This window comes from Streptococcus azizii, assembly GCF_001984715.1.
In the GTDB taxonomy this organism is placed as follows: Bacteria; Bacillota; Bacilli; order Lactobacillales; family Streptococcaceae; genus Streptococcus; species Streptococcus azizii.
This window is the reverse complement of record NZ_MSPR01000013.1, coordinates 1-57671: the sequence shown is the minus strand read 5'-3', so window position 1 is coordinate 57671 and position 57671 is coordinate 1. Positions and strand designations below refer to the sequence as shown.

At 40.1% G+C, this 57671-nt stretch carries 49 protein-coding genes, 3 tRNA genes and 1 rRNA gene; 28 read left to right on the top strand and 25 right to left on the bottom strand.

Annotated elements, in window-relative coordinates; genetic code table 11:
• Nucleotides 1-62 precede the first annotated feature (62 nt).
• The 10 genes from BVE84_RS07260 to mnmA form a co-directional block, all read right to left on the bottom strand.
• A complete protein-coding gene (locus tag BVE84_RS07260; protein ID WP_076996407.1) occupies nt 63-1418 on the bottom strand; it encodes a metallophosphoesterase in 1356 nt (451 codons plus the stop codon).
• A 415-nt stretch (nt 1419-1833) separates the two neighbouring features.
• A complete protein-coding gene (locus tag BVE84_RS07255; RefSeq protein WP_076996393.1) occupies nt 1834-3345 on the bottom strand; it encodes a flavocytochrome c in 1512 nt (503 codons plus the stop codon).
• A 567-nt stretch (nt 3346-3912) separates the two neighbouring features.
• Nucleotides 3913-4524, bottom strand: coding sequence for a 30S ribosomal protein S4 (rpsD, locus tag BVE84_RS07250; RefSeq protein WP_075105127.1), 612 nt, complete (start codon nt 4522-4524; stop codon nt 3913-3915).
• Nucleotides 4525-4856: 332 nt separating this feature from the next.
• On the bottom strand, nt 4857-5108 hold the full coding sequence (locus tag BVE84_RS07245) for a Veg family protein (RefSeq protein ID WP_076996392.1): 252 nt from the start codon (nt 5106-5108) through the stop codon (nt 4857-4859).
• A gap of 2 nt (nt 5109-5110) precedes the next feature.
• Nucleotides 5111-6466 (bottom strand): replicative DNA helicase, encoded by a 1356-nt coding sequence (dnaB, locus tag BVE84_RS07240; protein WP_076996391.1) that lies wholly within the window; start codon nt 6464-6466, stop codon nt 5111-5113.
• A 30-nt stretch (nt 6467-6496) separates the two neighbouring features.
• Nucleotides 6497-6949: a 50S ribosomal protein L9 gene (gene rplI / locus BVE84_RS07235; protein WP_076996390.1), complete on the bottom strand. Its 453-nt coding sequence runs from the start codon at nt 6947-6949 to the stop codon at nt 6497-6499.
• Between the two features lie 12 nt (nt 6950-6961).
• Nucleotides 6962-8923, bottom strand: a complete 1962-nt coding sequence (locus BVE84_RS07230; protein WP_076996389.1) for a DHH family phosphoesterase — start codon at nt 8921-8923, stop codon at nt 6962-6964.
• An 809-nt stretch (nt 8924-9732) separates the two neighbouring features.
• A complete protein-coding gene (gene mnmG, locus BVE84_RS07225) occupies nt 9733-11652 on the bottom strand; it encodes a tRNA uridine-5-carboxymethylaminomethyl(34) synthesis enzyme MnmG (RefSeq protein WP_076996388.1) in 1920 nt (639 codons plus the stop codon).
• Nucleotides 11653-12019: 367 nt separating this feature from the next.
• The gene (locus BVE84_RS07220) at nt 12020-12487 is read right to left on the bottom strand and encodes a DUF6892 domain-containing protein (protein ID WP_076996387.1); all 468 of its coding nucleotides are present in this window, start codon (nt 12485-12487) and stop codon (nt 12020-12022) included.
• Between the two features lie 28 nt (nt 12488-12515).
• Nucleotides 12516-13637 carry a tRNA 2-thiouridine(34) synthase MnmA gene (gene mnmA / locus BVE84_RS07215; RefSeq protein ID WP_076996386.1) on the bottom strand — a complete coding sequence of 374 codons (1122 nt, stop codon included), beginning with the start codon at nt 13635-13637 and terminating at the stop codon, nt 12516-12518.
• A gap of 182 nt (nt 13638-13819) precedes the next feature.
• Between mnmA and sdaAB the strand changes: the two genes are divergently transcribed.
• Together sdaAB and sdaAA are read left to right on the top strand one after the other, a co-directional pair.
• Nucleotides 13820-14491 (top strand): L-serine ammonia-lyase, iron-sulfur-dependent subunit beta, encoded by a 672-nt coding sequence (sdaAB, locus tag BVE84_RS07210; RefSeq protein ID WP_076996385.1) that lies wholly within the window; start codon nt 13820-13822, stop codon nt 14489-14491.
• 11 nt (nt 14492-14502) lie between these two features.
• Nucleotides 14503-15381 carry an L-serine ammonia-lyase, iron-sulfur-dependent, subunit alpha gene (gene sdaAA / locus BVE84_RS07205; protein ID WP_076996384.1) on the top strand — a complete coding sequence of 293 codons (879 nt, stop codon included), beginning with the start codon at nt 14503-14505 and terminating at the stop codon, nt 15379-15381.
• A 132-nt stretch (nt 15382-15513) separates the two neighbouring features.
• Here sdaAA and apf read toward each other — a convergent pair whose 3' ends face one another.
• From apf to yfmF, 8 genes are all read right to left on the bottom strand, one after another.
• Nucleotides 15514-16089, bottom strand: a complete 576-nt coding sequence (gene apf / locus BVE84_RS07200) for an aggregation-promoting factor (protein WP_076996383.1) — start codon at nt 16087-16089, stop codon at nt 15514-15516.
• Between the two features lie 143 nt (nt 16090-16232).
• Nucleotides 16233-17027, bottom strand: a complete 795-nt coding sequence (locus tag BVE84_RS07195) for an energy-coupling factor transporter transmembrane component T family protein (protein ID WP_076996382.1) — start codon at nt 17025-17027, stop codon at nt 16233-16235.
• On the bottom strand, nt 17020-17862 hold the full coding sequence (locus BVE84_RS07190) for an energy-coupling factor transporter ATPase (protein WP_076996381.1): 843 nt from the start codon (nt 17860-17862) through the stop codon (nt 17020-17022). The genes BVE84_RS07195 and BVE84_RS07190 overlap by 8 nt, the downstream gene beginning before the upstream one ends.
• A complete protein-coding gene (locus BVE84_RS07185) occupies nt 17838-18674 on the bottom strand; it encodes an energy-coupling factor ABC transporter ATP-binding protein (protein WP_076996380.1) in 837 nt (278 codons plus the stop codon). Before BVE84_RS07185 ends, BVE84_RS07190 begins: the two co-directional genes overlap by 25 nt.
• Complete coding sequence (gene pgsA, locus BVE84_RS07180) at nt 18674-19213, bottom strand: CDP-diacylglycerol--glycerol-3-phosphate 3-phosphatidyltransferase (RefSeq protein WP_076996379.1); 540 nt, start codon at nt 19211-19213, stop codon at nt 18674-18676. Before pgsA ends, BVE84_RS07185 begins: the two co-directional genes overlap by 1 nt.
• Nucleotides 19214-19221: 8 nt before the next feature.
• Nucleotides 19222-20079, bottom strand: a complete 858-nt coding sequence (rodZ, locus tag BVE84_RS07175; RefSeq protein WP_076996378.1) for a cytoskeleton protein RodZ — start codon at nt 20077-20079, stop codon at nt 19222-19224.
• Between the two features lie 78 nt (nt 20080-20157).
• On the bottom strand, nt 20158-21441 hold the full coding sequence (gene yfmH, locus BVE84_RS07170) for an EF-P 5-aminopentanol modification-associated protein YfmH (RefSeq protein WP_076996377.1): 1284 nt from the start codon (nt 21439-21441) through the stop codon (nt 20158-20160).
• Between the two features lie 2 nt (nt 21442-21443).
• A complete protein-coding gene (gene yfmF, locus BVE84_RS07165) occupies nt 21444-22697 on the bottom strand; it encodes an EF-P 5-aminopentanol modification-associated protein YfmF (RefSeq protein WP_076996376.1) in 1254 nt (417 codons plus the stop codon).
• Nucleotides 22698-22770: 73 nt separating this feature from the next.
• On the opposite strand from yfmF, the gene BVE84_RS07160 reads away from it, so the two are divergent.
• Together BVE84_RS07160 and recF are read left to right on the top strand one after the other, a co-directional pair.
• Nucleotides 22771-23157, top strand: coding sequence for an RNA-binding S4 domain-containing protein (locus BVE84_RS07160; RefSeq protein ID WP_076996375.1), 387 nt, complete (start codon nt 22771-22773; stop codon nt 23155-23157).
• 2 nt (nt 23158-23159) lie between these two features.
• Nucleotides 23160-24251 (top strand): DNA replication/repair protein RecF, encoded by a 1092-nt coding sequence (gene recF, locus BVE84_RS07155; RefSeq protein ID WP_076996374.1) that lies wholly within the window; start codon nt 23160-23162, stop codon nt 24249-24251.
• 207 nt (nt 24252-24458) lie between these two features.
• Here recF and BVE84_RS07150 read toward each other — a convergent pair whose 3' ends face one another.
• From BVE84_RS07150 to trpS, 3 genes are all read right to left on the bottom strand, one after another.
• The gene (locus BVE84_RS07150; RefSeq protein ID WP_076996373.1) at nt 24459-25325 is read right to left on the bottom strand and encodes a GRP family sugar transporter; all 867 of its coding nucleotides are present in this window, start codon (nt 25323-25325) and stop codon (nt 24459-24461) included.
• A 652-nt stretch (nt 25326-25977) separates the two neighbouring features.
• A complete protein-coding gene (guaB, locus tag BVE84_RS07145) occupies nt 25978-27459 on the bottom strand; it encodes an IMP dehydrogenase (protein ID WP_076996372.1) in 1482 nt (493 codons plus the stop codon).
• A gap of 236 nt (nt 27460-27695) precedes the next feature.
• The gene (trpS, locus tag BVE84_RS07140; protein ID WP_076996371.1) at nt 27696-28721 is read right to left on the bottom strand and encodes a tryptophan--tRNA ligase; all 1026 of its coding nucleotides are present in this window, start codon (nt 28719-28721) and stop codon (nt 27696-27698) included.
• A 395-nt stretch (nt 28722-29116) separates the two neighbouring features.
• Between trpS and BVE84_RS07135 the strand changes: the two genes are divergently transcribed.
• The 3 genes from BVE84_RS07135 to BVE84_RS07125 all read left to right on the top strand — a co-directional run bounded on the left by BVE84_RS07135 (nt 29117) and on the right by BVE84_RS07125 (nt 34326).
• Nucleotides 29117-29989: a YitT family protein gene (locus BVE84_RS07135; protein WP_076996370.1), complete on the top strand. Its 873-nt coding sequence runs from the start codon at nt 29117-29119 to the stop codon at nt 29987-29989.
• A gap of 66 nt (nt 29990-30055) precedes the next feature.
• A complete protein-coding gene (locus BVE84_RS07130; protein ID WP_076996369.1) occupies nt 30056-31678 on the top strand; it encodes an ATP-binding cassette domain-containing protein in 1623 nt (540 codons plus the stop codon).
• A 38-nt stretch (nt 31679-31716) separates the two neighbouring features.
• Complete coding sequence (locus BVE84_RS07125) at nt 31717-34326, top strand: YfhO family protein (protein ID WP_083708276.1); 2610 nt, start codon at nt 31717-31719, stop codon at nt 34324-34326.
• A 678-nt stretch (nt 34327-35004) separates the two neighbouring features.
• Here the strand turns inward: BVE84_RS07125 and BVE84_RS07120 are convergent.
• Both BVE84_RS07120 and BVE84_RS07115 read right to left on the bottom strand, forming a co-directional pair.
• Nucleotides 35005-35078 (bottom strand) — tRNA-Asn (locus BVE84_RS07120).
• A gap of 5 nt (nt 35079-35083) precedes the next feature.
• Nucleotides 35084-35155 (bottom strand) — tRNA-Glu (locus BVE84_RS07115).
• Between the two features lie 116 nt (nt 35156-35271).
• Between BVE84_RS07115 and BVE84_RS07110 the strand changes: the two genes are divergently transcribed.
• Nucleotides 35272-35345 (top strand) — tRNA-Arg (locus tag BVE84_RS07110).
• 15 nt (nt 35346-35360) lie between these two features.
• On the opposite strand, the gene BVE84_RS07105 is transcribed toward BVE84_RS07110, so the two are convergent.
• Complete coding sequence (locus BVE84_RS07105; RefSeq protein WP_076996367.1) at nt 35361-36032, bottom strand: YoaK family protein; 672 nt, start codon at nt 36030-36032, stop codon at nt 35361-35363.
• A 24-nt stretch (nt 36033-36056) separates the two neighbouring features.
• Complete coding sequence (rlmH, locus tag BVE84_RS07100; RefSeq protein WP_076996366.1) at nt 36057-36536, bottom strand: 23S rRNA (pseudouridine(1915)-N(3))-methyltransferase RlmH; 480 nt, start codon at nt 36534-36536, stop codon at nt 36057-36059.
• Nucleotides 36537-36835: 299 nt separating this feature from the next.
• On the opposite strand from rlmH, the gene BVE84_RS07095 reads away from it, so the two are divergent.
• From BVE84_RS07095 to BVE84_RS07005, 20 genes are all read left to right on the top strand, one after another.
• Entirely contained in the window at nt 36836-38035 is a 1200-nt protein-coding gene (locus tag BVE84_RS07095) for a S1C family serine protease (protein ID WP_135017467.1), read from the top strand.
• A 55-nt stretch (nt 38036-38090) separates the two neighbouring features.
• Nucleotides 38091-38855, top strand: coding sequence for a ParB/RepB/Spo0J family partition protein (locus BVE84_RS07090; RefSeq protein WP_076996364.1), 765 nt, complete (start codon nt 38091-38093; stop codon nt 38853-38855).
• A 197-nt stretch (nt 38856-39052) separates the two neighbouring features.
• Nucleotides 39053-40411: a chromosomal replication initiator protein DnaA gene (gene dnaA, locus BVE84_RS07085; RefSeq protein ID WP_179098466.1), complete on the top strand. Its 1359-nt coding sequence runs from the start codon at nt 39053-39055 to the stop codon at nt 40409-40411.
• A gap of 148 nt (nt 40412-40559) precedes the next feature.
• A complete protein-coding gene (gene dnaN, locus BVE84_RS07080) occupies nt 40560-41696 on the top strand; it encodes a DNA polymerase III subunit beta (RefSeq protein WP_076996362.1) in 1137 nt (378 codons plus the stop codon).
• A gap of 69 nt (nt 41697-41765) precedes the next feature.
• The gene (locus BVE84_RS07075) at nt 41766-42659 is read left to right on the top strand and encodes a diacylglycerol/lipid kinase family protein (protein ID WP_076996361.1); all 894 of its coding nucleotides are present in this window, start codon (nt 41766-41768) and stop codon (nt 42657-42659) included.
• Nucleotides 42659-42868: a DUF951 domain-containing protein gene (locus BVE84_RS07070; protein WP_076996360.1), complete on the top strand. Its 210-nt coding sequence runs from the start codon at nt 42659-42661 to the stop codon at nt 42866-42868. Before BVE84_RS07075 ends, BVE84_RS07070 begins: the two co-directional genes overlap by 1 nt.
• Nucleotides 42869-42975: 107 nt before the next feature.
• Nucleotides 42976-43326 (top strand): helix-turn-helix domain-containing protein, encoded by a 351-nt coding sequence (locus BVE84_RS07065; protein WP_076996406.1) that lies wholly within the window; start codon nt 42976-42978, stop codon nt 43324-43326.
• Nucleotides 43327-43403: 77 nt separating this feature from the next.
• Nucleotides 43404-44519 carry a redox-regulated ATPase YchF gene (gene ychF, locus BVE84_RS07060; RefSeq protein WP_076996359.1) on the top strand — a complete coding sequence of 372 codons (1116 nt, stop codon included), beginning with the start codon at nt 43404-43406 and terminating at the stop codon, nt 44517-44519.
• A 271-nt stretch (nt 44520-44790) separates the two neighbouring features.
• Nucleotides 44791-45360, top strand: coding sequence for an aminoacyl-tRNA hydrolase (gene pth / locus BVE84_RS07055; protein ID WP_076996358.1), 570 nt, complete (start codon nt 44791-44793; stop codon nt 45358-45360).
• A gap of 1 nt (nt 45361) precedes the next feature.
• Nucleotides 45362-48856 carry a transcription-repair coupling factor gene (mfd, locus tag BVE84_RS07050; protein WP_076996357.1) on the top strand — a complete coding sequence of 1165 codons (3495 nt, stop codon included), beginning with the start codon at nt 45362-45364 and terminating at the stop codon, nt 48854-48856.
• Nucleotides 48857-48907: 51 nt separating this feature from the next.
• A complete protein-coding gene (locus BVE84_RS07045) occupies nt 48908-49180 on the top strand; it encodes an RNA-binding S4 domain-containing protein (protein ID WP_076996356.1) in 273 nt (90 codons plus the stop codon).
• The gene (locus BVE84_RS07040) at nt 49167-49538 is read left to right on the top strand and encodes an FtsB family cell division protein (protein WP_076996355.1); all 372 of its coding nucleotides are present in this window, start codon (nt 49167-49169) and stop codon (nt 49536-49538) included. The genes BVE84_RS07045 and BVE84_RS07040 overlap by 14 nt, the downstream gene beginning before the upstream one ends.
• Nucleotides 49535-49654 (top strand): SP_0009 family protein, encoded by a 120-nt coding sequence (locus BVE84_RS11260; RefSeq protein ID WP_256765664.1) that lies wholly within the window; start codon nt 49535-49537, stop codon nt 49652-49654. Before BVE84_RS07040 ends, BVE84_RS11260 begins: the two co-directional genes overlap by 4 nt.
• A 12-nt stretch (nt 49655-49666) precedes the next feature.
• Complete coding sequence (locus BVE84_RS07035) at nt 49667-50947, top strand: serine hydrolase (protein WP_076996354.1); 1281 nt, start codon at nt 49667-49669, stop codon at nt 50945-50947.
• Between the two features lie 4 nt (nt 50948-50951).
• Nucleotides 50952-52220, top strand: coding sequence for a tRNA lysidine(34) synthetase TilS (gene tilS, locus BVE84_RS07030; protein WP_076996353.1), 1269 nt, complete (start codon nt 50952-50954; stop codon nt 52218-52220).
• A 7-nt stretch (nt 52221-52227) separates the two neighbouring features.
• A complete protein-coding gene (hpt, locus tag BVE84_RS07025) occupies nt 52228-52770 on the top strand; it encodes a hypoxanthine phosphoribosyltransferase (protein WP_076996352.1) in 543 nt (180 codons plus the stop codon).
• Nucleotides 52771-52792: 22 nt separating this feature from the next.
• On the top strand, nt 52793-54769 hold the full coding sequence (ftsH, locus tag BVE84_RS07020) for an ATP-dependent zinc metalloprotease FtsH (protein ID WP_076996351.1): 1977 nt from the start codon (nt 52793-52795) through the stop codon (nt 54767-54769).
• A gap of 509 nt (nt 54770-55278) precedes the next feature.
• Nucleotides 55279-56091 carry a hypothetical protein gene (locus tag BVE84_RS07015; RefSeq protein ID WP_076996350.1) on the top strand — a complete coding sequence of 271 codons (813 nt, stop codon included), beginning with the start codon at nt 55279-55281 and terminating at the stop codon, nt 56089-56091.
• A 124-nt stretch (nt 56092-56215) separates the two neighbouring features.
• Nucleotides 56216-57004 carry a class B sortase, LPKTxAVK-specific gene (srtB, locus tag BVE84_RS07010; protein WP_135017465.1) on the top strand — a complete coding sequence of 263 codons (789 nt, stop codon included), beginning with the start codon at nt 56216-56218 and terminating at the stop codon, nt 57002-57004.
• Nucleotides 57005-57555: 551 nt separating this feature from the next.
• Nucleotides 57556-57671: ribosomal RNA gene (locus tag BVE84_RS07005) — 16S ribosomal RNA — on the top strand; the annotation flags it as partial.

Here is a 57671-nt window from a genome sequence, read left to right as displayed (position 1 = left end):
TCTTTTTCGTACAGAGTTTAGAGGGTGTTCAGTTATAACAGTCAAGAACAGTCTTGTGCTTATTATTTTCCTACCGTAAACCACTCAAGTTCTACAGAATCCATAGGAGAGCCTTCGCGCATCTCAACGATAATCATACCGATGTACTCTACTAGCATGCTCTCAGGTTCTTGTTGCAAGAGGGTAGTATAGGTTGGGTTACTATATACATTTTCCTCCAGCCATTCATCACTCAAATGTTCACCTGAAAAGAAAGCTAGATTGATGGGGGCTATCATTTCAGATAACTGATCTGCAAACCTCCTATCATAGGCACCTTCATCGTGCAAAGCCGTATGGACCATTAGCTCACTAGACCGATTAAAGACATCTATTAAATAGTTTGTATGATCTGCCAAATCAGGATTGGAATGGTTTTTCCACAAGTCAACAGGAAGTTTCGTTTGCTGATAAATGAGATGATCCTCTTTTAGAGATAGTCGACCTATAGTCATAGGATACATAGAAAAGGCACCATTTACAACCTCTGTCAATCTAGATTGCTTACCGTCTGAGTGGGCAATATGTTGGGTATGGATATGACCTGAAAAGGTAAGAGAAATACCGTATTGATCATATAGTTCGCGCAAATCTACCGCATTGTCAAGTGTAAATCCATGTGTCAATGTAGTATGGTGATCCAAGACATTATGGTGCATGATTGGAAGCACCTGTACACCTGCTGACTGAGCTTCTTCTAATTGATTTTTTATCCATTGCAAGGTCTCTTTTTTTAGACGTCCATTCGTTTTAGGAGCCCCCTTTCCAAGACCATCAGCATAGATATTACTATCGATCATCAATAACCAGAGATTTGAAAAAGGTTTTGCCATATAAGTGAGCGAGGCTGCATCCCGCTGGGCTGCTTGCGCATATCCATAATCTGAAAAAATGCTTTCAAAATCATGTCTGGTCACCTGATCTGTATATATCTGATCCTCCCCCCTAAATCCACGTGCCCATCCGCTCGCAATATCATGGTTTCCCGGTATGACATACACCTCTGTTCCAGCAGCCTCTATCATCTTGAAATATTCCGCTAGGTCCTTCATACTCTCTTTCTCACCATTTAAACTTACATCACCACTGACGATTAGCAGGCTTGGTCTTTCCTTCTGGACTTGCTCCACTAAAGCATCCATTCTCTCCCGACTATAGCGAACATCCTTTCCTGCAGCAGTATTTTGAATAACTGAAAATGCCTTGCCGTTGTCATGCAGGTTAGGCGAGAGATAGTGAAGATCTGTTATCAACCAAATTTGTTGAGACTCTGTCCAACGTTCTACCACATACAAATCCTTTATCGATGATTTTGACAACAAGAAAGATAAAAAGCCTATGCCTAAACAGACTAAATATACCAAATAGCGCTTCTTCATACGATCCTCCATCCTCCTTATCCATTGTATCATCTTTTAAACCTCTATTCATAGTTCAGCACTTCTTCTAATACCCCTTAAAAATCAACATCTGAATAATCAAAAAAACCGAAGGATTGCAACAGTTCGGGGAGTAACCTAATCCAGTGGAGTGAAACAGTTCGGTGAACTGTTTCAGCTGGTCACCCAAAAATAAGAAAGTGACCATAGAAGCCCGAGCCAAGAAATCGGAAAGCGAGGATTAACCAGTTGAAACAAGAGAGTAACCATAAAAGCCTAAGCTAAGAAACAGGAACACGAGGATAAATGCTCCTTCGTTATGTTTCCTAATTTTCAGTCGATTTTCACACGCCCCTTGTATCTTGTGTGAAATCAAGAAGCTGGGGAAACAAATCCTCAGCTTCTTGATAGACTATTATTTTACAAATTTCGCAGACTGTTCTCCGGCTTGGCGACCGAATACAATGATATCTGCAACGGCATTTCCACCAATACGGTTTTTACCATGAACACCACCTGTCACTTCACCAGCTGCGTAAAGACCTGGAATGGCTTGACCTTCTTTGTTCAAGACCTCTGTGTTCGTATTGATTTTAAGACCACCCATTGTGTGGTGCACCCCTGGCGCAACTTTGATTGCATAGTAAGGAGCAGCGTCTAAAGCATAATCCATACCACTTGAGCGACCGAAGGCTGGATCATTCTTATCTGCAACAGCCTTATTCCATGTATCCAAGGTTGCCTGCAAAGTATCTGCTGGAACATCGAGGGCTTTTGCAAGATCTGCCACTGTTTCACCTGATTTTACAAGGCCTTTCTTCTCATATTGAGCGATGGCTTTTACACGATCTTTCAAGGCTGAATCAAAGACTACATAAGCGTAGTTTGGTTCTAGGCTGTTGATAGCTGCCGATACTTTATCACGTGTTTCTAACTCATTGAAGAAACGCTCTCCTTTTGAATTGACCAAGATAGCACCTTCTCCACGAATAGCTTCTGTAATGAGGTAGGCCTTTTCTTGCTCTACAGTTGGGTGAATTTGGATTTGTTCCATGTCAACTGTTGCAGCACCTTTTGCTTCTGCAAGGGCAATCCCATCACCTGTTGATCCCGCCTGATTAGTTGTCACATATCCTTTTAATTTTGGATTTAATTGTGCCACCTTATCTAAATCAGCACCGAAACCACCTGTCGCAATGACAACTGCTTTTGCTGCAACTTTCTTGGTTTTGCCGTCAATGGTCACTTCAACACCTGAAATTTTACCATCTTTTTCTTCAAGATTGGTCACATCTGCATTGACAAACATTGGAATTTTACGCTCTACTAAATTGTGGTAAAGACCTGTCACAAGATAACCACCAACTGCTGACCCATCTGCTGGACGGTGTGTCCGTTTTTCACTCATACCACCAGTCGTTGTGATGTTGCTAAGGGTAATCCCCATACCATCCAACCAGTCAATAGCAGAGGCAGAGTTATCTACTAAGTAGCGGAGCAATTCTGGATCATTGGTTCCGCCACCACCTTTAAGGGTTTCTTCATAAAACTTATCGTTTGAATCTTTAATTCCTTCTTTATCTTGGAATTTTGTTTGAGAGGCATTCATACCTGCAGATGATTTTGCAGTATTACCACCAACTTCTCCCATTTTTTCAAGAACCGCTACACTTGCCCCTGCATCATGAGCAGAGACTGCGGCAGCCATGCCCGCACCACCTGAACCGATGACTAATACATCGTAGCTATCCTTCAACTCAGCTGGATCTGTATAGACCTTCTCTGACGCTCCTGAAACAGCCTCTTCTTTTGAAGAGGAAGCAGGAGTTGATGATTCTGCTGTATTGGTTGACTTGCTTCCACAAGCAATCAAGACGACTACTGCAAGTAAACTAAGTAAGGCCCCAAGCCAAACTTTTTTCTTCATAATAAACCTTCTCCTTTTCTTTTGGTTACTGTCCTATTTTACCCTATTTAGTAATCGGTTGCAATAGTTTTTTGTAACTTTTTTCACAAATGACTTATCTAATACTCACTAAAAATCAACAGTAGACTAGCTTTCATAATTGAGAATTGTGAAAGATGGAGAATGAGATTAGAACCGCTAATTTCCTTACAATCGAAGATGAAGGTAGTTGAATACAAAGGGTGTATAAAAAGCGAATGAAAAATAGGAAATCAAAGTAGGTTGCTTTGCAACCAATGAGATTTATCCCTAAAGGGATTCTCATTTGTAATCAGCTAAAGCTGAAACAGCTGCCTATCTTTTTTCCGAGGTTTTAGGCTGAATTCAATTCCACAAGATACAAAGCCCATGAAAAGCTCCAGTCGTGTTATCTATTCCCCCGAGACTCTTGACAACGTATCCTGTTGATTTTTAAAGAGTATAAACTTCTATCCATATCATCTACGGTGTCAAAAAGATTGCACCTAGTGGATAAGGGAAGCAGAAAAAGCCCACTGTTGTAGGCTTTCTGTAAGATAATTCTTAAAATTAAAGCATTTTGTTGTAGAATTCAACGACAAGTGCTTCGTTAATTTCTGGGTTGATTTCATCGCGTTCTGGAAGGCGAGTCAATGAACCTTCCAATTTGTCAGCATCGAATGATACGAATGCTGGACGTCCAAGAGTTGCTTCAACCGCTTCAAGGATTGCAGGAACTTTCATTGATTTCTCACGAACTGAAATCACCTGACCAACTTCAACACGGTAGCTAGGAATGTCAACGCGTTTTCCGTCAACAAGAATGTGGCCGTGGTTTACAAATTGACGTGCTTGACGACGAGTTGTTGCAAGACCAAGACGGTATACAACGTTGTCCAAACGGCGCTCAAGAAGAAGCATGAAATTGAAACCAAGGATTCCGCCTTTGATTTTTGTAGCTTGTACGAATAAATTACGGAATTGCTTCTCACCTACACCGTAAGAGAAACGAAGTTTTTGTTTCTCAGCTAATTGCAAACCGTATTCTGATAATTTGCTACGGTTATTTGGTCCATGTTGACCTGGTACATAGTTACGGCGAGCAAGCTCTTTACCTGTGCCTGTAAGTGACAAACCGAGACGACGTGCTTGTTTCCAAGATGGTCCTGTATAACGTGACATAGTAATGTCCTCCATAAATTTTTTTATGGAAATAGTCTTTAAGAAATCCTGATTCGTGCAGATACCCTTCGCCTAAACAGCTAAGGTTACTCCTATTTCAGAGTACCTGTTGACGAGCTTCATATTCCTCTGCTGCTATTTCACACAACGAGTAGTATATCATAGAAAAAAGGCTTTGTAAAGCCTCACCTCTTTAAAAAAACGTTGTCAAGAGTCTCGGTGAGTAAAAAGCCCTATTTTTGTTTTTTTGCTTAGAGTTCTTAACGCCCTTTGTATCTTGCCTTATTTCAACTGCCTTCGTTGCCTAGTCTACTGTTGATTTTTAGTGAGTATTAGTCTAAATAATGGATTAAGATTTTTTCAGTCAAGACATCGGAATAGGTGTAGGATTCTACATAGGTATTGTTGGGGTCTTGGTACTCTACGATAAAGAGAGATTGATAGACCTCGGTAATCCGCCCCTGCTTGTTTTTCTCACGCTTACGACCATTTTCAAGGGTCAATTCAACAATTTGTCCCTCATGATTTTTTATATCTTCTTTGATTTGCTTCATCTTCGCAACATCTGTAAATGCATCACTCATTCTTATCCTTCCTCCCTCTTGGAAATACTTGAAAACTTATTGTATTCTTTTTGGAACATTAGCTCAACCGTTCCACGCGCTCCTGAACGGTTTTTTTCAATGATAACCTCAACAGTGTTATTGGGAATGCCCCCATCTTCTTGCTCTCCTCGCTCATAGTAATCATCACGATACAAGAAAGCGACAATGTCTGCATCCTGCTCGATTGATCCAGACTCACGAATATCCGACAAAACAGGTCGCTTGTCCTGACGTTGTTCCACACCACGTGAAAGCTGACTGAGGGCAATGACAGGTACCTTCAACTCCTTGGCTAAAATTTTTAATTGCCGCGAAATTTCAGAAACTTCCTGCTGACGATTTTCCCGACCAGTTCCTGTAATCAACTGTAGATAGTCGATTAGAATTAGGCCTAAATTACCCGTTTCTTGAGCCAGTTTACGGGAACGAGAGCGGATTTCTGTAATCTTAATACCTGGTGTATCATCAATATAGATACTAGCGTTGGCCAGATTAGCCTGCGCTATGGTCAACTTCTGCCACTCTTCATCCGTCAAATGCCCTGTACGAATCGAGCGTGAGTTAATCATTCCTTCGGCAGCCAACATCCGGTCAACCAGGCTTTCTGCTCCCATTTCCAGAGAAAATATAGCAACGGTCTTACCCAATTTTGTACCAATATTTTGTGCAATATTTAGAGCAAAGGCTGTTTTTCCGACCGCAGGACGAGCTGCCAAAATAATCAACTCTTCTTCATGTAACCCCGTTGTCATAGCATCTAAGGCCGGATAGCCTGTCGCAATTCCTGTGATATCAGAAGTTTGACGCGAACGAATTTCAAGGTTTTCAAAGTTGATATTCAAAATATCTTCGATTTGCTTGAAGCCACTCCGACTAGCACCTTCACTGACATCAATCAGGGCCTTTTCTGCACGCGCAATAATCTCATCTGACTCATCGGCACCGTCATAGGCTTGATTGACCGACTCTGTCAATCGGGCAATCAGTTTACGTAAATTAGATTTTTCAGCAACAATCTTGGCATAGTATTCCGCATTGGCAGAAGTTGGCACCGAATTGATAACCTCTGCTAAATAGCTGAGTCCACCAATATTTTCCAAGTCACCATGGTTGGCTAAGTAATTGCGCATGGTCGTTGCATCAATAGCCTCATGTCGGTCGGATAAAGCAATCATAGCTTTAAAAATCAACTGGTGAGCATATTTGAAGAAATCGTCTGCCTCAATATATTCGCGGACAAAAACCAGTTTCCCCTCATCGATGAAAATCGCACCGAGGACTGACTGTTCTGCCAAAATATCCTGAGGTTGTACCCGTAATTCATCTAATTCTGCCAAAGTCTCACCTCCATCCCTGCTCCATCCTCACTAGGCTTCCTTGATACTCAAGTTAATCACACCCGTCACATCTTGATAAATTTTAACTGGCACATCAATCAGACCGACTGCACGAATTGGATGATCTAGTTGAATATGGCGTTTATCAAGTTTAATCCCGAATTGTTTTTCCAATTCTTCGGCAATCTTCTTACTCGTAATGGAGCCAAATGTTCGCCCGTCTGGTCCCACTTTTTCAACGAACGATACAAGCGTTGTTTCTTCTGCTAATTTAGCTTTGATACTTTCTGCTTCGGCCAACATTTCAGCATGTGCCTTTTCTTGTGATTTTTGCTTACCACGCAATTCGCTAATCGCTTGGTTGGTCGCTTCCTTGGCTAGCTTTTTCTTAATCAAAAAGTTTTGAGCATAGCCTGTTGGAACCTCCTTAACTTCTCCCTTTTTCCCTTTCCCTTTTACATCTGCTAAAAAGATTACTTTCATGAGGAACTCCTTCTATTTTTCTGTTGATTCTTCCTGCACTATTTTTATCAAGTGCTGTTGAACTTGTTCTAGCGACTGATTATAAATCTGGGCTGCTGCGAGATTGAAATGACCTCCTCCGCCCATCTCTTCCATCACTCGTTGGACATTGACCTTACTCCTGCTCCGCGCTGAAATAGCAATGTAATCATTAACATTTTTCGTAATGACAAACACCGCTTCAATACCAGCCATTTCAAGAATCGTATCTGCCGCCTTACTTGGAACAATATTGTCATAGGCAATCTCTTCATTACCACAAACAACAACAATGTGGTCTGAAATCTTCCGACCTCTTAAAATCAATTCATTTATCTGACGGTATTCGCTAAAATCTGTCGCAGCAATCTGCTGAATTTCTGAGCTGTCGCTACCACGATTTCTTAGATAGCTAGCCACATCAAAGGTTCTGCTGGTCACACGAGCTGTGAAATTTTTAGTGTCCAGCATAATCCCTGCCATCAACAAGCTAGACTGAAGCCGATTAAGCTTATGGTGCTTATCATTTTGAAACTGAATCAATTCTGTCACTAACTCACTCGCAGAACTTGCCCCACTTTCAATATAGGTCAAAACCGCATTACTCGGAAAATCTGCATCACGACGATGGTGGTCAACCACAACTACCTGACTGAACAAATCATAGAATTCTTTCGACAAGGTCAAGCCAATCTTGGAGTGATCGACCATAATGAGTAGCGATTGATCTGTTACCTGCTTTTGAGCCTCCTCAACGGTGATGAGGTTAGAACAATTTTCCTGGGTTAATTTCTGAACTGCACGCCTGATATCCGGCCCCATATCCTTTTCGTCATAGACGGTATAGGCATTGTTCATGATATTCTGCGCAAAATACTGCATTCCGACAGCAGAGCCCAGCGCATCCATATCTAGATTGCGGTGTCCAACGACAAAGACAGCATCGACCGTCTTTAGCTTGTCTGAAACAGCTGTCATCATAGCTCGCGTACGGGTTCTTGTCCGTTTAACAGATGAAGCAGAACTTCCACCGAAAAAGAGAGGTTGCTTGCTCTCATCATTTTCTTTGACAACAACCTGATCTCCACCGCGTACCTCAGCCATATTGAGATTTTGTAGAGCAATCTGCCCAATTTGCTGATGATTATTGACCCCGTAGGCAATCCCCATACTCAAGGTCAAGGCCAGATCCAGCTGTTTGGCTTCCTCACGAAAACGGTTGATGACCGAGAATTTATCTTCTATCAACCTTTCTAAGACTGCATAATCCGTAAAGAAATAAAAACGATCCATGGTCCCACGACGGTAGTAAATCCCATTTTCATTAGCAAAATCAGACACAAATTGAGCCAAGAAACTATTGACCTGACTAATCTGAGAATCGGAGAAAATATCTTCTAATTCGTCGTAATTATCGACAGAAATAATCCCAATTACAGGCCTACTACCGATTAGGTTGGAAGTGGCATAGTACTCTGTTGACGCATCAAAAAAATAAAACAATCCCTGCTCAAAATCAACATAGACTGCATAACGCTTGTCAGCGACCATGACGTAGGTTCTGTCCTCGTCCAAGCCTGCATCAATGACTTCACGCAATTTCTGCTGATCAAAGTCCCCATCTTCTTTGACAAAAAGAAGCTCTGCATAGGGATTAAACCATTCTACTTGGTTGTCTTTTAAGTGAACTTTTATCACCCCCACTGGCATGTGTGACAACAGGCGCATCAAACCAGATTCCGCTTGAGCATTTAAATACTCAATTTGCTCTACTTCACTCACCTCATAGGAATGCTTCTGAAAAATAAACAGCAAGACCAGCAAAAAGAATGCTACAAATATAGACAAATAGGTAATCGTTGAGTCGGGATACAAACCATGGATTAACGCTAATAATCCAAAGAGGATTACCCCAATCATCACGAAATGAATCGTTGAAAATCGAAATTTTTTCATCACTAACCTCTGCCTGCCATTTTACCATAAAACCGCTGAAAATGCTAGCTTCTATTTCCAAACAAGATAACAACAAGGCCCTCTATTCTCTATTTCCTAGGAGAGGAAAATCACAGTCCATCTAATTCCCTATAACATCATACTCGATAAAAAATCAAAAGTAGATATAAAATACAGAGGGTGTGTCAAAAGCGACTGAAAATTAGGAAACATGACGAAGAAACGTTTGAACACCTTCTTATACTCAATAAAAATCAAAAGTAGACTAGGAAACGAAGGCGAAGGTAGAACTAGCGTTCACCGAGACAAGGTGACAACGTATCCTTTTGATTTTTAAAGAGTATTAACCTCACTCTTTCGTTTTTAGGCTCAGGCTTCCGTGGTCACTTTCGTGTTTATAGGTGACCAGTTTCAACAGTTCCCCGAACTGTTGAAATCCCCTGACTATCTTCGCTTCTCAGTTTCTAGGCTCAGGTAGAAATAGTCACTCCCCTGACTATTTCTATATCCCAAAGGGATTCTCATCTGTAATCGGCTAAAGCCGAAACAGCTGCCTATCCACTAAAGGGATTCTCATCTGTAATCGGCTAAAGCCGAAACAGCTGCCTATCTTTTTTCTCACATTTTTAGTCCGAACTCAATTTCATTAAGATACGAGAGCGTTTGACACGAATTTTACTCGTTTTATTTCCAACCTTCAACAGCCTATCCCTAGACTGTTGAAGCGAGCAAAGCAAAAATAGGAGCTTTTCACTCAGCAAGATGAGGGCTAAAACTGTTAGAAAAAAGACTCGACAACTGTCTAGCCTTTAGTTCTGATTATTCTTCGATTTATTCTTTGAAATAGAGCGACTACGCCCTTCCAAATAAACCATTAGGATGGAAATATCTGCTGGATTAACCCCTGAAATACGACTAGCCTGTCCAATGGTTTCGGGAGAAATCAGCTTAAATTTTTGGCGAGCTTCTGTTGCTATCGAATCAATATCATCCCAATCAATATCTGCCGGGATTCGTTTTTCTTCCATCCGTTTCATCTTCTCAACCTGATCCAGAGCCTTGCTGATGTATCCTTCATACTTGACCTCTGTTTCAATCAATTCAACCGTCCGATCAGCTAATTCCTCAGCTGCTGGTCCGACAAATTGAACTACATCGGCATAGGTCACCTCAGGTCTACGCATAAATTCCTTGGCTGTCAACGCATCTGTCAAGGGTTTAAAGCCCATGGCAACTACTTTTTCGTTGGTTTCCTTAATCGGTTTCAACTTAATGGAGGCAAGGCGCATCATCTCATTTTCAAATTGAGTTTTGTGAATCTGAAAGAGGCGGTAGCGTTCATCGTCAACCAGGCCGATTTGGTGACCAATCTCTGTCAAACGCATGTCTGCATTGTCGTGACGCAAAATCAAACGATATTCTGCTCGACTAGTTAAGAGGCGATACGGCTCAACGGTTCCTTTCGTTACCAAATCATCAATCATCACACCGATATAACCATCGCTACGCTTCAAAATCATTTCTGGCCTGCCCTGCACTTTAAGCGCTGCATTGATTCCTGCGACAATTCCCTGACCAGCAGCCTCTTCATAGCCAGAAGTTCCGTTCGTCTGCCCAGCAGTAAATAGTCCCGATATCTTCTTAGTTTCAAGGGTCGCCCGCAACTGATGGGGCATAATCATATCGTATTCAATGGCATAACCTGTCCGCATCATCTCAGCATGTTCAAGTCCCTTGATGGAGTGAACCAAGTCCTTTTGCACGTCTTCTGGAAGACTGGTGGAGAGACCTTGGATATAAATCTCATCCGTATCAGCTCCCTCAGGTTCTAAGAATAGTTGATGCCGCTCCTTATCTGCAAAGCGTACAATTTTATCTTCGATAGATGGGCAATAACGGGGACCGACTCCCTTCACCACTCCTGAAAACATGGGTGCACGATGTAGGTTACGATTGATGATTTCATGACTACGAGCATTCGTATAGGTCAACCAACAAGGAATCTGATCCTTTAAATAATCCTCATCTTTTGATAGGAATGAAAAATGATTCGGCTTTTCATCTCCAGGTTGGATTTCCGTTGCGGCATAGTCAACAGTCCGTGCATTGACACGAGGTGGGGTCCCTGTTTTAAAACGGCCGATTTCAAGTCCCAACTCTTTCAAGTTATCTGCCAGTGTGATAGATGCTAGGCTATTATTTGGACCAGATGAATACTTCAAATCACCGATAATAATCTCTCCACGTAGGGCTGTTCCTGTTGTTACAACCACAGCTTTTGCTGCAAAATATTGATTGGTTGCTGTTCGAACACCGACGACCCGATCCGCTTCTACTAAAATTTCATCAATCATCGTCTGACGCAAGGTTAGGTTTTCTTGTCGTTCAACTGTTCGCTTCATCTCTAAGGAATATCGAGCCTTATCCGCCTGAGCTCGTAAAGCTCGCACAGCAGGACCCTTTCCTGTATTCAACATTTTCATCTGGATATAGGTCTTGTCAATATTGCGCCCCATTTCACCACCAAGGGCATCAATCTCTCGGACTACAATTCCCTTAGCTGAACCACCGATTGATGGATTACAAGGCATAAAGGCTATCATATCCAAACTAATCGTTGCAAGCAAGGTCCTGCACCCCATACGACTGCTTGCAAGACCTGCTTCTACACCAGCATGCCCCGCACCAATGACAATCACATCATATTCTTCTGTAAACATATAGGTCATCTTATCTTCCCCTCTAAATCATATAATCTAAATCACTTCCAACAGCTAATACTCAATAAAAATCAACAGCAGACTAGGAAATGCAGACGAAGGTAAAACTCTGTTCCATCTTATTTCAAGAGTCTAACTCATTTTTAATGGACAGCATCTTGACAGCTACAACCTTGACAAACACTGTAAAGATCGTGTCAACTTTCATTGTTTTGAATTTTCTTCGACTGTATCTGCACTAACCAGCACCCAGTTCCTTGCACAAAAAGAGCCAAATCCCTCAGAACTGCACGCAAAAAACGTCCAATTCCTATGAGCTTTGACCATCATCGGTATTGTTATTGATATTGTAGCAAATTCTACTTTATAAGACAAATTAAATCAATAGATTCACACCCTTAGATTTTAAAAACTCTTTAACTTCCGGTGTCATCATTGGCACTGTACCATCAACGGTCTTTAAATTAGGAAATTGTTTCAATTCCGCTTCAGATACCTTAGAAATGTCAAAAAGATCGTCTTCTCCATCCCAAACAAGTGAAGCTTCACAATAAATTTCATTTCCCCCATCAAAATAGAGTTTCGTTACTTTATTGGCAAGTTTCACAGGTATTTCAAGAGTTTCAAAGTAATCTCTTATCTCAGGCGGGACTTGATAGGCATATTTTTCTCCATATTCCCAAAAATCAAAGCATTGCTCTTCACAAAATTGAGAAGCACTGAACTTTGGTTTCAATAACTCTTGCTCATACATCAACTCTTGAACAATAGCTAGTTTAAAATTAAAATTATCGAATTCTAATTGTTTGCCATTTCCTTTTTTGAATAAATCAAATAACCCCATCTACCCGCTCCTTTACAGACTTAACGATTTAGATGTACTGACAAACTTCACCATCACGGAAAGCCAAATCAATAAGACCTCCACCTAAACATTCATCTCCTTGATAAAAGACAACAGCCTGCCCAGGTGTAATGGCGCGCTGTGGCTCAGCAAAGGTCACTTCCGCTTTATCTCCTCTCACATGCACAGTCACTTTCGAATCAGGTTGACGATAGCGAAATTTCGCTGTACATTCGAGAGTGAATGTCTCAGGCATCTTTCGTGTAAAGTTTACTTGACTAGCTGTCAAGCTAGTTGACATCAATGATTCATGGTAGAAACCTTGACCAACATATAAGATATTTTGAGATAGATCCTTTCCAACAACGAACCAGGGGGTATTGTCCCCTCCGATTTGTCCACCGATTCCCAAGCCACCGCGTTGACCGATTGTATAATACATGAGACCTGCATGCTCCCCCATATCTCGTCCATCAACAGTCATCATTCGCCCCTTTTGAGCTGGTAGATACTGGCTAAGAAATTCTTTAAAGTTCTTCTCACCAATAAAACAAATCCCTGTCGAATCTTTCTTTTTAGCTGTTGCAAGTCCTGCTCGTTCTGCTATTTCACGTACCTCTGACTTCTGCAAATGTCCGAGAGGGAACATGGTTTTTTGCAACTGCTCTTGTGTCAACTGGCTAAGGAAATAGGTCTGATCCTTGCCATTGTCAGCACCACGCAACATATGGACAAGCCCCTGATCATCTCTCTGAACCTGAGCATAGTGACCTGTGGCCACATAGTCAGCCCCCAGGTTCATAGCATAATCTAAGAAGGCTTTGAATTTTATTTCTTTATTACACATGACGTCTGGATTCGGTGTCCGCCCTGCACGGTATTCTGCGAGAAAATATTCAAACACTCGATCCCAATACTCTTTTTCAAAGTTGACAGAGTAGTAAGGAATCCCTATTTGATCCGCAACAGCTGCAACGTCCTTATAATCTTCCGTCGCTGTACAAACACCATTTTCATCCGTGTCATCCCAGTTTTTCATGAAGATGCCAATCACATCATAGCCCTGCTCTTTGAGCAATAAGGCCGTGACAGAGGAATCCACACCTCCACTCATCCCGACGACAACACGTATCTTTGCATTATCACCCATTGTCTGTTCTCCCATCAATTTTACTTATTTCAAAAAACGATTGAAGGTCGATTTTGAAGTACCTTGCGGCACAGACAGTATTATACCACATCACACATCATTTTCTAGTAAATAAAATTAAGGAGCAGATTTTCCTACTGTTATCTGATATAATACAAGTAAGAGAAAATAGAGGAAAACCTATGACTAATCTAAAATTTCAATCCGTATTCGATATCATAGGTCCAGTCATGATTGGACCATCATCTAGCCATACAGCAGGAGCTGTCCGTATCGGTAAAATTGTCTCATCTATCTTTGGAGAGACGCCGACAGAAGTCGAGTTTCAACTCTTCAATTCATTTGCCAAAACCTATCGAGGACACGGTACCGATGTTGCTCTAGTAGCTGGTATCTTAGGGATGGATACTGATGACCCCCGCATTCCAGATTCTCTGGATATCGCTCGAGAAAAAGGCATTAGAGTCTACTGGAAAATCAATAAGGACAGCAATACCCCGCATCCAAATACAACCCGCATCATCATCAAAAATCATCACAAATCTATTTCTGCAACAGGCGTATCTATCGGTGGAGGAAATATTCAGGTAACTGAGTTAAATGGCTTTGCGGTCAATCTGAATATGAATACACCTACCATCATCATCGTTCATCAGGATGTGCCTGGGATGATTGCAAAAGTGACGGATATTCTTTCAAAATATAACATCAATATCGCACAGATGAATGTGACCCGCGAAAGTGCAGGCGAAAAAGCGATTATGATTATTGAAGTAGATTCCAGACATTGTGATGACTCTATTGCTGAAATTGAAGAAATTCCTCATTTACACAATGTCAACTTCTTTAACTAGAAAGAGAGATTATGTTTTACACAATTAAAGAACTGGTAACACAGGCTAATGAAGGATTTTCAGGAAGTGTTGCGGCCCTCATGATTGAGACCGAAATCGAACTAACTGGACGCTCTCGTAAAGAAATCTTGACACTTATGTCAAGAAACTTGACCGTTATGAAATCTTCTATTGTAGATGGTTTATCCGAGAGTAAGTCCGTATCTGGACTAACAGGGGGCGATGCAGCTAAGCTCGAACGCTATATCCAGTCTGGTAAGACCCTATCAGACAAAACAGTCCTCTGTGCTGCTCGTAATGCTATCGCTGTGAATGAATTAAACGCCAAGATGGGACTAGTCTGTGCCACACCAACTGCTGGTTCTGCCGGTTGCTTACCTGCTGTTTTAGGAGTAGCCATTGATAAGCTCAAATTAACAGAAAAAGAACAGCTTGACTTCCTCTTTACAGCAGGAGCTTTTGGACTGGTCATCGCAAATAATGCTTCGATTTCTGGTGCAGAAGGAGGGTGTCAAGCCGAGGTTGGCTCTGCAGCAGCCATGTCTGCTGCTGCACTCACTTTAGCAGCAGGGGGAAATGCTTTTCAAGCTAGTCAGGCTATCTGCTTTGTCATAAAAAACATGCTCGGTTTGGTTTGTGACCCTGTCGCTGGGCTCGTTGAAGTTCCTTGCGTTAAACGAAATGCTATGGGAGCCAGCTATGCACTTGTTGCAGCTGATATGGCGCTAGCAGGCATCGAGTCAAAAATTCCTGCAGACGAGGTTATTCTTGCTATGTACCAAGTCGGCTCTAGCCTACCTACTGCTTTTCGGGAAACAGCAGAAGGGGGGCTTGCCATTACCCCAACTGGAAAACGTCTCGCCCAGCACATCTTTGGAAATGATTCATAGCAAAAAGCAAACGAATACTCAAAAAAGGCCGAATCTGTGATTCGGTCTTTTCAAACGTATCCCCGATACTTTATCCACTGACTCATGGGACATTCATAAGGAGTACAGTATCATGTTGGTATTCAAAGAGGATTAGTACCAACCATTTGCTAGCCAAAAACCTTTCGCTGCAACCCATGAACCATAGCGACTGGCTACATAGGCATCTGCCACACGTTCTTGATTTTCCGGTGAATAATCACCATTCAAATAGCTATTTGTCAGTTGGTAACGACCATAATAGATACCGTTTTGAGCTGTATAACTACCTCCTGATTCTTTTTGTGCAATCCACTCTTTAGCATCTGCTTCATCACCAACTACCGTAGAGGTGTAGGATGCTGGAGTTTCTCGAATTGGTTCTGCTGGCACTGAGGAGTTTTCTTCCACCAGCGACTTATCACTTTCAGGTAAGGATACATTTGTCGTTGCCCCTGTTACTTTATGTAATTCTAATACCTGATTCACATAGATTACATTTGGATTCGCAATCTTATTCAGTGATACCAGTGACTCAACTGACGTTTGATTAGCTAGAGCAATTTGAGATAAGGTATCCCCAGCTTTCACCCTGTAAGTATCTGCATTTACGATACCAGCAGTCAAGAGCGAACTCATTGCAACCAATCCTGCAATGATTATTTTTACTTTTTTATTTGTAACGATCATATGATTTACATAGTCCTTTCTTTCAACTATCCCTTATCATACAATCAAAATATTACTCTCACTTTGTGAAAAGATTACAAATATTACAAATAAATGTAGATTCAACAATAAAAGCGCCAAAGTTGCGCTTTTGTTGTCTGTCACTAACTTTTCAGATAATAAAGAAGAATTCCCAATATCAGCATGACAACCAACACTAGGCTATCTGCTAGCGTCCATTCTAACATACGGTATTTGCTACGACCATCTCCACCTTGATACCCCCGTGCCTCCATGGCTGTCGCCAAAGCATCTGCCCGTTTAAAACTAGAGGCAAAGAGCGGAATTAAAATTGGAATAACGGACTTTACTTTTTGGATAAGGCTTCCTTCTCCAAAATCAACACCGCGCGCCCGTTGGGCATTCATAATCCGTGTCGTATCATCCATCAGAGTCGGAACAAAACGCAGGCTCATCGACAACATCAAACCAATTTCATGTACTGGTACCTTCAAATAGGTAAGAGGTGCAAGTCCAGCTTCAATACCGTCTGCCAAGCTAAGTGGCATGGTAGTCAGGGTTAAGAGCGTCGACAGGAAAATAATCAAGACAAAGCGAACAAAGATAATACCCGCCTGTTGAAGCCCTTCCTCCGTCACTTTCAAAATCCAGAATTGCCATAAGACTTCCTGACCACCTGTGAAAAAGACTTGAAAAAAAGTTGTAAATAAGATGATACCAATCATTGGTTTAACGCCATTGATGAAGAAAGTCAGATTTATCTTGGATAAAAATACGACAATGAGGACAAAGGTAGCTAGTAGGATATTGGTCACCAAGTTATTGGCCCAAAAAATAATGAGTAAAAAACTTATCATCGCGAGTAGCTTGCTACGTGGATCTAAGCGATGAATCATCGAATCCCCCGGGATATAACGTCCTAAAATCAATTTATCCATGCGCTACTACCTCTACAAATTCGTCCATAGTAATCGGTAAACGTTCAAATACAAACCCTCTCCGTTCTAAATTCGCCGCAAATTTTGTAATTTTAGGAACTCCCAACTGGATACTTTCCATAAAATCAACTTCCTGAAATACATCCCTAGGACATCCTGCCTTGACCAATTTACCATTAGCCATAATAAAGACATGGTTTGCAAAATTCGCTACATCATCCATTAAATGGGTCACTAGGACAATCGTCATGCCCGATTGGTGAAGCTGTTGAAAAATCGACATCAATTCCTTACGACCTGCTGGGTCAAGCCCTGCTGTTGGCTCATCAAGAACCAATACTTTTGGCTCCATGGCCAGGATACCTGCAATCGCAACCCGTCGCATTTGTCCACCAGACAATTCAAAGGGACTGCGGTCGAACAGGTCCTCGGATATTCCGACCAAGGCCAATTTCTCACGCGCAATCGCCTCAGCTTTGTCCCTTGACACACCAAAATTCTGCGGTCCAAAAACAACATCTTTCAAAACTGTTTCCTCAAAGACTTGACTTTCTGGAAACTGAAAGACCAGCCCAACCTTCTTGCGCACCTGCTTAATATCCTTATTGACAGAGGTCGGTGTAATACAAAAATCATCAATCACGACCGTCCCTGATGTAGGAATATTAAGACCGTTTAGCAACTGTAGAATCGTTGATTTTCCTGAACCAGTATGACCAATAATGGCAGTATAAGAACCGTCTATAATCTCCAAATCGACACCAAAAAGCGCCCGTCCTTCAAAAGGAGTATTGGCCTGATATGTATAATCTACTTGTCGGAGAGTAACGCCCATAATGTTTCTTCTAATTCCTCTTCTGTAAAATAGCGCGATGCCACATGAAGCCCCTTTTCACGCAACTGCTGAACAAGGGTCACTGTAAATGGCTGATCCAAGCCTAAGTCCTGCAAATCTTCACGCATAAATAATTCTGCCGGGCTACTAACGGACTCGATCTGCCCCTTTTTCATAACCAGGACTCGATCGCTCAAAGCCACTTCATCTAAATCATGCGTGATGGAAATCACTGTAATCTGATACTTATCCTTAATCTCTTTGACAATTCTAATCAATTCCAACCGGCCTTCAGGGTCTAGCATGCTGGTCGCCTCATCAAGGATAATGATGCTAGGACGTAGTGCAACTACTCCTGCAATCGCAACCCGCTGCTTTTGACCGCCAGATAATCTTGCTGGCTCACGTTTTTTAAAATCCGTCATTCCAACCAAGTCCAAGGCTTCCTGCACCCGTTGCTTCATGTCCTCGAGGGGAATACCTTGATTTTCTAAACCAAAAGCAACATCATCTTCAACGGTGGCTCCAACAAACTGGTTATCTGGATTTTGAAAGACCATACCAATTTGACGACGCTTTTCCCAAACATTTGCTGGTGTTAAGACATCACCAGTTATGATAATCTCCCCAGACTCTGCTTCCAATAAACCATCAATCAAACGGACAGTAGTTGATTTTCCTGAACCATTGTGACCGATAATTGAGAGCCACTCTCCTTGTTTCACGTGAAACGAAACATCCTTCAAGGTATACTGATCATCTTCTTGATTATATTTATAATTCACATGCTTTACTTCAATAATATTTGTCATCACTTAAAGGTATCCTTAAATAAATAAGAAGCACCCTTAAAATAATCATAACCTGAATAAAGGGTGAAAAATAGGGCAATATAGAGGGTAATCGTTCCTAATAATTGCAAGTGGAATAAGAGAAAGATAATCGCAAACATCTGAGAAAATGTCTTGATTTTACCAGGTAGCGCTGCCGCAAGGACTGTGCCACCGTTTTCAACCAACAGTAGGCGCAAACCTGTTACGGCCAACTCCCGACAAATAATAATTGCAACGATCCAGGCGGGAGCAGAGCCAATCTCTACCAACATAATAAAGGCCGTCATTACTAAAATTTTATCTGCCATTGGGTCAGCAAATTTTCCAAAATTAGTCACCACCTGCCATTTACGTGCCAGATAGCCATCAAGATAGTCTGTTAAGCTCGCTAATGCGAATAACACCATCGCTATGATATGACTAGCTAGGCTATCCCATACAGTCAAAATGAATATAAATACAGGAATCACTAAGATACGAGCTAGCGTTAAAGCGTTGGGAATATGTTCTTTTTTCATTCTAGTCCTCATTGTTCAATCGTCAAAATAACGTTTCCTGACTGGTTTGTCAAAGCTGATGTGTCTAGCTTTTGACCAGCAATCGTCACATCAACCCCACGAACAACACCTAACACTAGGGTTGCTGTAGCAGTTCCTTCTGGAAGGGTTGCTGACACAGTCGGTGAGTCTGGAGATAGGGTAAAGCCACCTGCAATTTCTGTACCCGTCAAGCTAACCCAACTGGTGACACTTGATACAGAAAGGGCAACCGTTACAGGCAGTTTAGCCCCTTTAACAGTTACTGCTAAATCGTTTCCTCCACCTGACGTTTCTAAGCTCACACCCGCTGCGAGGCTACTGCTAGATGATGGTATTGTAGAAGACGACGAACTGTCAGAAGGCTGACTCTCTGGTTCACTCGTTGTCGTAGACTGAGAAACAACACTATATGAAATACTTGTTTCGTTCGGCCGTGCTTGATTTTGAACGCGGCTGTAAACAATATAGGTCACAAAGCATAAAATAAATATTGAGGAAAGTAGTAAATAAATGAGCGGTAGATAAGATGTTTTCTTCTTTTTCACCTTGTAGCTTCTCCGTAGTTCAGACTGTAGCTCTGCTTCCTCTCCTGCCTCATAATACATCACTAAACTATTTTGGTCATACGCATCAAGTAATACAGTAGCATCCAACTCTAATACCTCAGCATAGCGCTGTAAAAATGAACGGGTATAGGCTTTATCTGGAATATATTCAAAATCGTTGTATTCTAAAGCCTGTAAATATTTTGCCTGAATCTTGGTCATTCTCTGCAAATCAGTAAAATTCCAGCCACGACTCTCCCTAGCTGCTCGCAACACCTCTCCTATGCTTTTTTGTCTCATAAGTCCCTCTCTCTATCAATTAGTTTTCAATACCATATTGTACCAAAAATTTAGGGAAATTTCGATGCTAATTCACTTTTATTTTGGAAAAATCATAAAATCTGCCACATCGCACTGGCTCATAAATTGCCGTCCAACTTCCAATACTTCCTCCAGCATGAGCTTGGTCAAGAGTTCAGGAATATCAAAAATTGATTCCGTCTCAGATAAATAACTCACAAAATAGCTGACCGTAGCCTCTGAAGAATTAAGATTACGGATAAATTCACCGTACAATTCATTCTTAAGGATTTGAAAATGCTCCTGTGTCACATCTTGATCCTCCTCAAAGTTTGAAAAGGCTCTGCGCAACTGACTTGAAACAGTAATAGGCTCTGCTGTATCACCCGTCACCACTACAAAATGATAGCCTTGCAAAACTTCAACATGAAAACTCAGAGAATGGTCAATTTTATTGGCATCATAAAGACTTTGGTAGCGTTTTGAAGTTCGTCCAATCAACATAGCTAGTAAAAAAGACAAACATATTCGATAATACTGCTCTTTTCCTTCTGGAACCAGGTCGTTACCTCTCAGACCAAGAGCTAGTTTCGGAAGCGCTACCTCCCAACTCTCCTTTCCATGCTCAACGATAGCTTCTTTTTTGATAGGATAAGATACCTGCCTAGCTTCTTGTCTCACGTAAGTTCCTGCCTGCTCTTCGTCAACCCACTCAAAAACCTCATGAACATCTATATCTCCCATCACAACTAATGTCATGGCATCTGGCCGATAAAACCGTTGGAAATTCTCTCGCAAAACTGTCACTGAGATTTCTTGAATAGAGGCCCTTGACCCCGCTATATCCTCAGCCAAGGCCGTATTGGGATACAGATTCTTTAAAATTCCAAGATAAAGACGATGATCAGGATCATCGGCATACATATCAATTTCTTGAGCAATGATTTCTTTTTCTCGCTCCACACTCTCCTCTGTAAAATGAGTCTCCCTCACCATTGTCTGGAGCCATGCAAGCGGTTGGCGAAGCTCTCCAGTTGTTGAAAAAAGATAACAGGTCTGATGAAAGCTGGTATAGGCATTCGCATTCGCACCGCATCTGGCAAACTCCTGCAAGATGTCGCCGCTATCAGCTGTTTCAAACAGCTTATGTTCTAAAAAATGGGCTATTCCCGCTGGGTAAGTCCTTGTAGTATTGTCAACAGATGTAAACTTATTGTCAAGAGAGCCAAATTCAACTGTCATGGCTGCATAGGTTTCATGAAATCCTTTTTTAGGAATCAAGACAAGCCTCAATCCATTTTCTAATCTAGCATGATAAATAGGATTTTTCAGATAAGGATACGTCTTTTCTATTAGTTTCATCTTTACTGCATTGCTCCTTCCATAAAATAAATAGCTTGTAGGCGCACTAGCTTTGCAGCACGAATAATATCCTTTCTTGACACTTTATTGACAGCAACTATCCATTCTGACACATCCAGTTGCTCCTCTCCAAAAACAACCTTATTGTACGTCTGTTCAATCAGTTGACTCTGCTTATCTTGAGAGAGGGTCGCAGCATGGACCAACATCCTTTTTGTTAAGGTTAGTTCCTCATCTGTAAAATAGCCCCTCTTGATATCCAACAACTGCTTCCCAATCGAACGCATGACTTTTTTTCGATGAACGTTATCAATCCCCGCATATACCTTCAAAAAACCGGTAAAGATATTGAGTTGACTGCCAATCGTATAAGCAAGTCCTTCTTTTTCACGAACAGTGGTGAACAATTTAGAATGTGCAAATGCTCCAAAAAGTCCATTCAGGACAATCAAAGGAATATGGTTCCTATCATTGTAAACAACCGGCAGGTGGTAAGCCAGCTCTAGAATGGACTGAGAGGTTTCTTTACGCTCTATCTTTTCTCTCACAATAGGTGAAAAAGGCTGGCTATAAGTCAAATCCAACTTAGGATTTCGATAAGAAAAACGAAATTCTCTCAGACGTTTCATGACCATATTCTGATCAACTTCTCCCGAAATGAAGAAATCAATCCGATCCAAATGAATCATGTTTTGTAAAGCCTTGTAAACCGTATGAGCAGTTTCTTTTTCTACTAGCTCACGCTTTCCAATACGCGGAATTTTCAAATGTTCCTCTTCAAAAAATAAGGCTGCTAGCTCCACATCTGCATGATAAAAATGATCCTCCACTTCAGTATCCAGATAATGCAATAAATTGGCTTTTTCAACCTCAAAAAAATCAGGGTCAAACGCATCTTTTTTTGCCAAAGGCTGAAAGAGGCTGGCGTAGAGAATATCGAGTAAGGCAAGCGTCACATCCGACTCATTCGGCAAATAGCTCGACTTAATATAAGAAATCTTGATATCGATACAATGGACACGGCCTCTACTTGATACACTGGTTGAAAATCGGGCGCCATACAAATCCGCTAAGCGCTGGTGGAATAAATGAGAAGTGGGATATACTTGATTTGCCGTATCCAGAATATTAGAAATGAGTACCCGTCCAGCGACTGTTTTTACATCCATCGGCGCAGCAAAACGAACCACTATCTGATTGGTCGTAAATTTTTCTGCAGGAATAAAATGAAGCTGAACACCTTCTTGTAATTTCATGGATAACCCCTCTCAAATATTCTAGCTTCAATTATACCATTTTATGGTATAATTAACTGAAATGAGGTAATTTATGCACTACAAATTATATGACGAATACATACTGTTACAATCACTGCTAAAAGAAGTCGGACTGATTCAAAGCGGAGGGGCCATTAAAGGATTTTTACAGGAATTTCCCGTCTTTTTTAATGGTGAAAAAGAAGAGCGTAGACGTAAAAAAATCCGTATTGGAGATGTCATCCGCATACCTAGCCACAGTTTAGCTATTACCGTAATAGCACCAACAGAAGCTGAAAAAAAAGAATACGAGAAGGACAGGCTCGAAAAGGAACGAGTCGCTCAAATCGTCAAACAACTAAATGCTCAACATAAAAAAGGCAGGTCAAAAGCCACTCCTTCTACTAATCCTAATAAGAATAGACAAAGAGCGGCTGCTATTCGCTTTCCGGGTACCTAAAGATGTGGTTAGAATCATTACGCTTACAGCACTTCCGTAACTACCAAGAAATAGACATCACCTTTCATAATGGACTAAATGTTTTCCTAGGACAAAATGCACAAGGAAAGACCAACATTCTTGAAAGTATCTATTTCTTAGCTTTGACACGTAGTCATCGGACACGTGTTGACAAGGACTTGATACAGTTTCAGCAAAACAATCTTTCCATTAGTGGTTTACTCCACCGTCAAATCGGTAACCTTCCACTTGACATTGAATTGACAGGTAAAGGAAGGATTACCAAGGTCAATCATCTCAAGCAATCGAAACTATCAGATTATATTGGTCACCTCAATGTCGTTCTTTTCGCTCCAGAAGACCTGCAGTTAATCAAGGGTGCACCCACTCTCAGAAGAAAATTCATCGATGTTGAGTTGGGACAGATTAAGCCGATCTATTTATCTGACTTATCCAACTACAACCATGTACTCAAGCAACGAAATACCTATCTAAAGTCAACCACTAGCATCGATGAGACCTTCCTTTCTGTCCTAGATCAGCAACTGGCTGAATATGGTAGCAAGGTCATTTTACAGCGTATAGATTTTCTCAAAAAGCTAGAATTCTTTGGAAATAGAAAGGTTGTAGAACTTTCGGAACAAGGTGAAGAATTGACTATCCAATACCAATCTTCTATTAAGTTTACAGATAAAGACACTATTGTTGACGAATTTTTGACAGAGTTGTCAAGTTATCGTAAACGTGATACCTTCAAAAAAAACACAGGTGTCGGCCCCCATCGCGATGATATTGCCTTTTTCCTAAATGGAATCAATGCCCACTATGGAAGTCAGGGACAACATCGTAGTTTGGTATTGTCACTCAAATTGGCCGAAATTGAACTGATGAAAGAGGTAACACGAGAGTATCCTATCTTGCTGCTTGATGATGTCATGAGCGAACTGGACAACAGGCGCCAAGTGAAGTTGCTAGAAACCATTTCACACACTATTCAAACCTTTATTACAACAACCAGTCTTGAACACTTATCAAAACTACCAGAAAAAGTCAAAATCTTTACTGTCAGACAAGGGCAAATTGAAGAACAATAAAAAGCTGGCTTGACCAGCTTTTTATTGTTTTATTATAAACATTTAGTGAAGCCCCAAAATAGCTATCCGCTAATGATTTAGAAAGAGGCTATTGGATGTTGACTCTATTTTAAGAAAAAACTACCCACTACTACACGATTGAGGAGATCTTACAGGAAAAATTGTAATAATCGGTACAAACGTGCTATTTCTGATGCCGGTTGCATATTAGTAAGATTTTACAACACCTAATAAGACAGCTCCAATCACAAAACAGGCAATCCCAATGGTTAACCAGCGTATCTCCTTATAGGTCTTTGTTTCACCTAAAAAGAGAATTCCCCCAATGATAGAGATGATGACACCAAGTTGTGAGAAACTAAAGGCAATGGCAAGCCCTGCCTTAGCAGCTGCCAAGAGCATGAAGATATTTCCAATTCCCCACATAAGACCGACTAAAGCATTTCTGATGACTACGGCTTCAAACTGAATTTGGAACTTCATGAAAATAATCGCCCCTAAGACCATACCGACAGCCATCGGAAGAATGACCGCTAATGCATCAAAATGCATGATATTATTGAATAAAATCGCATAGGATAGGTAACCTGCGGTCGAGTAAGCAAGGGCGCGAAAACCTTTTCCAAACTCATGGTTCTTATTTGTATGAACCTTCTCAGCATCCTGCTTACTGGTAAAGTAAAATCCTACTACAAGGAGAACCAAGGCTAAAATCCCGAGTAAAAATTGAGCTGGTTTTGCCCATTCTCCAAAGATGATTGCGCCAATCAAACTCCCAAACACTAATTGAGCACCGCTTGATAAGGGATTGGCAACTGATACTCCCATGTATTGCATGGACCGGAACTGACCATATTGCCCCATAGACCAAAGCATGCCACCAATGATGCCAACGACCCATAAAATGAGTGACATCTCTGGTCTAACAATCATCCAAATAATCAGCGCAAACAGGAGTGCTCCCAGTGTCATTCCAAACGTTTGTTGGTTGGGCCTACCACCAATTTTATTGCTGACAAAACCAATACTCCCCCAAGCTATCATGGGGACGAGTGCGTATACAATTCCCTGCATTTATTCTCCTTTACAAGTATGTTTACAATATTGTAAACATACTTTACTTGATACAATCACTATCTAACTAGAAACCAACTCCTAGTACAAACAGTCAAAACACGTTATACCCGTCAAAAATCAAACTCTGATGTCCTTATACTCACCCTGCTGAAGGTCATCAACTACAAATCCCTCACTAGGAGTATACATCTAATGAGGGATTGCTACTAATACTCTTTAAAAATCAAAAGGATACGTCATCAATCTCCTATTTTTCAGTCGCTTTTATACGCCCCTTTGTATCTTGTGGAATTGAGTTCGGACTAAAAATGTGAGAAAAAAGATAGGCAGCTGTTTCGGCTTTAGCCGATTACAGCTGAGAATCATAGAAATAGTCAGGGGATTTCAACAGTTCGGGGAACTGTTGAAACTGGTCACCTATAAATATGAAAGTGACCACGGAAGCCCGAGCCTAAAAATTAGACAGCGAGGTTAGCGGTTGTTGGAGTCACCTGCCCCAATTCCCTATTTTCTTTACATTTTCTTAACGTCCTCACATCTTAATTGTGAAAGCTAGTCTACTGTTGATTTTTATTGAGTATAACTTTCATTATTCTATGGGTGAGAACATAGCCTCACAGTAGTTTTGATCAAACTTTTTTGTCACTGCTTATTGAACAGAATAGTTTGGTGCTTCATTGGTAATCTGAACATCATGTGGGTGACTTTCCTTCAGACCCGCACCACTCATTTCGATGAATTGCGCATTATCGTGCAACTCTTGAATCGTAGCTGCACCAACATAGCCCATACCTGAACGGATACCTCCAAGCATTTGGAAAACAATATCGGCTGCTGCACCCTTATACGCCACACGACCTTCAATTCCTTCTGGTACCAGTTTATTAGCTTCATTGACAGAACCCTGGAAGTAGCGATCACTTGAGCCTTTTTTCATCGCTGCAATAGATCCCATACCTCGGTAAGTTTTGAACTTCCGTCCTTGGAAAATCTCTGTTTCTCCTGGTGCTTCATCTGTTCCTGCAAACATAGAGCCGAGCATGACCGCATGTCCACCTGCTGCAAGAGCCTTCACGATATCACCAGAATACTTGATTCCACCGTCTGCTATAATCGTTTTACCATACTCACGCGCAACCTGTGCCGCATCGTAAATAGCTGTTACTTGCGGTACCCCAACGCCTGCAATGACACGGGTGGTACAAATAGAACCTGGTCCAATCCCAACTTTGACTACGTCAACTCCTGCATCATAGAGCGCGCGTGCCCCTTCTGCTGTTGCAATATTTCCTGCAATTAAGGTACGATCTGGGAAATGTGCACGGATTTCTGCAATCTTACGAAGAACACCTGCTGAATGCCCATGAGCTGTATCGATAACAATCGCATCTGCCCCTGCTTCAAAAAGAGCTTCTGCACGCTCAAAGGTATCAGAAGTTACCCCCACTGCACCAGCTACAAGGAGACGACCAAACTCGTCCTTAGCAGCATTTGGAAATTCGATGACTTTTTCTATATCTTTAATCGTAATCAAGCCAGACAAGCGACCATTTTCATCTACGAGTGGAAGTTTTTCAATCCTATGTTCTTGTAAGATGCTTTCAGCTGTCTCTAAATCCGTTCCAACAGGAGCTGTCACTAGATTCTCACTGGTCATATTCGATGAGATTGGTTGATGATAATCTGAAATAAAACGCATGTCACGGTTTGTAATAATACCGACTAATTTGCGATTCTCCATGGTTTCAACAATCGGTACACCACTGATGCGGTAGCGTCCCATCAGTTCTTCTGCTTCTTTAATGGTATGATCGGGGGTGAGGAAAAATGGATCAATAATAACACCATTTTCAGAGCGTTTTACCTTGCGCACTTCATCTGCTTGCTGTTCGATTGACATGTTCTTGTGAATGACACCCAGTCCACCTGCACGCGCAATTGCAATCGCCATTTTACTTTCTGTTACTGTATCCATGGCCGCCGTAATGATTGGGATATTGAGAGTTAAATTCTTAGCCAGTTTTGTTTGAAGATTGGCATCATTTGGCAAAACGTGACTTTCCGCCGGAATAAGCAATACATCATCAAAGGTAAATCCTTTTTTTAAAAATTTTGTGTCCCAATTAGACATCCACAGATTCCTCTTTTCTTTTTATTTTTCTAGCCAAACTAGCTGATTTGTATTTTAAATATCATACCATTTTGACATCATTTGTCAAATATTATTCGTTTTAAATTCTATTTTTTCTTCTAAATCAGATATTAAAGGATAAACTTCCCTAAATAGCGAACTTTTTCATGATATGCAACTGTTTTGTTCAGAAAAAAGAGCAGAATTTTTCTTTTCTACCCTTTAGAATACCTGATTTACTCAAAATAATTCAATCCCATGGCTGCCTTGACTTCTGATAGCGTTTGAGCTGCGACTTGACGAGCCTTCTCACTACCCTTTTGTAGCATATTATAAACTTCACCCATATCCTTTGCAAATTCCAAACGACGCTTTTGAATCGGTCCTAACTCTCGTTCTAAAATGTCTAACAAATAGCGTTTCGTCTTGACATCTCCTAGACCACCACGTTGATAATGCTCCTTCATCGCTTCAATTTCAGCCCTGTCTTTCTCATGACCAAAGACATCTAGATAATGAAAGACCATATTTCCCTCAATTTTACCTGGATCTTCAATCTTGATATGATTAGGGTCTGTGTACATGCTCATAACCTTCTTTTTGACTATGTCCATGCTATCTGCCAGATAAATCCCATTATTGAGTGATTTAGACATCTTGGCGTTACCATCTAATCCAGGGAGTCTTCCCGCCCCCTCATGCGTAGGGTAAATCCCTTCTGGTTCTACCAATATATCTGTCTGATAAGTATGATTAAAGCTGCGGACAATCTCACGTGTCTGCTCAATCATCGGTTTTTGATCGACACCGACCGGCACATAGTTTGCCTTAAAAGCTGTAATATCAGCTGCTTGGGCAATAGGATAGACCAAAAATCCAGTCGGGATACTCTCTCCAAAACCTTTTTGTGCAATCTCAGTCTTAACAGTCGGATTACGCTCCAAACGTCCTAATGAGACCAAATTCATATAATACATCGATAACTCAGCCAATTCTGGAATTTGACTCTGAATAAAAATGGTAGATTTTTCAGGGTCCAACCCTGCAGCTAGGTAATCTAAAGCTACCTGACCAACTGACTCCACAATCTTTTGTGGCTCTTTCGCATGGTCTGTCAAAGCCTGCTGATCGGCTAAAAAGACAAACAAGTTATAGGTATCTTCATTTTGCAAACGAACGCGATTTTGTAAACTCCCCACATAGTGTCCAATGTGCAATTTTCCAGTTGGACGATCACCTGTTAAAATAATTGGTCTTGTCATAGTGTTCTCCTTTTTCCATAAATAAAGCCCACGCATAGCAAAAAGCCACACGAGGGCATCACATATACGGTGCCATCTCCCCTATAACTCATCTCAGCTCATTTGCATATAAGGCCTGTAAACCGAATCTGTAAGAGTTCAACTTCCTAGTCTATCAGCTTATTCACCACTCTTTTATAGTCGTTTAGTTTATCTTTTATTACTTCGTTAACTCGCTTTGCCGTACTCCAGTACAGCCTGCAGCTCGTTGCCTAGTACTAAAAGCAAACTAAAAGACTGTAATTCCTCCTAATTATATACTCTAAAAAATAGAAAGTCAAGCACTTCAATAACTTGACGGCAGAAGGAGAATGATAGATAATAGAAACTAGACATTTGACAGATAGGATACCTATATGAAACAAAAATTAAAAGATTTTGCGCTTGTAACAGTTGGATCTCTCATCGCTGCTGTTGCCTTTAACAGTATGTTTGTTGAAAATCACATTGCTTCTGGAGGAGTTGGGGGTCTCGCTATCAGTATGAATGCCTTGTTTGGTTGGAATACTGCTAACTTTATCCTCTATGCCAACATTCCACTTTTGTTCCTCTGCTTCTTCTGCTTGGGAAAAGAGGTCTTTATTAAAACTGTCTACGGTGCCTGGATTTATCCAATTTTCATCAAGTTGACAGCAGGTTTACCAACCTTGACACACAATACACTGCTGGCTGCAATTTTTGGAGGTGCCGTTCTAGGATTTGGTCTAGGTTTGGTTTTCATCGGACATTCGTCAACAGGCGGTACCGGAATTATCATCCAACTATTTGAAAAATACACCCCCATTCCGCTTGGAACCAGTATGGGCATTGTGGATGGGATAATCGTAGCCCTTGGATTTGTCGCTTTTGATACAGATACAGTGATGTACTCAATCATTGCTTTACTCTCCATTACATACCTTGTCAACCTTGTCATGGCAGGTGCTGACTCTTCAAGGAATATCATGATTATTTCTAAAGAGCATACAAAAATCAAGGAATACATTACCAAGGTGGCAGACCGCGGGGTAACAGAGCTTCCAGTAGTCGGTGGGTTTACAGGTCAAAAGAATCGTATGTTGATGACCACTGTTTCACGATTTGAATACCAACGATTAGAAACCCACATTCTAGCTATTGATGAAACAGCCTTTATTGTTGTTATGCCTGCTAACCAGGTCAAGGGACGAGGCTTTAGTTTACAAAAGACTCATCAAAATTTAGAGAAAGATATTCTCATTCCAATATAATTTCAATTGAAAAATCAGTTTATTTAGAGTAGAATAAGACTAACCATAGAAATTAGGAGAATTGTATTGCTTACAGTATCAGATGTATCGCTTCGTTTTAGCGATCGAAAATTATTTGACGATGTCAACATTAAGTTTACAGCAGGAAACACCTACGGCCTAATCGGGGCTAATGGTGCCGGAAAGTCAACTTTCCTTAAAATTTTAGCGGGTGATATTGAACCGACAACTGGTCATATCTCCCTCGGACCAGACGAACGTCTCTCTGTCCTACGCCAAAATCACTTTGATTACGAGGATGAACGAGTCATTGATGTCGTCATTATGGGAAATTCACAACTTTACAGCATCATGAAAGAAAAAGATGCTATTTATATGAAGGAAGACTTTTCAGATGAAGATGGAGTTCGTGCAGCTGAACTAGAGGGTGAATTTGCAGAGTTGGGAGGATGGGAAGCAGAGAGTGAGGCTTCTCAGCTCTTGCAACATTTGAATATTGCTGAAGACCTTCATTACCAAAATATGAGTGAGTTAACCAACGGTGAAAAGGTGAAGGTTCTCTTAGCTAAGGCCCTTTTTGGTAAACCAGATGTCTTGCTCTTAGACGAGCCGACCAATGGTCTGGATATTCAATCAATTAACTGGCTTGAAGAATTTTTGATTGATTTTGAAAATACAGTCATTGTCGTATCCCATGACCGCCATTTCTTGAATAAGGTATGTACCCATATGGCAGACCTAGACTTTGGTAAAATCAAGATTTTCGTCGGAAACTATGACTTTTGGAAACAATCTAGCGAGTTGGCTGCCAAGCTACAGGCTGACCGCAATGCCAAGGCAGAAGAAAAAATAAAAGAATTACAAGAATTTGTTGCCCGTTTTTCTGCCAACGCTTCTAAATCTAAGCAGGCTACTTCACGTAAGAAAATGCTCGATAAGATTGAACTAGAAGAAATTATCCCATCCAGCCGTAAATATCCGTTCATCCACTTTAAGGCTGAGCGAGAAATTGGGAATGATCTAGTAACAGTTGAAAACTTAAAGGTTACCATTGACGGTGAGGTGATATTAGACAATATCAATTTTATCCTTCGTCCGGGTGACAAGACTGCCTTGATTGGTCAAAATGATATTCAAACAACGGCACTTATCCGTGCCCTCATGGGAGATATTGACTACGAAGGAACCATCAAATGGGGGGTAACTACTAGCCAGTCCTACCTACCAAAAGATACCAGTCGTGATTTTGCAAGTGACGAATCGATTCTCGACTGGCTCCGTCAGTTTGCAAGTAAGGAAGAAGATGACAACACTTTCTTACGTGGCTTCTTGGGACGCATGCTCTTTTCTGGTGATGAGGTTAACAAGCCTGTCAATGTCCTTTCAGGGGGAGAGAAGGTCCGTGTCATGCTCTCAAAACTCATGCTACTCAAATCAAATGTCCTCGTCCTTGATGATCCGACCAATCACTTGGATTTGGAATCTATATCCAGCTTGAACGATGGATTAAAGACCTTCAAAGAATCCATTATCTTTGCTAGTCACGACCACGAATTTATTCAAACCCTAGCGAATCATATTATTGTCATTTCTAAAAACGGAGTGATTGACCGTATCGATGAGACCTACGATGAATTCTTGGAAAACCAAGAAGTTCAAGCAAAAGTAAAAGAACTTTGGAAAGATTAGAGAAAAGGCGAATCAAATCGCCTTTTCTTGCAAATAGAATGATCATTATGTTAAAAAAATACTCATCCTCTTTACATGTAGCTGCCTCTTTCATAGTGCCTATCCTCATCATCGCTCTTATACTGGCTATGAAAGGAATCTGGTGGGGAAGTCAGACAACTATTTTAGCAAGCGATGCTTTCCATCAGTATGTTATTTTTAATCAAGTATTACGAAATATCTTACATGGTGATGGCTCTTTATTTTATACCTTTACTAGTGGATTGGGACTGAATTTTTATGCCCTATCTTCTTATTATTTGGGTTCTATCCTATCTCCTTTCGTATACTTTTTCGATTTAAAGAGCATGCCAGATGCCCTCTATCTCTTTACACTTCTGAAATTTGGATTGACAGGTCTGTCAACTTATCTTAGTCTATCTACTATCTATAAAAAATTACAGCCTGTGTTAGTGCTTGTCTTATCCACTTGTTTCTCTCTGATGAGTTTTTCAACCAGTCAACTAGAAATTAACATTTGGTTAGATACCTTTATCCTAGTTCCACTTATCCTACTCGGACTGCACCGTATCATTGAAAAAAAGGGAAGTCTATTATACTTTGTCAGTCTTACCGTTTTGTTTATCCAAAATTATTATTTTGGATATATGATGGCTCTATTTTTAGCTGTTTGGTTCCCCGTTCAACTATCTTGGGAGTTTAAAAAAAGAATAGGCTCTGTAATAGACTTTGTAATTGTGTCACTATTAGCAGCTCTAACTAGCATGATTATGCTAGTTCCTAGCTACTTAGACTTAAAGACACATGGTGAAACATTGACAAAAATTGTCAATCTACAAACAGAAAATTCTTGGTATTTAGATCTATTTGCAAAAAATGTAATTGGAAGCTACGATACGACGAAGTTTGGTGCTATCCCTATGATTTATGTGGGGATTTTTCCTCTCATACTCGCACTTGTTTTCTTCACTATAAAATCGATTAAATGGCAGGTTAAAGTCAGTTATGGTCTGCTACTCGTCCTTATTATTACCAGTTTTTATCTCCAGCCACTTGATTTACTTTGGCAGGGAATGCATGCCCCAAACATGTTTTTACATCGCTATGCCTGGATTTTTTCACTGGTTATCATTTACATGGCAGCAGAAGTGTTGACACGATTGTCAAGTACTCACTTCCGTGAATATCTCATCCCTCTGCTCTTACTCATGGCAGGATTTGGAGTGACATTCTTCTTTAGGGAGCGGTACAAGTTTCTGACATCCATCCACTTTCTATTGTCCCTTGAATTTTTAATTGCTTACGGAATTCTACTATTTGCCATCAGTACGAAACGCATCACTCTGAAAATATTTTCTGGTTTCTGCCTATTATTTGTGCTGTTCGAGCTTGGTTTGAATACCAATTATCAGGTTGATGGCTTGTCTACCGAGTGGCACTTTCCAAGCCGTGATAGTTACGAACAAAACTTGACAGATATTGACAACCTCGTAACATATACAAAGGCTACAAATTCGGAATTTTACCGTACAGAACGCTTGTTTCCTCAAACCGGAAATGATAGCATGAAATATAATTACAATGGCATCTCTCAATTTTCCTCCATCCGTAACCGTGCTTCCAGTTCAACACTGGATAAGCTAGGTTTCCGTTCTGATGGTACAAATCTTAACTTACGCTACCAAAACAATACCATTATTGCAGACAGTCTCTTTGCTATTCAATATAATTTAGTAGCAGGTACTCTGGCTAAATTCGGATTCTCTCCAATCCATTCAAGCGGTCAGTATTCCCTCTACGAAAATTCCTACTCTCTTCCCTTGGCAATCCTGACCAATTCTGTTTACAAAGATGTAAACTTTTCTCATCTAACCTTAGATAATCAAAGTCATTTCCTAAATCAGTTGGCCGGACTTGATTTTCAATATTACTACAGATTAGAACCTTCTAATTTTGAGGGTGGGGCTGAGCTAAATAATCGTGTCATCGTTTCTAAAACAGGAACAGATGACACACCTCGTATTCAATATTCAGTGCTGGTTCCTGCTCATACACAACTATATGTCAATATTCCAAACATCAGCTTTACAAGTGACAGCAGCAAGAATGTACAGTTCACTATCAATAATGTCACCCAAAACTTTACACTTGATAACACTTTCTCACTATTTGATGCAGGGTATTTTGAAACTGAACAGATTGTAACCTTGACAATGAGTTTTCCTCATAATGCCCAAGTTTCATTTGATAACCCTCAATTTTATCGGCTCGACACCACCGCATACCAAGCAGCTATGAACAAAATAAAGAGTCAAAAAGTCCAAGTAAAAACAAGGGGTCATAACATTTTTATTGAGTATACGTCTGACACGGATGCCTCACTGCTGCTAACCCTCCCCTATGACAAGGGCTGGTCTGCTAGCCAAAATGGAAGAAATCTCGCGATACAAAAAGCCCAAAAGGGCTTTATGAAAATAGATGTCACAAAAGGCTCAGGAACGATTACCCTCTCATTTATTCCCAAAGGATTTGTCATTGGCCTTGGCTGTTTTATCACAGGAATCTTACTATTTATCCTCTACAATAGAATCCGAATTAAGAAACGAATAGCCACAAATCATACCCGTAAAAACAGAAGATTGCGATAGCTCCTCTATTTCAACTCCCTTTGACTAAACTCTCTCACCATTTTTATAACCCTCACTTGTGAAAGCTAGTCTACTGTTGATTTTTATTGAGCATACTATATGCTTCTCATACCTTGCAAAGATGCGAATTTTTAGATTGAGGGAAAATCTGTTTGGGATAAGACTCTTCACCTTGTAGATATTTTTCAACAAAAAAACTCTTGGAAACAGCATTCTAAGAGATTACTTAATCTTATATTTTTTAATTTAGGGGAAGGCACACTTGGAACAACTGTGTGATTCCCCTTTTATAGTCTCTACTCAAGCTGTTTTCTAACCTTGACACCCATATACTTATTATCTCGTTATTTGTGATAATTGCTGAAACGATTAAGGAGATGGATAGCAACTACTGTATGAAACAGAATCAGTGTTAAAAAACCACCTGGGATATTGCCATTTTGTAAGTAAATATAGATAAATATAAAAATATCCATAATGATTATTTCCAATAAAGAGATTAGTAAATATTTTTTCATCTTTTTTCCTTTCTAGCATATCAGAAAATAAACATCTAAGAAGATTGATGGCATCTTAGATCTGTCTTTTCAAGTCCTATTTATTCTAAACTGATTGTATATGCAATCAGTTTTTTCAACAAAAAATCCCTACGCATACACATAGGGAATCGTTTTCTTACTCCGCCAGTAGGACTCGAACCTACGACATCATGATTAACAGTCATGCGCTACTACCAACTGAGCTATGGCGGATAAGATAGTCCGTACGGGATTCGAACCCGTGTTACCGCCGTGAAAAGGCGGTGTCTTAACCCCTTGACCAACGGACCATTCAAACACTATCTAGTATAATATAGACCTCATTCCTTTGTCAAGTTATTTTTTCGCTTTTTTCTATATCTTGACATTCCATCTTGTTTACGTTAAAATGAAGTAGTTATTGAGCGGTTCCATAGCTCAGCTGGATAGAGCATTCGCCTTCTAAGCGAACGGTCGCAGGTTCGAATCCTGCTGGAATCATGTAAAGCCTGGCTTCTATGCTAGGCTTTTTTCTCGCCATAATTCATAGTTGACATATAGGATTGGAAGTAGGACATACGCAAGTGCATATTCATAAAACCATGAGGAAAGGAGCGTTGAAATGATGACTCCAAGGCTAAAACTCCCCAAAATAAAAATTGTTTCCTGTCCCCTTCTGCAAAGGACCTCATCATGCTCCCTCCAGCCTTTAAACCATAGATAGGCTGCATTTTTTACATTTCCTGTCATCATCACATTAGCATAAGGAGCCCCTCGTAATTTCTGAAAGGTTCCAATTTGAATAGAAGCTACAAAAGCTAAGGTAGCCATGGTAAAAAAAGGTCCTACAAAAGGGGAAAACACAACTGCTATAATGATGAAGCCAGTCATCAACAAGCTACTGCTGAAATGCCACAGCCACTTATCCTTTTTAAAGCGTTTCTGAATAAGATAGACAACAAATTGCCCTAGCACAAAGAAAAGAATAGGGTTTAGAAAACGAGCCACTTGTAACATGTCCCCTTTTGCTAGGTAGTAAGATAGCATGATGATATTTCCTGATTGAATACCTGCAAATCGACCGTCCTGAGTCACATAGGTAAAAGCGTTCAAGTAACCACTGATAAAGGTTAAAACTGTTGCAATCCGTAAGCCTTCAAATACTTGATATTCCTTGTTTATTGACATATAACTCCTAGGTTTCACGTGAAACTACTTATGATAAGGGCTTCCCTGCTGAATCATAAACGATCGATAGATCTGCTCAACCAAGACTAGGCGCATCAGTTGATGGGGGAGGGTAAGAAGGCCGAAACTCATTAGCAGATTGGCTCGTTTCTTGACTACTCCATGTAAGCCTAGACTACCACCGATAACAAAGGTAATAGTAGAGTAGCCCTTGACTAGGGTATTGGCCACTAACTGACTAAATTCTTCTGATGCAAATTGTCGGCCTTCAATAGCCAAGGCAATGACATAGTCTCGGTCGTTGATTTTTGTCAGAATCCGCTCTGCCTCTTTTTTCAAAATAGCCTCATTTTCAGCAGGACTAGCCTTATCTGGTGTCTTTTCATCTGCTAATTCAATCCTATCAATTTTGGCAAATCGATGTAAACGTTTGACATACTCAGCCATCCCATCTTTTAAGTAGCTTTCTTTTAATTTTCCAACTGTGATGATTTTTATTTTCATGATATCATTGTACCATATTCATCCCAGATGCAGTTGAGAAATTCTACTAAAGCCTGTCCTCACTAGAAGTTCTAGCCTGTACTCATTCATCTACTCTTGAGTTTCACTGAGTAGAGTGGCGCATTCTTCCCGACAGCACTCTCATTTTGAATAATATTGTAACGATCAACATAAGCTCTTAAATAGTGTCATTAAGTTAATTAAGTTATCCACAACCTGTGGATTGCTTTTTCCTGATTTTAAGTTATAATTAAGAAAATAAGGTTATGATGAACTCAAAATTCGAAAGGATTCTCTCTATGAAAAAATTCTTCAAAGTGGCACTCATATTAGTGATTGGATTTGTCGGAGGACTGGCTGGAACGCTGGTTTCGCCCTTACTCCAAACAAATAAACAGACGGCACAAGTGGTAGAAACTAAAAAAGAAAACGAACAGACTTCTGTTAGTAAGGTACAGTACAATAATGAAAACTCAACCACATCAGCTGTTGAAAAAGTACAAAATGCAGTAGTATCTGTGATCAATTATCAAAAACCGCGTGACAATGGCTATCGTTCTATTTTAGAAGAGAACGGTAACTCAGATGATTTAGCCGTAGCCGGAGAAGGTTCTGGAGTTATTTACAAAAAAACAGACCAATTTGCCTATCTTGTCACTAATACCCACGTCATTGCAGGGGCTGAAAAAATTGATATTCAGCTAGCTTCCGGGGAAAAAGTGGAAGGGGAGTTAATTGGGTCAGATACCTATGCAGATATTGCTGTGATTAAAATTGCGGCTGATAAGGTTAAAAACGTTGCTGAATTTGCAGATTCTGACAAGATTAAGGTAGGAGAGACAGCGATTGCTATCGGTAGCCCACTCGGTAGTATCTACGCCAACACCGTGACCCAAGGAATTGTCTCCAGTCTCAGCCGTACAGTCACTTCAAAGGCAGAAGATGGACAGACGATTTCTACCAATGCTATTCAAACGGATACAGCGATTAACCCTGGAAATTCAGGTGGTCCACTGATTAATATTCAAGGACAGGTCATCGGAATTACCTCTAGTAAGATTGCTTCTAGCTCCAATTCATCAACTGGAGTTGCCGTAGAGGGGATGGGATTTGCAATTCCTGCAAATGATGCAGTCAGCATCATCAACCAGCTAGAGAAAAATGGCAAGGTCATCCGTCCAGCTCTAGGGATTAAGATGGCAAATTTAAGTAATCTTTCAACTACTCAACGACAAAAAGCAGGGATTGTTGATGATAACATGAAGGCAGGGATTGTCGTCCTTTCTACTCAAAAGGGTCTGCCAGCAGACGGTCATTTAGAGCAATATGATGTCATCACTAAAATTGATGGGGAAGCAGTCGAAACAATCAGTGATTTACAAAGCGCTCTCTATAAACATACCATCGGTGATACAATCTCCATTACCTATTCTCGCAATGGAAAAGAAAAAACAGTTGACATCAAGTTAACCAATTCAACCGAAGAGCTTGAAAACTAGGCATCACTCACTTTACTTCATTGTAAAGTGAGTCTTTTTTTGCTAAGATGGACATATGGAAGAACTACATTATATTTCAATTACAGATATTAGCCCCAATCCTTATCAGCCACGGATTCATTTTGACCAAGAAAAATTAGAAGAACTAGCCCAATCGATTAGAGAAAACGGGCTTATTCAACCATTGATTGTCCGAAGATCAGCCGTAATCGGTTACGAATTGCTAGCAGGAGAAAGAAGACTACGAGCTAGCCAATTAGCAGGACTGACACAGGTTCCTGTAGTCGTCAAAGACCTATCTGATGATGAATTGCTTTCTCAAGCCATTATTGAAAATCTGCAGCGCTCTGATCTCAATCCGATTGAAGAAGCAACCTCCTATCAACGCTTGATTGAAAAAGGCTTAACACACGATGAAATTGCACAAATCATGGGGAAATCACGACCTTATATCACCAATATTCTGCGCTTATTACAGCTATCAGACACCTTAATTCAGGCAGTAAAAGAAGGGAAACTATCGCAAGGGCATGCTAGACTATTGATTTCCTTTAAAGAAAAAGAGCAAGAACAATGGCTCCATACCATTTTGGAAAAAGAAATGAGCGTCCGCGCCTTAGAGGCAGCCTTGTCAACTAAGAAGGCGAAAAATGTCCAACCAAGCAAGGATATCTTTATCAAAGAGACAGAAGAAACTATCCGGCAACTACTAGGGACAGCCGTCCAAATTCAACAGAAAAAAAACGGTAGCGGCACTCTGAGTATTTCATTTAAAAATGCAGAAGAATTTGAACGAATTGTCCACACCCTGATAAGCTAGTGTGGAAACTATTATTCTATAAACAGGATTATGCACAATCACTGCCTCCCTCATTCATTAGAAAATAAGAGTTTCTCTAGATTATACACAACTTGTGGAAAACTATTATAAACAATGTGGAAAAAACGAGTAACTTGTGGAAAACTTTTCCCTTTTATGATACACTATTAGGACAAATGAACGAATAGAGAGGAGAAATAGTGGAGAAAAAGCAACTATTTTGGAGCCGAGTTCTTCAGTTAGCTAACACTAAACTCAACCAAGGAGCCTATGATTTTTACGTTGAAAATGCTCAGTTACTAGATATCTCCTCAAACCGAGCGCAGATATTTTTAGACAGTCCTTATAAACAGCTGTTTTGGGATCAAAATCTAAAAGATATTATCATCACTGCAGGGTTTGAAATCTTCGATAGCCAGATTTCCATCGATTATCAATTTACCACTGACCCTCTTGAAGAAAATATCATTAGGGAATCAATGCCCCAACAACAGGTTGTCCGTCAGAAAGAAGAGCAAGAATCACCTCACCCAGATATCAAACCCCAGTATACCTTTGCAAGTTTTGTACAGGGAATCAATAATCAAATGGCTAAGGCTGGAGCTTTGGGAGTTGCGGATAATCCGGGAATTTTCTATAACCCTTTATTTATTTACGGAGGACCTGGTTTGGGGAAAACTCACCTCCTAAATGCAATTGGCAATAAGGCGCTAGAAAACAATCCAAATGCCCGGATTAAGTATGTTTCAACAGAAACCTTTATCAATGATTTTCTAGAGCATCTTCGCCTAAATAAGATGGAACAATTTAAGGAAATCTATCGAAATTTAGATTTTCTGCTCATTGATGATATTCAATTTTTGCGAAATAAGGCCTCCACTCAGGAAGAATTTTTCCATACTTTTAATGCACTTCATGATAAAAACAAGCAGATTGTCTTAACCAGTGATCGTAATCCTGACTATTTAGATAATCTGGAAGAGAGAATTGTTACACGTTTTAAATGGGGACTAACTACGGATATTACACCACCAGATTTGGAAACACGTATCGCCATTTTGCGTAATAAATGTGAAGAATACCCTTATGACTTTACAGACGACACCCTCTCTTATCTGGCTGGTCAATTTGATTCCAATGTCCGTGACCTAGAAGGAGCCTTAAAAGATATTCACTTATTAGCTAGTGTTAAACAGGTAACCACCATCACTGTCGATGTTGCTGCAGAAGCTATTCGGGCTAGAAAACAGACCAATCCTGTCAATACAGTGATTGCGATTGAAACTATCCAGCATGAAGTCGGAGAATTTTACGGAGTGAGCCTCAAGGAAATAAAGGGGGCAAAGCGTGTTCAAAATATTGTCCATGCTAGACAGGTCGCCATGTACCTTGCACGTGAAATGACCGATAATTCTCTCCCAAAGATTGGAAAAGAATTTGGCAATCGCGATCATACAACAGTGATGCACGCGCATAATAAAATAAAAAATAGGTTAGCAGAGGATGAAAATCTCGAAATCGAACTGACCACGATTAAAAATAAAATTCGCCACTGAGGATAACTTGGGCAAACTATCCACAGTTTTCCACAGTCTATTCACATGAGATAAGGCAAGAAAATCCATGATATTAGCCTGTTTTCCACAGAATACACAGCACCTACTATTACTACTAATCTTATAATATATAAATAAAGGAGAATCCATGATTCAATTTTCAATCAATAAAACAGTATTTTTACAAGCTCTAACCATTACGAAACGAGCCATCAGTAGCAAAAATGCAATTCCTATCTTATCAACTGTAAAGATGGAAGTATCCACTGAAGGAATCACCTTAACAGGATCAAACGGTCAAATTTCCATTGAAAACTTTATCTCTACTCAAGATGAAAATGCCGGCTTGTTGATTTCTTCTCCAGGATCTATCTTACTGGAAGCGGCTTTCTTTATTAACGTCGTTTCAAGCCTTCCAGATATTGTCCTAGATGTTCGTGAAATTGAACACCAACAAATCGTTTTAACCAGCGGAAAGTCGGAAATTACCTTAAAAGGAAAAGAAGCAGAGCAATATCCACGCTTGCAAGAAGTCTCCACTGCTGAGCCGCTTATTCTACAAACAAGAGTTTTGAAAGAAACGATTACTGAAACGGCTTTCGCCGCTTCAACTCAGGAAAGTCGTCCCATATTGACAGGGGTTCACTTTGTCCTAACAGAAAATAAGTACTTAAAAACAGTCGCAACGGACTCTCATCGTATGAGTCAACGGAAATTAACCTTGGACAAATCTGGGGATAACTTTAACGTAGTCATTCCTAGCCGCTCGTTGCGTGAATTTGTCACTGTTTTTACAGATGATATTGAAACAGTCGAGGTATTCTTTTCTAACAACCAGATGCTCTTTAGAAGCGAGCATATCAGCTTTTATACTCGCCTATTAGAAGGAACCTATCCAGATACTGATCGCTTAATTCCGACTGAATTTAATACGACAGTTATTTTTGAAACCGTAAAGCTACGTCAAGCTATGGAGCGGGCGCGGCTACTATCAAATGCGACCCAAAACGGTACAGTAAAATTAGAAATTACTGGTGGACAAGTATCAGCCCATGTTCATTCACCAGAAGTTGGTCGGGTCAATGAAGAATTGGATGCGCTTGAAGTATCGGGAGAAGAGTTAGTTATTAGCTTTAATCCAACTTACCTCATCGATGCTTTAAAAGCAGCGAACAGTGAGCAGATTAAAATTAGCTTTATTTCATCTGTCCGTCCATTTACTCTCGTACCTAATGTGGAAGAGGTGGAGTTAATTCAGCTGATTACACCAGTTCGTACAAATTAGTTGTTTGAAAAGAGGTCATTTGACCTCTTTTTATGGTATACTAGGGAAAAAACGAAAACGATTAGGGACATGATTGTATATATTTTAGCCAATCCTAGGGCAGGAAATGGGAAGGCTGCCACGATTATCAGAGATATTCAAACAGCTTATCCACAGGTAGCGGTAAAGTCTTATCTGACAAGGGGGAAAAATGATGAATATGCACAAGTGGGTGCGATTTTGTCAAAATTTGAAAAAGATAGGGATCGGTTCTTGATCCTTGGTGGAGATGGCACCTTATCCAAGGTCCTCTCTGTTTGGCCCACAGACTTGCCCTTCGCTTATTATCCAACTGGCTCAGGAAATGATTTTGCACGTGCTACAAGGATTAAGAACTGGCAACAGGTGATGGACAATCTGCTAGAAACAAGACCCGTCCCAGTGTGTGTATTAGAAAGTTCTAGTGGTGTTGTGGTCAATAGTCTTGACGTTGGCTATCCTGCGCGTGTCATCACTTATTCAGAAAACTCAGTCCTTAAAAGATGGCTCAATCGTTTGGCAATCGGCAAGCTGACCTATCTTTTCTTTGGAGTTATTAGTTTAGTGACTCCTTTTCAGTTATCAGCTGTTGTCGAAACAGACCATCAGACCCTCTTCTTGGATCACCTATTTTTTCTATCGATTGCCAATAATACCTATTTTGGTGGTGGAATTATGATTTGGCCAGAAGCACATGTGACCAAGAATCAGATGGATCTGGTATATGTATCAGCAACCTCTATCTGGCAGCGAATAAAAGCCCTGTCTGCCTTGATTTTTAAACGCCATCAGTCGTCATCGTTGTTACGACATACCTCAGCAAAATCTGTCAGTCTAACGTTACCGCATGAAACAGTTGTGCAAGTTGATGGGGAATTGCAGACGATTCAGCAACTAACTATTAAATGCCAAACACGCTATTACTATCTTGGAAAGGAAGAATGATGTACGAATTAGGAACTATCGTAGAGATGAAAAAGCCCCATGCCTGTGTGATTCGCTCAACAGGGAAGAAGGCAAATGCTTGGGAAGTGATGCGATTAGGTGCGGATATAAAAATTCGTTGTACTAATTGCGATCATCTGGTTATGATGAGCCGCCACGATTTTGAATGGAAAATGAAAAAAGTTCTCTCGCAACCTGAAAATACTTGACGTATTGCTAGTCTGAGAAACTTTGCAACTGACAGTTGCGTGTAAAAGTGCTAGTGATTTCTGTCCAAAGAAAGTATAATCAAGAAAAAAGAGAAGCAGGTACCATCATGTCACAATTTTCAAGACAACTCAAAACCATACGTCTAGCTAAAAATCTTTCTCAGGATGCCTTGGCAGAGCAGCTCTTTATCTCTCGCCAGTCTATCTCAAAATGGGAAAATGGAGATGCGACACCAGATTTGGAAAATTTGGTGAAATTAGCAGCAGTTTTGGAAGTTAGTTTAGATAAATTGCTGCTAGGGAAAGAACCTGAGAAAGTAGTCTTTGTAAAGGCTGATAGTGATGAAGATGAGAAACCAATGGGTTGGCAGCTCTTAGTAAACTACTGGTGGTTATTTTTTCCTCTCGGAGGATTCTTATTATGGTTTATCGAAAGATTTGTTGCTATTTTTAAATAGGCTTGTTATGAACAAGCTTTTTTTTTTCTTTTCTGTTATAATAGTCGTGATTGAAATTTTTGAATGGAGAATGAGAAATGGCTTTGACAGCAGGTATTGTTGGTTTGCCAAATGTTGGAAAATCAACCCTATTTAATGCAATTACAAAAGCAGGAGCAGAGGCGGCAAATTATCCCTTTGCGACCATCGATCCCAATGTCGGAATGGTGGAGGTACCTGATGAGCGTTTGCAAAAATTGACGGAGCTTATCACACCTAAAAAGACTGTTCCAACAACCTTTGAATTTACAGATATTGCCGGTATCGTAAAAGGTGCTTCAAAAGGTGAAGGATTGGGAAATAAATTCTTGGCCAATATCCGTGAAGTAGATGCCATTGTCCATGTGGTGCGTGCCTTTGATGATGAAAATGTTATGCGGGAGCAAGGACGTGAAGATGCATTTGTTGACCCATTAGCGGATATTGATACCATCAATTTAGAGTTGATTTTGGCGGACTTGGAGTCCGTTAATAAACGCTATGCGCGTGTGGAGAAAATGGCACGTACGCAAAAAGACAAAGACTCTCTTGCCGAATTTAACGTTCTTCAAAAAATTAAGCCAGTTCTTGAAGATGGTAAATCAGCTCGGACCTTAGAATTTACCCCGGAAGAGCAAGCAGTGGTGAAGGGGCTCTTTCTACTGACCACTAAACCAGTTCTTTATGTGGCAAATGTCGATGAAGACAAGGTGGCAGAGCCAGATAGCATTGACTATGTGCAGCAAATTCGGGACTTCGCAGCAACTGAAAATGCAGAAGTTGTCGTTATTTCTGCGCGTGTAGAAGAAGAAATTTCTGAACTAGATGAAGCAGATAAGGCTGAGTTTCTGGAGGCAATGGGCTTAACTGAGTCAGGAGTGGATAAGTTAACACGTGCTGCCTATCATTTGCTAGGGCTTGGAACTTATTTTACAGCAGGTGAAAAAGAGGTGCGGGCTTGGACCTTTAAACGAGGCATCAAGGCGCCACAGGCAGCTGGTATCATCCATTCAGACTTTGAAAAAGGCTTTATTCGTGCTGTGACAATGTCCTATGATGATTTGATGACCTATGGTAGCGAAAAAGCTGTGAAAGAAGCCGGTCGTCTCCGTGAGGAAGGAAAAGAATATATCGTCCAAGATGGTGATATTATGGAATTCCGTTTCAATGTCTAAGGCATGTTCAAAATGATGCAAAGGTTGGAAAATCGTTTCCAACCGTTTTAGCGTTGTAGAGTGCCTTATACTCAATAAAAATCAAAAGTAGACTAGGAAACGAAGGCGAAGGTAGAACTAGCGTTCACCGAGACAAGTTGACAACGTATCCTTTTGATTTTTAAAGAGTATTAGAACCTGTATCCCCCCATCTAATCTAAAAGCACTCTAGTTGCGAATGCAGGTTCCTAGTTTTAAAAAATGTAGAAAAAAGAGTATGAAAGGAGATAGCATGACAAAATTGATTGTAGGCCTGGGAAATCCTGGGGATCGCTATGAAAATACCAAACATAACGTAGGGTTTATGTTTATCGATCGAATTGCTAAAAAAGAAAACGTATCCTTTAGCCATGATAAAATTTTTCAGGCTGCTATTGCCTCCACTTTTCTAAATGGTGAAAAGGTCTATCTGGTGAAGCCATTGACGTTTATGAATGAATCTGGAAAGGCCGTTCATGCCCTATTAACTTACTATGGGCTCCATCAGGAGGACTTAGTAGTGATTTACGATGATTTGGATATGGCGGTTGGAAAAGTACGGTTTCGTCAGAAAGGTTCAGCAGGTGGTCACAATGGTATCAAGAGTATTGTGAAATATCTAGGGAGCCAAGAATTTGACCGCATAAAGATTGGAATTGGCCGACCAAAGAATGGAATGACAGTTGTTCAGCATGTCTTGTCCCATTTTGATAGCGAGGATCGCATTCAGATTGAATCCAGCCTAGATAAACTAGAGGATTTTGTTGCTTTTTATGTGCAGGAAAATGATGCTGAAAAGATAATGAGAAAGTACAATAGCTAAGATGAATATTATTGAATTAGTCAGTCGTAATAAGCAAATTGATAGATGGCAGGCAGGTTTAAACCAGTCTACTCGTCAACTGATAATGGGACTTTCAGGTACCATGAAAGCACTTGTCATGGCGTCTGTCTTTGATGTGATAGATGGAAAGTGTCTGATTGTTGTCCCAACTCAGAATGAGGCAGAAAAATTAACCCAAGAACTCACCAATATTTTGGGAAGCGACTATGTTTACAATTTCTTTACAGATGATAATCCGATAGCAGAATTTGTATTTGCTTCAAATGACCGTACTCAATCCCGTTTAGAAAGTCTTAATTTTCTCACAGAACAGAAGCAATCAGGTATTTTAGTAGCAAGTATGGCAGCTTGTAGAGTATTGCTACCGAGTCCAGTTGCCTATAAAAAATCGAGGATAGGGCTTGCAGTCGGAGATGAAATTGAGGTTGACACTCTTGTAAAGAATTTAAGAGAAATTGGCTATAAAAAGGTTTCTCGCGTTTTGAATGTAGGTGAATTTAGCCAGCGTGGAGATATTTTGGATATTTTTGAAATGGGTGCGGAATATCCCTATCGCCTAGAATTTTTTGGAGATGAGATTGACGGAATCCGTCAGTTTGATACGGGGAGTCAATTATCCATTGAAAATGTAGACGATGTGGTGATTAGACCTGCTTCTGACATGATTTTTTATTCTGAAGACTTTTCGCGTGCTGAAAGAAGATTGACAGATAGTTTACAAGAATTGCAACAAGAGGAACAGATTGCTTACATTGAGGAAGTGCTAGCAGATGTAAGACAATCCTACTATCATCCAGATAGTCGGAAATTCCTTTCTTATTTTTATGAAAAGGAGTGGACCTTACTCAACTATCTTCCAGCTCATACCCCGATATTTTTCGATGATTTTCATAAGTTGGCTAATACACATGCGCAGTTTGACAAGGAATCTGCTGAATTATTGACACAAGATTTACAGAATGCTAAATCATTGCCAAATTTACAATACTTTGCCTCTGTCTATTCTTACTTTAGATCATATAAGCCTGCTACCTATTTTTCTGTCTTTCAAAAGGGCTTAGGTAATCTGAAGTTCGATACCATATACCAATTCAATCAGCACTCTATGCAGGAATTTTTTAACCAGATTCCTTTATTACAGGATGAATTGCAACACTATGCAAAGTCTAAACATACCGTCATCATTCAGGCAGAATCAGAATCTTCTTTACAACGTTTACAGAAATCTTTACAGGAATATGGGATAGAGCTACCTGTTGCCCAATCGAATCAACTACAGATCGGTCAGCAACAGATAACTCTAGGGCAACTGTCAGCTGGTTTTCATTTTTTAGATGAAAAGATTGCCCTCATTACTGAGCACGAGTTGTTCCATAGAAAGATAAAGCGAAAAGTCCGTCGAAAAAATCTTTCAAATGCTGAGCGGTTAAAAGACTATAGTGAGCTATCTGTCGGGGACTATGTCGTCCACCATATCCATGGTGTCGGCAAGTATCTGGGGATTGAAACGATTGAGGTATCAGGTGTCCATCGGGATTATCTGAGTATTCAATATCAAAATAATGACCGAATTTCCCTTCCTGTTGAACAAATTGACATATTGTCGAAATACCTAGCTTCAGATGGGAAAATCCCTAAAATCAATCAATTAAACGATGGTCGTTTTCAACGGACCAAACAAAAGGTAGTTAAGGAGGTCGAAGATATCGCCGATGACCTGCTCCGTCTCTATGCCGAACGCAGTCAATTATCGGGCTTTGCTTTCTCACCTGATGATAAACATCAAGCTGAATTTGATCAGCATTTTGCCTATGTTGAAACAGAGGACCAGCTTCGCTCCATTCAAGAAATCAAAAAAGACATGGAAAAACCTTCTCCAATGGATCGTTTGTTGGTGGGAGATGTTGGTTTTGGTAAGACAGAAGTAGCTATGCGCGCAGCCTTTAAGGCAGTTAAGGACGGAAAGCAGGTGGCTATTCTAGTTCCGACGACTGTTTTGGCCCAGCAGCATTTTGTCAATTTCCAAAGTCGTTTTGCAGAATTTCCTGTCAATATCGATGTTCTCAGTCGTTTTAAGACAAAAGTGGAGCAAAGAAAAACACTTGAAAAACTCAAAAAAGGTCAAGTAGATATCATTATCGGAACCCACCGCCTGCTCTCAAAAGATATTGAATTTTTTGATTTAGGCCTATTAGTGATTGATGAGGAGCAGCGGTTTGGGGTCAAGCATAAGGAACGCTTGAAAGAATTAAAAACCAAAATAGATGTTCTCACCTTGACAGCAACCCCTATTCCACGAACCTTGCAAATGTCCATGTTAGGTATCCGTGACTTATCGGTCATTGAGACCCCTCCTACCAATCGCTATCCAGTTCAAACCTATGTTTTAGAAGTAAATCCTTCGGTTATTCGTGATGCAATCCTACGGGAAACAGGCAGAAATGGACAAGTGTACTATCTTTACAATAAAGTTGACACTATTGAACAAAAAGTTTCTGAATTACGCGAATTAGTACCCGAAGTTGAGATTGGTTATGTCCACGGTCAAATGTCAGAAATTCAATTAGAAAATACACTGTTAGCCTTTATAGAGGGGGAATACGATGTATTAGTGACAACGACCATTATTGAAACCGGTGTTGATATTCCAAATACCAATACCCTCTTTATAGAAAATGCCGACCGCATGGGACTGTCAACCCTCTATCAACTGAGAGGGCGTGTGGGTCGCTCCAATCGGATTGCCTACGCTTATCTGATGTACCAACCAGATAAAAATTTGACAGAGGTTGCTGAAAAGCGTCTTGAAGCGATTAAAGGTTTCACTGAATTGGGATCTGGCTTTAAAATCGCCATGCAGGATTTATCCATTCGAGGAGCAGGAAATATTTTAGGAGCAGCTCAGAGTGGTTTTATCGATTCTGTTGGTTATGAATTGTATTCTCAATTATTGGAAAATGCTATTCTTGAAAAACAGGGCAAACAGGCTAAACGTGATAAGAGCAATACAGAAATCAGTCTATTGATAGATGCTTATTTACCAAGTGAATACATTGATGATCAACGTCAAAAAATTGAAATTTATAAGCGAATCAAACAGATTGATAGTCGTACCGACTATGAGGAGCTACAGCATGAGTTAGTGGATCGATTTGGGGATTACCCAGATGTGGTTGCTTATCTTCTTGAGATTGGTCTGCTAAAAGCCTACGTTGATCAAGTCTTTACAAGAAGAATAGAGCGCAAATTAAATCAAGTGCTAGTCAGTTTTGAAGAAGTAGCTGGTCAACTCTTTTTGATGCAGGACTATTTTGAAGCCTTGACTGCGACGAATTTGAAGGCTCATATTTCAGAAAATAAGGGACGGGTGGAATTGCTATTTACTATCGATCAGAAAAAGGATAGTGAAATTATTGAAGAACTCTTGCATTTCGCTGAGAAAATGCTTGAAATTAAGCAACAGAAAGCTCCGTAAAGTTTTAAAACCAACCAAAAAGTGATACAATAGGAAAACGAGGTGAACAACATGAGACTGGATAAGTATTTAAAAGTGTCCCGTATTATCAAACGGCGTACTGTTGCAAAAGAAGTGGCAGATAAGGGAAGAATCAAGGTAAATGGTATTTTGGCCAAATCATCGACGGATTTAAAAGAAAATGATCAGATTGAAATCCGCTTTGGCAATAAGTTGCTGGTTGTTAGAGTACGCGAAATGAAAGATAGTACCAAAAAAGAAGATGCACTCAGTATGTATGAAATTATCAGCGAAACAAGGATTGAAGCAGATGAAAAAATCTAATATTCTCCAAATCAATAACCAATACATCCGAGAAGAATTGCAAAAAAGTCAGGCCTATCGTCAAGAAAAAAAGCAGAAAAATCGATTTATGGGGTCTATTTTGATTTTAGTTGTCTTTCTTTTTGTGCTACCAACTTATAACTTAGTCAATAGTTACCAAACTTTACAAAAGCGGGAGCAGCAGTTGTCTGACCTACAAGATCAGTACAAGGAGTTGGAAAAGCAACAAAAAATAGAATCCTCTCTAGTACAAAAATTAGAGGATGAAGAATATGTGACGAAGTATATTCGTGCTAAACTTCAATATTCAAAAGATGGGGAAGTTATTTACAATATTCCAGGATTATTACCACGATGACAGAAACTATTGTAGAAATTGTTGAAAAATTCTTGGCTTACTCTGATGAAAAACTCGAGGAACTAGCCGAGAAAAATCAAGCCTTAAAAATAGAAAAAAAGGATGACAAGCATTAGGAAGGAGGGAACATGAAAAAACAGTTATTCTGGCTCATTAGTCCAATTTTATTTGCAGCTGCGCCAGTTGGAAGTACTGAAATTCCATTTGAATTATCCAATCAGATGAATTATCAGTTGAACTACAAGGAGTACAGTACAGATTTTCAAAGTGTTCCAACCAATCCTAATGTTTATGAAGAACTTGACAGCTATCTTGACAAGGAATTGACAATTCCTGTCGGAAAAATTAAACCGAATCATTCCTTTTCAATCACTGGAGTCGATGTCAATAGCCAAAATCAGTTGGTCTTTCAACTAGAGGATAAGCGGTATGTAGTGGCTGATCAAACACGCATCTATGATGACATCATACTAGGGCATCAAGCTGTTTCGGAAAAAGCCTGGCTCAAGAAAAATTTCACTCTCTACTCCAGTCCTATTGCGAATCAAGCAAAAAAAATAAGTCTTAATGTCAAGCCTTATCAAGAGGTGACAGTGTCAGAAATTGTTGAAACCCACCTAGGATTTTTTGCGAAAATAAACGCTAAGGCTTGGATTCAGCTCGATGATTTATCTAAGTCGGATAACCGTATCGAGGCTGTTCAGGAGTTGCTGACAACAAAATATCAATCTAAAAATCTATCTGTATATGTCAAAAAATTGTCAACTGGAGAAACAGCAGGTGTCAACCAAGACCAAATGATGTACGCAGCCAGTGTGACCAAACTTCCTACGCTATACTATGTTCAAGAAAATATCAATCGAAAGAACATCAACTTGACAGATAGTGTAAAGTACATCAAGGAAACTGAAGACTTTGACGGAGCTTACGAATCTGAAGGGAGTGGTTCGATTGATAAAAGACCAAATAACCAGAAATATAGAATTGACGATTTAATCAATCATACGGCAAAAGAGTCCGACAATGTGGCTAGCAATCTCCTCGGTTATTATGCAGCCGATCAATTTGATAAAGGTTTCTATCAAGAAACAACTAGAATTGCGGGTCAAAGGTGGGATATGGTGTCACGCATGGCTTCTGCTGAGATGGCAGGATTGATGATGGAGGCAATTTATCGTCAGAATGGCTATGTGCTAGAGAGTCTTTCTACCACCAATTTTGATGACCAGCGGATTGCAAGGGATATTGATGTTAAAGTTGCCCACAAAATTGGCGACGCCTATGATTTCAAGCATGACGTGGCTGTTGTCTATGCTAAGGAGCCATTTATTCTCTCTATCTTTACAGATCAGATGACCTATGATGATATTTCACAGATTGCAAATGATGTATACGGAATTTTGAAATAAGGTAATGGAAGAAAAATTTTTGAAAGTGGCACAAAAAGGTCACTTTTTTGATAAACATGAGGCAGTTCTTATCGCAGTTTCAGGTGGGAAAGATTCGATGAATCTACTGTACCTCCTTTACAAGTACCAAGCGATTCTTGGCATAAAAATAGGGGTCGCCCATGTCAACCATCAACAGCGACGAGCAGCAGTTGAAGAAGAAACTTATATTAGAGAGTGGACTCAAAGACGAGGAATCCCTTTTTACCTATCTTATTTTGAAGGAAGGTTTTCCGAAGCAGCAGCACGTACCATGCGATATGATTTTTTTGCAGAAGTGATGAAAAAACATCACTATACAGCCTTGGTCACGGCCCATCATGCTGATGATCAGGCGGAGACAATTTTGATGCGCTTGATTCGTGGAAGTCGCTTAGCTCATCTAGTAGGAATGAAACCTGTTCAACCGTTTATAGAGGGGGAGGTTATCCGTCCCTTGCTCTCTTTTGATAAGAGTGAGTTGATGGATGTGGTTCACTTTGAAGATGAAAGCAATCATTCTTCGATTTATTTTAGAAATCGTATCCGTAATGAGTATATTCCTTTATTGACTAAGGAAAACCCAAAACTTAAATCTACCTTGCTGCATATCGGAAAAGAGTCAGCTGCTCTTCACCAAGCTCTTAGAGATCTAACTCGTCATATTGACCTAGGGAATCTATCAGAATTTCAATCACAGACAGCTCCTGTCCGGTATGTTTTGCTCCAGCAGTATCTGGAACAATTTCCAGAACTTCATCTGACGCGAGATCAATTTCAACAGGTACTGGGTATTCTTGAAACGAAGGCGAACTACCAACATCATTTAAAAGGGGACTACTATCTTATAAAAGATTATCAGACCTTTACGATTACTAAAATACAGCCTAAGACGGATAGGCAAGAAGAAAAATACGTGATAGAATCAGAAGGTGTTTTTCAGTACGGACAGTTTATTTTTTCATTAAATAAGCCACTGGAACAACCAGACCAGATTCTCTACCTTCAGGCTAATCAACCGATTATCCTGCGAAGGAGACAGGTTGGTGATAGTATACTACTTCATTCTATCAATAAGAAAGTTCGACGGTATTTTATCGATCAAAAAATCCCTCAACAATTACGGTGTGAGGCTGTTGTGATTGAACAGGATGGAAAAATTTATGGAATTGCAAATATGGTTGCCAGTGATTTGAGTAAATCAATAAAAAATGATATAATCAAAGCTACCTTATATATAAAAATGAAAGAGTAAATGAAATATGTTGGAAAAAGATATCAAAAAGATCCTTATTTCAGAAGAAGAAATTGTTGCAAAAAGCAAGGAATTAGGGAAGATTCTAACAGAAGAGTATGCTGGAAAAAATCCCTTGTTAGTTGGTATTTTAAAAGGTTCTATCCCTTTCATGGCAGAACTGATAAAACATATTGACACTCATATTGAGACAGATTTTATGGTTGTATCAAGTTATCACGGTGGTACTGAAAGTAGCGGTACTGTCAAGATTATCAAGGACTTGGATACAAATGTTGCAGGTCGCGATGTTCTCTTTGTTGAAGACATCATTGATACAGGACGTACACTAAAAGAGTTGAAAGAATTATTTGCTTTACGCCAAGCAGCTTCTATTAAAATTGCAACTCTCCTTGATAAACCAGAAGGTCGTGTGGTGGAGATTGAGCCAGATTATACCTGCTTTACAATTCCAAATGAATTTGTTGTAGGATTTGGTCTAGATTATGATGAAAACTACCGTAATATTCCTTATGTAGGAGTATTAAAAGAGGAAGTTTATTCAAATTAGAAAAAAGGTTACGATAGTATTTATGAATAATCAAAACAATAAAGGATTTATCCGAAATCCTTTTCTCTTTATTTTAATTATTGCTACCCTAGTTACAGCGTATCAATTTTTTAAAGCAGGTAGTCAAATTTCAACTCATGAGATTAGCTATTCGCAGGTTGTAACAGAATTAAAAGAGGGTAATGTGACAGATGTTACCTATCAACCGAGTGGCAGTGTTGTCGAAATTTCAGGAACCTATAAAAAACCAAAAGTTGCAGAAAGTAAGGCGGCAGAGTCGATTAAACTCTTCCAAATTTCCGACAAGGTGAGTTATCAAAAATTTACCTCTACCATGCTATCTGCTGATTCAGCACTGGCTGACTTACAAGCATTAGCAAAAGAACACAATGTAAAAGTGACTGTCAAGCCAGAAAGTTCAAATAGTTTGTGGCTAACTATTTTTATCAATGTGTTTCCCTTAGTCCTTTTTGGTATCTTCTTTGTTATGATGATGAACCAAGGTGGCGGTGGTGCACGCGGTGCCATGAATTTTGGACGCAACAAGGCCAAGGCATTGGAAAAAAGCAATGTGAAAGTGCGATTTTCTGATGTGGCTGGTGCAGAAGAAGAAAAACAAGAATTAGTAGAAGTTGTTGAATTTTTAAAAGATCCCAAGCGCTTCACTAAATTAGGTGCTCGGATTCCTGCTGGTGTTCTCCTTGAGGGACCTCCAGGAACAGGTAAGACTCTTCTGGCAAAGGCTGTCGCTGGAGAAGCAGGTGTTCCCTTCTTTAGTATATCTGGTTCCGACTTCGTAGAGATGTTTGTGGGAGTCGGTGCTAGTCGCGTTCGTTCTCTCTTTGAAGATGCTAAGAAAGCAGCACCAGCGATTATCTTTATCGATGAAATCGATGCTGTCGGTCGTCAGCGCGGTGTCGGTATGGGTGGTGGAAATGATGAACGTGAGCAAACCCTCAATCAACTGTTGATTGAAATGGATGGTTTTGCTGGAAACGAGGGGATTATCGTGATTGCAGCGACCAACCGTAGTGATGTCCTCGATCCTGCCCTTCTTCGTCCGGGACGTTTTGACCGTAAAGTGTTGGTTGGACGACCTGATGTCAAAGGACGTGAGGCTATTTTAAAGGTTCATGCTAAAAACAAACCACTAGCAGAAGATGTTGATTTAAAACTTGTTGCACAGCAAACACCAGGATTTGTTGGTGCAGATTTAGAAAATGTCCTGAATGAAGCAGCTCTTGTTGCAGCTCGTCAGAATAAGGCAATGATTGATGCTTCAGATATTGACGAAGCAGAAGATCGTGTTATTGCAGGACCATCTAAGAAAGACCGTCAGATTTCAAAACGTGAGCGGGAAATGGTGGCCTACCATGAGGCTGGTCATACTATCGTTGGTCTTGTTCTTTCAAATGCGCGTGAGGTCCATAAGGTAACCATTGTTCCTCGTGGTCGTGCAGGTGGGTATATGATTGCCTTACCAAAAGAAGATCAAATGCTTCTATCTAAGGAAGATATGAAGGAGCAGTTAGCAGGCCTTATGGGTGGTCGCGTTGCTGAGGAAATTATTTTCAATGCGCAAACGACCGGAGCAGCCAATGACTTTGAGCAAGCGACTCAGATGGCACGGGCCATGGTTGCAGAATATGGAATGAGTGATAAGATGGGACCAATGCAGTATGAAGGAAATCATGCAATGTTTGGTGGCTATACTACTCAAAAACATATTTCAGAGCAAACTGCCTATGAATTGGATAATGAAGTTCGCCAATTATTGAACGAGGCACGAGATAAGGCAGCCAAGATCATTCAAGCTAATCGTGAAACTCATAAATTGATTGCAGAAGCCTTGCTGAAATATGAGACATTGGATAGCATTCAAATCAAATCACTCTATGAAACTGGTCAAATGCCAATGGATTCTGAACAAGCTGATGAAGATGATGTCCACCCACTTTCATATGATGAAATAAAAGAAAAAATGCAGGATGATAAATAAAAAATGGAGTTTCTAACAATGGAACTCTGACCACAACCTTTAAAAACGGACAAGAATGGATTTCTTGTTCGTTTTTTGTGTATACTTAATTACCTAAAACACTAGATTATTTGAGACGACTATAGACAATGTACATAGTCATTTAGACAATATGCAAAGACCCCAGTTGAGAATTCGTGGATTTACCTGTGTGATAGAGATAAGAAAAATAGTTACTCTCATTCTAGGGATTAGCACACACAAATGGAGGCTTCTATGATATGATTCTTTCTATTACAAGAATCACAAAAGATAGAAACATTTTGAAAAAAGCCCAAATAGGCTGAACAGATGCTTTCTAGTCCGCTATCGACCCTGTTGGACTTGACTTGACAAGTGGTGAGGGGAAAAATATTTAAAAAAATGTTAAAAAGTGCTTGACAAAATAAATTCGGGGGGGGGTATAATAAGGATATGCAAGAGGTACTTGCAAAATTTAATAAAGAATGTTACAAAGGAGATATAGAACAATGAAGAAAGTTTTATATACGACATTGGCAGGTGTAGCACTTTTGAGTGCAGCTGCACCGCTAGCGACAACCGTATCTGCTTACGATAATGTTACACAAGGTGTGGCAAATGCAGGTAAAGTAGGTTCAAAAGAATATGCTGCAGCTTTGGGTGAACTTCAAGTCCTTGAAAATCACTTTACTCAAGCAGGTCAAAACAAAGTGGGTGCAGAAATTTCACTTGTTCGTGCCCGTGCTGCGTTAGCTGCTGCAGAAGCTGACTATCAAGCTAAAGTTACTGCTGCTCAAAGCGCACTTGATAATGTTCGTGCAGAGCGTGCAAATGCAATGGCAATCGCAACTTCTGCTACAGGTGGACCTTCTTTTACTTATAATGGAACACCAGTAGTATTTACTGGAGAGGTAACCTCAGCCCGCGTACAAACTGTAGAGGCTACTTTTAATCCAGCAGAAATTGCTGCAGAAGCAGCCCTAGATGCTGCTAAAGCAGATACTGGTGCAGTAGATGCAGCAAAAGCTAATGTTGAGACTGAAGAGAAAGGTCTTGCTGCTGAAACTGCTGCCTACAATGATGCCCGTGCTGCATATGAAGCACAATTTGCGAAAGTAGAAGCACTTTACAATGCCTTCCGTGAAAATGATCCTGCTGGTGCTGCAGATGTTGATGCACCTAAGAAAGCGGAAGAACCATCTTCTACTCAAAACTCCACTGGTACTGTTTCAGACAATGGAAAAGCTGCTCATAAATCTGTAAAAGCGGCAGATACCGCTACAGGAGAGAAGGCATTGCCAAAAACTGGTGCTGTAAAATAATCGCGAAAGCGAGTAAGTATCACTAGGGTCGCTTGACTCTAGTGTATTTTTATGGAGGAAAATCAGTGTGAAGAAGAAAAATTCCCAATTAAAAAAATGGTTAGGGATTAGTACAGCTATACTTATGGCTCTCCTTACAGTATTTGTGACAGTAACATTCTTCAGCAAACAAGAAGAAAGTAGGGAGAAAATTAGTGTAAGCACCGATTTAGTTACTAAGCAGACCTCATCGACGGTTGCTCCTTATCAAGTATCAGCAGAGGAAAAAGAATACTTGACGCAACGCTTTACTCCATTATTGGAAGTTAACGCAGAGACAGTCGGATATGTTTATGCACCAGGAACGAAATTGGATGAGCCAGTTGTGCAGACTACGGATAATTCGACTTATTTGGTCAAAACCTTTGATGGTGGAAATGAACCATACATGGGGACTGTGTTCATGGATACCGATAATAAAAAAGATTTTAGAGATCAGCTGACTTGGCTGTTTGGCCATGCGCGTGGTAGTGCGGTCGCAGATCACCGTATGTTTAATGATGTAAACTATTATGATGAACAGTCTTATTTTGATGCTCATCCTTATGTTATTGTTGAGACACCTGAACGTAAATACTACTACGAAGCAGCCTTTTTAATTATCGTCCCAGAGAATACCGCTTTTTATAAAACTGAATTTACGAGTAAAGATGAATTTAAAACACAATTAGAAGCTGTCTCAAAGGATGCAACTACTAGGAATCATACTATAAAAATCAACGCAAATGATAGATACTTAGTCCTATCCACTTGTCGAGAAGATGATGAAACGATTCGTTCCAACCTGTATCTTCGCCAAATTCCTGATGAAGAATTAACAGAATTTTTGGTGCAACATGCTAATAATTTGGGATATGTTGCTACTAGAGAATAACTTGTTTTATGCAGTGAACAATCTTTTCCTTACTTTCTTTGATTAGATTGTACTATTTAATAGGTTGTTTACGGATTGCTTTCAGAGATTTTTTTGCAGAATCAGTTACTAATTGACTTTTTCCGTACCTAGCTACTTTTCAATCAACCGACGCTCAGCTATTGTCAAATACTTGAATTGCAGTGTATAATGAGTGCACATCTTAAAGAGTCTCCTTGTGTTTGTGGTGAACGACAAGTATACTTCTTTGAGATGTTTTTTCATACATGCAAGTGGCCAACTTCATTTTAGAATATTTAAAGTAGAAAAAAGAGAAAAAACTTTTAGCCAAAAAAAATCCAAAAAAGGTAAAAAAATAAAAAAAGTAGTTGACAAAGGAATATGAAGGTGATATACTGATATAGTTGTCGCTTGATGAGCGGCGCAAGACCTTTGAAAATTAAAGAAGACGAACCAAACGTGCAGGGTGATTTATCAAGCAGATAAATCGTCAATGAACAAAAGAACAATAAAACGGATAAGCCAGAGTGCTTAGCCGGGCAAACGATTATTTTAATGAGAGTTTGATCCTGGCTCAGGACGAACGCTGGCGGCGTGCCTAATACATGCAAGTAGAACGCTAAAAGGAGAGCTTGCTCTTCTGGAAGAGTTGCGAACGGGTGAGTAA

Excerpts from the sequence above, each read along its gene's own strand:
- BVE84_RS07260 (WP_076996407.1), bottom strand. The coding sequence starts at position 1,418 with ATGAAGAAGCGCTATTTGGTATATTTAGTCTGTTTAGGCATAGGCTTT.
- BVE84_RS07255 (WP_076996393.1), bottom strand. The coding sequence starts at position 3,345 with ATGAAGAAAAAAGTTTGGCTTGGGGCCTTACTTAGTTTACTTGCAGTA.
- rpsD (WP_075105127.1), bottom strand. The coding sequence starts at position 4,524 with ATGTCACGTTATACAGGACCATCTTGGAAACAAGCACGTCGTCTCGGT.
- BVE84_RS07245 (WP_076996392.1), bottom strand. The coding sequence starts at position 5,108 with ATGAGTGATGCATTTACAGATGTTGCGAAGATGAAGCAAATCAAAGAA.
- rplI (WP_076996390.1), bottom strand. The coding sequence starts at position 6,949 with ATGAAAGTAATCTTTTTAGCAGATGTAAAAGGGAAAGGGAAAAAGGGA.
- BVE84_RS07230 (WP_076996389.1), bottom strand. The coding sequence starts at position 8,923 with ATGAAAAAATTTCGATTTTCAACGATTCATTTCGTGATGATTGGGGTA.
- mnmG (WP_076996388.1), bottom strand. The coding sequence starts at position 11,652 with ATGACCTATATGTTTACAGAAGAATATGATGTGATTGTCATTGGTGCG.
- BVE84_RS07220 (WP_076996387.1), bottom strand. The coding sequence starts at position 12,487 with ATGGGGTTATTTGATTTATTCAAAAAAGGAAATGGCAAACAATTAGAA.
- mnmA (WP_076996386.1), bottom strand. The coding sequence starts at position 13,637 with ATGGGTGATAATGCAAAGATACGTGTTGTCGTCGGGATGAGTGGAGGT.
- sdaAB (WP_076996385.1), top strand. The coding sequence starts at position 13,820 with ATGACTAATCTAAAATTTCAATCCGTATTCGATATCATAGGTCCAGTC.
- sdaAA (WP_076996384.1), top strand. The coding sequence starts at position 14,503 with ATGTTTTACACAATTAAAGAACTGGTAACACAGGCTAATGAAGGATTT.
- apf (WP_076996383.1), bottom strand. The coding sequence starts at position 16,089 with ATGATCGTTACAAATAAAAAAGTAAAAATAATCATTGCAGGATTGGTT.
- BVE84_RS07195 (WP_076996382.1), bottom strand. The coding sequence starts at position 17,027 with ATGGATAAATTGATTTTAGGACGTTATATCCCGGGGGATTCGATGATT.
- BVE84_RS07190 (WP_076996381.1), bottom strand. The coding sequence starts at position 17,862 with ATGGGCGTTACTCTCCGACAAGTAGATTATACATATCAGGCCAATACT.
- BVE84_RS07185 (WP_076996380.1), bottom strand. The coding sequence starts at position 18,674 with ATGACAAATATTATTGAAGTAAAGCATGTGAATTATAAATATAATCAA.
- pgsA (WP_076996379.1), bottom strand. The coding sequence starts at position 19,213 with ATGAAAAAAGAACATATTCCCAACGCTTTAACGCTAGCTCGTATCTTA.
- rodZ (WP_076996378.1), bottom strand. The coding sequence starts at position 20,079 with ATGAGACAAAAAAGCATAGGAGAGGTGTTGCGAGCAGCTAGGGAGAGT.
- yfmH (WP_076996377.1), bottom strand. The coding sequence starts at position 21,441 with ATGAAACTAATAGAAAAGACGTATCCTTATCTGAAAAATCCTATTTAT.
- yfmF (WP_076996376.1), bottom strand. The coding sequence starts at position 22,697 with ATGAAATTACAAGAAGGTGTTCAGCTTCATTTTATTCCTGCAGAAAAA.
- BVE84_RS07160 (WP_076996375.1), top strand. The coding sequence starts at position 22,771 with ATGCACTACAAATTATATGACGAATACATACTGTTACAATCACTGCTA.
- recF (WP_076996374.1), top strand. The coding sequence starts at position 23,160 with ATGTGGTTAGAATCATTACGCTTACAGCACTTCCGTAACTACCAAGAA.
- BVE84_RS07150 (WP_076996373.1), bottom strand. The coding sequence starts at position 25,325 with ATGCAGGGAATTGTATACGCACTCGTCCCCATGATAGCTTGGGGGAGT.
- guaB (WP_076996372.1), bottom strand. The coding sequence starts at position 27,459 with ATGTCTAATTGGGACACAAAATTTTTAAAAAAAGGATTTACCTTTGAT.
- trpS (WP_076996371.1), bottom strand. The coding sequence starts at position 28,721 with ATGACAAGACCAATTATTTTAACAGGTGATCGTCCAACTGGAAAATTG.
- BVE84_RS07135 (WP_076996370.1), top strand. The coding sequence starts at position 29,117 with ATGAAACAAAAATTAAAAGATTTTGCGCTTGTAACAGTTGGATCTCTC.
- BVE84_RS07125 (WP_083708276.1), top strand. The coding sequence starts at position 31,717 with ATGATCATTATGTTAAAAAAATACTCATCCTCTTTACATGTAGCTGCC.
- BVE84_RS07105 (WP_076996367.1), bottom strand. The coding sequence starts at position 36,032 with ATGTCAATAAACAAGGAATATCAAGTATTTGAAGGCTTACGGATTGCA.
- rlmH (WP_076996366.1), bottom strand. The coding sequence starts at position 36,536 with ATGAAAATAAAAATCATCACAGTTGGAAAATTAAAAGAAAGCTACTTA.
- BVE84_RS07095 (WP_135017467.1), top strand. The coding sequence starts at position 36,836 with ATGAAAAAATTCTTCAAAGTGGCACTCATATTAGTGATTGGATTTGTC.
- BVE84_RS07090 (WP_076996364.1), top strand. The coding sequence starts at position 38,091 with ATGGAAGAACTACATTATATTTCAATTACAGATATTAGCCCCAATCCT.
- dnaN (WP_076996362.1), top strand. The coding sequence starts at position 40,560 with ATGATTCAATTTTCAATCAATAAAACAGTATTTTTACAAGCTCTAACC.
- BVE84_RS07075 (WP_076996361.1), top strand. The coding sequence starts at position 41,766 with ATGATTGTATATATTTTAGCCAATCCTAGGGCAGGAAATGGGAAGGCT.
- BVE84_RS07070 (WP_076996360.1), top strand. The coding sequence starts at position 42,659 with ATGTACGAATTAGGAACTATCGTAGAGATGAAAAAGCCCCATGCCTGT.
- BVE84_RS07065 (WP_076996406.1), top strand. The coding sequence starts at position 42,976 with ATGTCACAATTTTCAAGACAACTCAAAACCATACGTCTAGCTAAAAAT.
- ychF (WP_076996359.1), top strand. The coding sequence starts at position 43,404 with ATGGCTTTGACAGCAGGTATTGTTGGTTTGCCAAATGTTGGAAAATCA.
- pth (WP_076996358.1), top strand. The coding sequence starts at position 44,791 with ATGACAAAATTGATTGTAGGCCTGGGAAATCCTGGGGATCGCTATGAA.
- mfd (WP_076996357.1), top strand. The coding sequence starts at position 45,362 with ATGAATATTATTGAATTAGTCAGTCGTAATAAGCAAATTGATAGATGG.
- BVE84_RS07045 (WP_076996356.1), top strand. The coding sequence starts at position 48,908 with ATGAGACTGGATAAGTATTTAAAAGTGTCCCGTATTATCAAACGGCGT.
- BVE84_RS07040 (WP_076996355.1), top strand. The coding sequence starts at position 49,167 with ATGAAAAAATCTAATATTCTCCAAATCAATAACCAATACATCCGAGAA.
- BVE84_RS11260 (WP_256765664.1), top strand. The coding sequence starts at position 49,535 with ATGACAGAAACTATTGTAGAAATTGTTGAAAAATTCTTGGCTTACTCT.
- BVE84_RS07035 (WP_076996354.1), top strand. The coding sequence starts at position 49,667 with ATGAAAAAACAGTTATTCTGGCTCATTAGTCCAATTTTATTTGCAGCT.
- tilS (WP_076996353.1), top strand. The coding sequence starts at position 50,952 with ATGGAAGAAAAATTTTTGAAAGTGGCACAAAAAGGTCACTTTTTTGAT.
- hpt (WP_076996352.1), top strand. The coding sequence starts at position 52,228 with ATGTTGGAAAAAGATATCAAAAAGATCCTTATTTCAGAAGAAGAAATT.
- ftsH (WP_076996351.1), top strand. The coding sequence starts at position 52,793 with ATGAATAATCAAAACAATAAAGGATTTATCCGAAATCCTTTTCTCTTT.
- BVE84_RS07015 (WP_076996350.1), top strand. The coding sequence starts at position 55,279 with ATGAAGAAAGTTTTATATACGACATTGGCAGGTGTAGCACTTTTGAGT.
- srtB (WP_135017465.1), top strand. The coding sequence starts at position 56,216 with ATGGCTCTCCTTACAGTATTTGTGACAGTAACATTCTTCAGCAAACAA.